The sequence below is a fragment of the Xanthomonas sp. 3075 genome (assembly GCF_014197275.1).
Taxonomy (GTDB): domain Bacteria; phylum Pseudomonadota; class Gammaproteobacteria; order Xanthomonadales; family Xanthomonadaceae; genus Xanthomonas; species Xanthomonas campestris_B.
Genome location: NZ_JACIFI010000019.1, coordinates 1 through 55,743, shown reverse-complemented (window position 1 = coordinate 55,743; position 55,743 = coordinate 1). Strand labels below are relative to the sequence as shown.

Here is a 55,743-nt window from a genome sequence, read left to right as displayed (position 1 = left end):
GCGGCGCGGGCGCAGTACCGCCAATGCGCTGTGGGGCAATGCGCCCAGCGTGCTGGTCGGCGACTTCCTGTATTCGCGCAGCTTCCAGTTGATGGTCGAGCTGGAACGCATGGAAGTCATGCAGATCCTGGCCGACACCACCAACCGCATCGCCGAAGGCGAAGTGCTGCAGCTGTTGCATGTGCACAACCCCGACACCGACGAAGCCGCCTACCTGCGTGTGATCGAGCGCAAGACCGCGGTGCTGTTCGCCGCGGGCACGCGTCTGGGCGCGCTGGCATCGGGCGCGAATGCCGATGTGCAGCAACGTCTGTACGACTACGGCATGCAGCTGGGTTTTGCCTTCCAGATTGCCGATGACGTGCTGGACTATGCCGCCGACGCAGCGGATCTGGGCAAGAACCTGGGCGACGATCTGGCCGAAGGCAAGGCGACCTTGCCGCTGATCCACGCGATGGCCCACTCGGATGCCCCCATCAGGGAACGCCTGCGCCAGATCGTCGAACAAGGCGATGCGAACGCAATGCCCGAAGTGCTGACGGCGATCCATGCCACCGGCGGGCTGGAGTACAGCCGCCAACGGGCGGCCGAATACGCTGCTGCTGCCGAACAGGCACTGGACACCTTGCCGGCCAGCCCTGCGGTCGCCGCGCTACGCGGCCTGGCGCGTTATGCGGTGGAACGCACGCATTGATGCACGCCACGGGTGTCACCTGCCGCAATGGTTGAAGCCATCGCAGCGGTGACCCCCACGCTGGTCGCTACTGATATCTGACGGGTTTGCGTGGCCGGTGGCGAGTGGTCGCGCCCAGGCATTGCCGGCAGCGCGATGCAGTCTGATCTACAGCGCGACAACGCAGGATCGCAGACGAGGCGCACTGCATGTTGTGCTGCACATGCAGTGCATGGCCGGATGCAACAAATCATCGCGCCGACCGCCTGCGCATGCCTGCATGACCGCAATGCACCCTGCAGTGCGATCGCTGCCAGCACTCGCGTTGTGCTCGCGTTGCAACCGGGAAAGCGACGCGCCAGGAAGCGCTCTACGGCGCCCCGGCAATACGGCCTCGAAGAAATACCACGCGACTGCAAGCCCAACAGACAGGTGCAGCATGCGCAGAGGAATCGACACATACCGCTGCTCCACTGCGATTCCTCCACGCATGCGCCACGGCTGCATCGCCGCGTCTGGCCGCGACATCAATCGCCGAAACGCTCGTCGAAGAAATCGCCGAGCATGCGGAACGCACGTTTCGCCGCGCGTGGGTTGTATAGGCAGCCCGGCGGGCTGTTGGCGTCGGCCTCGGCGAAGCAATGCACCGCGCCGCTGAAGTTGACGAACTGCCAATCGGCACCAGCTGCATTCATTTCGGTTTCGAACGCGGCGATGTCCGCCTTGGTCACGCTCTTGTCGTCTGCGCCGTTGAGCACCAGCAGCGGCGTCTTGGCCGAGCCGGCAGCGGCCGGGCTGGGCGTGGCGATGCCGCCGTGCAGGCTGACGACGCCGGCCAGCTGTGCGCCAGCACGCACCAGCTCCAGCACCGTCGTGCCACCGAAGCAGAAGCCCACCGCACCGATCCGCGATGCATCCAGCGGCGCCTTGCCGGCCTGCGCCTTGAGCACGTCGACCGCTTTCAGCGCGCGTGCGCGCAGCGTCGGCGGGTCCTTCTTCAACGCGCCAGCGAACTGCCCGGCCTCGCTGTCGTTGGCCGGACGCTTGCCCTTGCCGTACACATCGGCAACCAGCACCACATAATCATCGCCCGCCAGTTGCTTGGCCTTGGTCACCGCCGACTCGTTGACGCCGCGCCAGTTGGGCACCATCACCAGGCCCGGGCGCTTGGCATCGCCGGCATCGTCGTAGACCAGCACGCCGCTGAAGGTGTCCTTGCCGATCTTCCATTCCAGCGGCTTGGCCTGCATCGCGGCGGTCGCCGGAAATGCCAACGAGGCCAAGACGCCGATCAACCCAACGCCACGCCATGTCCATTGCTTGTGCATGTGCTTGCTCCCGGGAATGTCCGGCGAGTGTAGGCGCTACTGCCGTGCAGGCCGGGTCATTGGAGGCCACCACAGACCGATCGCGTCGGCGTTCTGCCACGGCCATCGAAAAAACGCAGGGCCAATACCGCCATCGATCAACGCGATCGACGCAGCGCTACTGCACGCCCAAGCCGGGAATCGCGCTGATTGCCGCCGGGTCGAAACCGGCCAGCTGGGCAAAATGCCGACCACGCGCGACGTAATCGCTGTAGGCGCCGAAGCTGGGCGCGCCCGGCGACAGCAGCACCACACCGCCCTGCTCGCCCAGCGCCTCGCGCGCCAGCCGCATTGCGTGTTCCAGGTCGTTGGCGGCATGCAGGCCGAAGCGACCGGCCGCGGCCAACGGAGCCAGCAGCGCATGGATGCGCGGCCCGTTCGCACCCATGGTGACAATTTCCAGCGGCGCCTGCTGCGCCATCTGCCCGGCAAAATCCTGCCAGTCCAGTCCGCGATCGTGTCCACCCACCAGCAAGGCCACACGGCGTTGCGCAAAGCAGGCCAGCGCCGCCAACGACGCATGCGGCGTGGTGCTGATCGAGTCGTTGACGTAGCTGATGCCGTCCACGCTGCCGAGCAACTGCAGGCGATTGGGCAATGGACGAAAGCTCAGCGCGGCCGGCGCCAGTGCTGCCGCATCCAGCCCCAACGCTTCCACCGCTGCCAGCACCGCGCACAGGTTGCGCCGGTTGTGTTCGCCGGGCAGCGGCACGTTGGCGGTATCGAACACAGGCTGCTCGCCGCGATACACCACGTCGCCGCGCAGATGCCAGCCATCGGGATGGTTGAACCAGCGCACCTCGCTGTCCGGCAACTGCAGCTGCGTCAGATGCGGATCGGCGGCGTTGAGCAATGCAATGCGCGGGCGGCCTTCGGTGACCAGCGACAGCTTGTCGCGCATGTATGCCGCGTCGCTACCGTGCCAGTCCAGATGTTCGGGAAACAGGTTCAACACCAGCGCCAATTGCGGACGCGCACCGCTGCGCGCCACTTCACCGGTCTGGTAGCTGGACAACTCGATCGCCCAATACGCCGGTGGCGGTTGCGGCGCCAGTACTTCAAGCAAAGGCTGGCCGATATTGCCGACCAAGGCGGTGCGATGTCCGGCCGCACGCAGCAGATGCGCCAGCAGCGCGGTGGTGGTGCTTTTGCCCTTGGTGCCGGTGACGCAGATGGCGCCCGGCACACTGCCATCCGCAAGCGCATGCTCGGCAAACCACAGTGCGGTGCCGCCGATGAACTGGGTGCCGTGCTCGGCGGTGGCGGTTTGCGCCTCAGCGCGGTACGGGCTGATGCCCGGCGACTTCACCACGATCTGGAAGCGGCCCAACGCCTGCGCGCTGGCCTCGGTTTGCACGTGCAACGCGGCATCTGCCAGCGTCTCCAGCTCGCGCGCTTCTTCGGCGTTGCCGAATACCGTCAGCGATTGGGTGGGCAACACGGCGCGCAGCGCGCGATAGGCCGCGCGTCCTTCGCGCCCCCAACCCCACAACGCAACCGCCCTGCCCTCAAGCTGCGAAATTCGCACGCACGCGCTCCCACAGCGCCGATGGAACACGGTGCTCGCCATCGATGGCCATCAACGGCTCCAGCTGCAATTCCTGCTGGTCCAGCTGCGGTTGGATCTCGCGGATGAAACGCATCACCAGCGCGTCTTCCTTCCATTCGGCACGGCTGGCCAGTACCGCCATCGCCGCGCGCGACTCGCGGCCTTCGCCCACGCATTCGAACGGCTTGTGGTCCTGGAATTCCAGCAGCGCATCGTAGCCGCCGGCCTGGGTTGCATCGTCGAGCAGATTGCGCCCGAAGATATTGACCAGGCGCGTCTTGGGCATGAACGGCGCCAACGCCAGGAATACGAAATGGCACTTCGGGCAGACCCCGCACCAGCGATGTACCGGGCGCTCGCCCATGATGTGGAAATTGCGGTTGCAGCTGGAAAAATGCGCGTCGTAGTGATCGGTCTTGGCGAACTGCCGCGCCACCGCCAACTCCGACAACGGCCGCAGCAACGAGTAGTACCGCAGATCGGCCGCCACATGCCGCTGCACATAATCGCCGAACGCCTGCTCGAACGCCCACCCCTTGGACCACTGGTGATTGACCTCGCCGGTGCCAGGAATCTGGCTGCCGTAACTGGCCGAACGCTCGTTGGAAAACACCACCTGGTCCACGCCATTGAGCAAGGCCGACAACACCAAAATGGCCGAATTCACGGCGGTCACCGGAATATGCCCGTTCCACGCGCCCTGCCGATTGAGCTCGAACAATTCCGGCGCCAGCACGCGGCCGATGTTGAGCACCGGCAAACCGGTACGCTCGGCGCAGGCCCGGATCAGTTGCGAGCCGCCGATCCAGCTGACGGTCTGATCGATGCCGGCATGACGCAAGGCTTCGATGCTGACCAGCGAATCCTTGCCGCCACCGATCGCAACCAAGGCATGCTCGCGCAGGCCCAGCGCCGGCGCATCGCCAGCGGCGTGTGTACCGACAGGAAAATTGATCTTGCCGTGCAGGTTCAAGCCGTTGCGATAGGCGAACTCGCCCAGTCCATGCAGGTAGACGCTTTCCACCAGCGCAGCGGTATCGGCATCGATGCTGTAGCTGTCGATGGCAATGGTCGGCGGCACCGCGGCCTTGTAGTAACTCACGCCCGCGATGAGGTGCAGCAACTGCAAGGCCTGTTGCACGGCGGCGGCACGCGCGCCGTCCAGCACGAAGGGCGCGCCGGGCACGGCAACGGTTTCCACAAGCTCCGGCCCTTGATCGAAGGCATACACCAGCGTCGCCACGCCGGTCTGCGCGTCGAGTGCGCAACGCACGAAACGGAAGGTGGAAATCTGGTGTTTGTCGAAAGCGCTCATGGACTACCTGCAGGAACACGTACGCGACGCAGATAACGCCGGCACAGGACATATTCAATCATGGAAAACGGCACCGCAGCCCACAGCAGCGGCAGGCAACCGAACAGCACCGCCAGCAACAGCACATCCGGACGTGCAGTCGTGGCATCGCCGGACACCGCGAAGGCGACGGCGAGATACAGCGCCACCACCGGCACATAACTCAGCGCGCTCAACAGCACCGTGCGCACCGCCATCCCGCCACTGCGACGCGTGGGAATCCGCGCATCGCGCCGACGTTGCCAACGCCCGGCCAACCACGCGCCGATACCGGCGGCGACCAGCGCGGGCAGCGCCCATTTGAAGGTGTCGCTCCACGGCATGCCCAAACTCAGTTGCTGGAGCGCGGTGGCGAACACGATCGCAGCACCACCGGCCAGCGTACTGAGTGCAACGAACTCAGCCTGCGGGCGCATCGATCACCTCTTCGCGCGGCAATTCGCGCTGGTTGTACGTGCTGGCCATCGAGTAGCCGTAGGCACCGGTATCGGCCAGCAGCATCACATCGCCCGGCGCGGTCGCGGCAGGCAGACGACGGCGCTTGCCGAACACATCCGACGACTCGCAGATCGGCCCGACGATATCGAACCCACCATCGGCGGGCGCATCGAGCTGGCTGAGGTTTTCGATATCGTGCCAGGCGTCATACAGCGCCGGGCGGATCAAGGTGTTCATGCCCGCATCCAGGCCCACACGCTGTACGCCGTCCTTTTCGATCACTTGCGTGACCTGCGCCAGCAGCACGCCGGCTTCGGCCACCAGATAGCGGCCCGGTTCGATCGCCAGGCGATAACCCGGATGCACGGCCTTGACCTCGGCCAGGCCCTTGGCCCACAGCTCCAGATCGAACGGCTCGTCTTCGGCGCTGTACGGAATCGGCAGGCCGCCGCCGATATCGATGGTCTCCACCGTGCCGATGCGGCGCGCAAAGCCGGCCAGTTCGTCGTACATCATCCGCCAGTGCTCGCCGGTTTCCACGCCGCTGCCCAGGTGCGCGTGCACGCCGGTGATGGTGACCTCGAGCGTGCGCGCCACTTCGACGAACTCATCCACGCGCGTGGACGACAACCCGAACTTGGATGCCTTGCCGCCGGTGTTGACCTTCTCGTGATGCCCGTCGCCGTGCCCCAGGTCGATGCGCAACCACACGTTGCGGCCGCGGAACACCTCCGGCCAGCGGCGCAGCGCTTCGACGTTGTCCAAGGTGACGGTCACGCCCAGCGCGAAGCCTGCTTCGTATTCGGCCTTGGGGGCAAAACTCGGCGTGAACAGCACACGGCGCGGCGACAGCTCGGGCAAGGTATCGAACACGCGGCGCAGCTCGCCGTGCGAGACGCATTCCAGCCCGAAGCCGGCCTGTTCCAACGCCATCAGGATCGCCGGATGCGCATTGGCCTTGATCGCGTAATAGCGCTGATCCACCGCCGCGATCTGCGCCAGCGCCTGCGCGCGCGCGCGCACCGTGGGCAGGTGATAGACGTAACGCGGCGTACCGGCCTTGGAGAGCGTGAGCAAATGCGTGCGCTCGGCATGCCACCACGGCGTGGGGCGCGGGCGCACCGAGCCGATGATCTCGCGCCAGCGCGGGCCGAACACCTCGCCCTCGCTCACCGGCATCGCGCCACTGTCGATCAACTCGCCGTGCAGGATCGGCAACAAGCCATCGGCATCGGCTTCGTCGATGACGAAGGTCAGGTTCAAGTCGTTGGACGACTGCGAAATCATGTGCACGCGTTCCTGCCCGAACGTGGCCCATACATCGGAGAGCTTGTGCAGCAGCGAGCGCATGCCGCGCCCGACCAGCGTGATCGCCGCGCAAGGAACAATGATCTTGACCTTGCAGATCTGCGACAGATCGGCCGACAACGCCGCCAGCACATCGGTGTTGACCAGGTTCTCGGACGGGTCCAGCGACACGGTGACATTGGTTTCGGCCGAGCCGATCAAGTCCACCGACAAACCATGCTTCTTGAACAACGTAAACACATCGGCCAGGAAGCCGACCTGCTGCCACATCCCGATGCCTTCCATCGACACCAGCACGATGCCGTTGCGGCGGCTGATCGCCTTGACGCCCAGCACCGGCTCGGCATTGCCGTCGATACTGGTGCCCGGCAAGTCGGGGCGCTCGGTATCCAGGATCGCCATCGGCACGCCCGAATCGCGGCACGGCTTGATCGAACGCGGATGCAGCACCTTGGCGCCGGTGGTGGCGATTTCCTGCGCTTCGTAATAGTCCAGGCGGGTCAGCAGCCGCGCGTCCGGCACTTCCTTTGGGTTGGCGCTGAACATGCCAGGCACATCGGTCCAGATTTCCACCCGGCTGGCGCCCAGCAGCGCACCGAAATACGCCGCCGAGGTATCCGAGCCGCCGCGCCCCAGAATCGCAGTGCCGCCATCGGCATGCCGCGAAATGAAACCCTGGGTAATCAGCAAGCGTGCGGGCTGCGCATCGAAACGCGCGCGCCAGTCCGCATCGGACTGCCACTGGCACGACACCGACAAGCGCTTGGACCATTCGCTTTGATTGGGCTGCGCCGGCAATGCCGACAGCCACTGGCGCGCATCCAGCCAGCCGATGTCCAGGCCGCTGGCGTGCAGATACGCCGCGCCGATGGTGGAAGACAGCAACTCGCCCTGCCCCAGCACCTCGGCCTGCCAGTCCAGCGTGCGCGTTGCCGCGCGCGCATCGCCCAGCAAGGCATGCAGCGCAGCGAGTCGCTCGCCCAGCACTGCATCGGCATCGAGTTCGAGCTCGGCCAGGAACGCGCGGTGACGCTGCTCCAGTGCGACCACGCGCTGCGCGCTGTCGGCGGCACCATCGGCGATCGCGGTGAGTTCGTTGGTCACGCCCGACAGCGCAGACACCACCACCAGCACGCGGCCGCCGGTTTCGTTCGCCCGTTTGCTCGCCAGTGTTCCAATCGTGTCCCAGCGATGACGACGCGACACCGAGGTGCCGCCGAACTTGAGGACGATCCAACGATCGGTAGTGTGGGAAGCTGACATTGAGATAGGCGTTTAGGAGTGGGGGGGAAGCCGGAAAGCCGGGCGCAACCCCCGATTCTACTGCCAATGCCGCTCAGGTGACCCCGCGTGCGATCACAGCATGCCGACAGTCGCCCGCCCTTCCACAACGGTTTGTACTGCAACCATCGGCACGCACGCCATCGATCGAGATCCGCTTCCCATGAGCAAGCACCGCTACCTGCAACTGGACGTCTTCGGCGGCCCATCCGGCAACGGCAATCCGTTGGGCGTGGTCCTCAACGCAGAGGTGTTGTCGTCCGAGCAGATGCAGCAGATCGCCGCGTGGCTGAACCTGTCGGAGACGGTGTTTTTCCTGCCGGTCAGCGCGCCGGATGCCGACTACCACATCCGCATCTTCACTCCGCGCGCCGAGTTGCCGTTTGCCGGCCACCCCAGCGTCGGCGCTGCCTGGGCGGCGGCGACGCACGGGCTGGTCTCGTACAAACACGACGGCAGGCTGCACCAGCAATGCGCGGCCGGCGTGCTGCCGGTGGACGTGATCGACCGGCATGGCGCGCTGCTGGTACGGCTGCGGGCACCGCGTGCGCGGGTCATCGACACTGGCGAGGTGCAGGTTGCCGCACTGCGCGCGGCCTGTGCCGGCCTGCAGCTGGCCGGGCAACCGGCAGCGCTGTGGAACAACGGTCCGAACTGGTGGTTGCTGGAACTGGCCGATGCCCAGGCGGTGCGACAGGCCCTGCCGGATCTTGCGGCAATCGGCCGGTTGACCCAGGCCAGCGCGGCCGTTGGCCTGGCCATCTATGCGCCCGACACCGCCGGCGATGCGGATCTGGTGGTGCGCGCCTTCTGCCCCGGCGACGGCATCCCGGAAGATCCGGTCACCGGCAGCGCCAACGCCTGCATCGCCGCGCGCCTGCACGGTGAAGGGCGCTTGCCCGGTGAGGCGTCGCGCTATAGCGCCAGCCAGGGCCGCGAGGTCGGCCGCGATGGCCGCGTGCATCTGGAGGTGGATGACGCAGGCGAAGTGTGGATCGGCGGAACGACGCGACAAATGATCGAGGGGCGTCTCGATTGGTAAGCTGCCGCGCCCTGTTCGCGGATCTGCCACCATGACCACCCGCCGTTTCCTGCAACTGGATGTGTTCTCCGCCCGCCCCGGCAGCGGCAATCCGCTGGCGGTGGTGCTGGATGCCCAGGGCCTGGACGATGCCGCGATGCAGGCGATCGCGCGTTGGACCAAGCTGCCGGAAACCACCTTCGTATTTCCGGCACCGGATGCGCACAGCAGTTATCGGCTGCGAATGTTCTCGCCGCAAAAAGAAGTGCCGTTTGCCGGCCATCCCAGCGTCGGAACCGCCCATGCGGTACTGGAAGCCGGGCTGGCCGCGCCAGACGACGGCGTGCTGATCCAGGACGGTATCGCCGGCCAGCTGCCGCTGCGCGTGGAGCAGATCGCAGGTCACCGCAGCATCGCCATCCGCACCCCGCGCGCGCGCGTTGCCGAGCAGGTGGAGGCCGACGACCCGCGTCTGCGCGATGCGCTACGCGGCTGGCCACTCGGCAGCCTGCCGCCTGCACTGATGGACGGCGGCCGCACCTGGTGGGTGGTGGAGTTGGCCAACGAAGCCGCACTGCGTGGCCTGCAACCCCATTGGGACGCGATCGCCGCGCTGGCCGAATCCACCGGCAGCATGGGGGTGTTCACCTACGCACGCGCCGCCGCACCAGGCGCCTACGACCTTGCAGTACGCGCCTTCGTCGGCAACGGCCGGCGCTTCGAGGACGCCGCCTCCGGCGCGGCCAACGCGGTGCTCGCGGCCTGGCTGGACAGCCGCAGCGCACTACCCGGCAAGGAGCGACGCTACGTGGTCAGCCAGGGCCGCGAGATCGGCTTCGATGCCTTGCTGGAACTGCGCATCGATGCCGACGGCGATGTGTGGTCGGGCGGCCAGGTGCAGACGGTGATTCGCGGAACGCTGGACTGGGAATGATCGCGTCTGATCCTGCGGCCTGACGCGCGCCGAATTACAGCACCCGACGCGCAGCGCTGCGCAAGGTGGCACTCACGGTTCTCACGTCGTCGCCGAAGACGTGCATGAAGAAACGCACGACCTGCACGTGTCGAGGAACCGCAGGCCTGACGCGCAGGCACGGTGTCGGGTCTGTGCTGCTGGATCACGTCTGCCACCATCCGTGCAACAGGGGTTGAACCGCTTTCGATCCAGCGCAGCACGCACGATGCAGTGATCGCAATCGCGGCACTGGCAACACGGCACGACTACAGCAGCAATGTGCCCATGCAGAACGAAAAACGCTGCGGTCGCCCGCAGCGTTTTTCGTTATTCACCATGCTGGTGGCGATCGCCCGACCACACCCGCGCGCGCGCCCACCGCTTAGTCGGGACGCACGTCCACACGCACACGGATGCGGTCGCCGGGGTTGTAATCGCTGCGGGTGTGGTAGGTGCGGCCCCCGTATTCATAGGTCACATCGTAGCCTTCGACACGATCGCGCTCACGACGATAAGCCACCGGTTCGCAGACGCTGACATTGCTCTGGTAGGTCCGATTGTTGGCTTCGTAGATCGAACGACCCGCCGCGACACCGGCCATGGTGCCCACTGCGGTACCGACCAGACGCCCGTTGCCGCCGCCGACCTGGCTGCCAAGCACCGCACCGGCAATACCACCGATCACGCTGGCCACGCCACGGCTGGACGGGTTGGGACCATAGCTTCCGCCACCACGGTAGTAGCCATCGTTGCTGGTGTAGTAACCGTCGCCTGGACGGTTGTAGCACCGCTCGCTGGTGCGTTCGGTGTATGCATCGGAGACGATGATCGGGTCGACGCGAACCACCCGCGCATACTCGTAACGACCATCCTCGTAGCCACCGCGGTAGGTGTCGCGATAGCCGCCATCGTAACGCTGCGCCGTCGCGTTGCCCGCCACGACCAGACCCATTACCAGCGCACCAAGCACAAGAGTTTTCATAGCGGCAGCTTCACAGGGAGGACACGCTGCCGATGCTCGGCCTGTGCCGGTGAAACCGCACTGAATCGTGACGGCTTTGCAAATGGCTATTCAGCAAGCCGCCAGCTGCGCGCGCCGGTGTCGTGCACCGGCGCGTCACAGCGTGACAGCACTCAGCTGGAAAATTCGGTTTCCAGGCTGATCGGCACTGCGCTCAGCGCCTTGGAGACCGGGCAGTTCTTCTTCGCCGCATCGGCCAGTTCGCGGAACTTGGCTTCATCGATGTTGGGCACCACCGCCTTGAGCTTGAGGCGGATCTGCGACAACTGCGGGCCGCCTTCCATCGAGAGATCCACATCGGCGCGCGTATCCAGCGAGGTCGGCGGGAAGCCGGCTTCGGTCAACTGCGCGGACAGCGCCATGGTGAAGCAGCCGGCATGCGCGGCGGCGATCAGTTCTTCGGGGTTGGTGCCCTTTTCGTCGCCGAAGCGGCTGCTGAAGGCGTAGCGGGTGTTGTCCATCAAACCGCTTTGCGGCGTGCTGAGCTGGCCCTTGCCGGTCTTGAGATCGCCTTCCCAATGCGCGGTGGCGTGACGTGAAATACCCATTGCGGTCTCCTGCTATGAAAGGAATACACACCATAGGGCAGTGGGTGTTATGGCTTGGTGCCGGGATTGGGAAATCGGGAATCGCAACAGCAGACTATGGGCTGCATCTGGCCGCAAGGTTGCTGTCTGTTGCCGCAAGGCTGCCGTCTGTTTGCGACCGGCAATGTCGCGCAGCTCGCATTGGGTATCGAGCGCGACCGCCGCCGCGTTGCGCCGCCGCGTTGCTGATAGTGCTTAACGTGGCCAACAAACGTCGCGCGCAGTCGTCAGGTGGGTGCGGACGGCGCGCTCGGAAGCCGTAGTGTACGAGTGGCACATGCCGATTCCGGGTATCGAACGCGACCGCGCAGTGGTTGCGCGGCCGCGTTGCCTGTCGTTCTTAACCGAGCAGGGTTTCCAGCACGGCCATGCGCACGGCCACGCCGTTGGCGACCTGGCGCAATACGCACGATTGCGCGCCGTCGGCGACCTCGTCGGTGATTTCCACGCCACGGTTGATCGGGCCCGGATGCAGCACGGCCGCGTCGCGGCCGGCGCGCGCCAGACGCTCGCGGGTGAGCCCGTATTCGGTGTGGTATTGCTCCAGCGACGGCACCAGACCCTCTTCCATGCGCTCGCGCTGCAGGCGCAGCATCATCAAGGCGTCGGCGCCTTCCAGCATGGCGTCGAAATCCTGGCCCACCACGCAGCCGTCCAGCATGTCGTCGTCGGGCAGCAGGCTGGCCGGACCGCAGACGCGGATCTCGCCGGCGCCCAGCGTGCGCAATGCATGCAGATCCGAGCGCGCAACGCGCGAGTGCTTCACGTCGCCGACGATCACCACCTTGAGCTTGGAAAAATCGGTGCCCTTGGCCTGGCGCAGGGTGAGCATGTCGAGCAGGCCCTGGGTGGGATGCGAACTGCGCCCGTCACCGGCATTGATCAACGCGGTGCCCTCGCCTGCGGCAGCGGCCAGCGCTTCCACCGCGCCGTCATCCGGGTGGCGCACCACGAACCCACGCACGCCCATCGCCTCGAGGTTCTTCAAGGTGTCGCGCGCGGTCTCGCCCTTGCGGGTCGACGAGGTGGAGGCATCGAAATTGAGCACGTCCGCGCCCAGCCGCTGCGCGGCGAGATGGAACGAGCTGCGCGTGCGCGTGGAGGGCTCAAAGAACAGCGTGCACACCGCAGTGCCGGCCAGCACGCTGCGCTTGCCGACGCGCCCGACGGCCGCGTCGCGGATCTGGCCGGCGCGATCGAGCAGCTGCAGCAGCGTGGTGCGCGGCAGTCCTTCCAGGGTGAGCAGGTGGCGCAGGCGTCCGTCCGAATCGAGTTGCATGGTGGTCATCGCAGGTCGGGAGTTCAGGGAAGAAGGGTGGCTTGGTCGGGCGCGGCCAACCAGCGTTCGACGATCACGGCCGCCGCCATGGCGTCCAGCGCCTCGGCATCGCGGCGGCGCTTGCGTCCATCGGCGCGCTCGCGCGCGAAACGCTGCGCGGCTTCGACCGAACTGGAACGCTCATCGATCAGCACCACCGGCAGCGCATAGCGCTCGCGCAGTTGGCGGGCAAAGGCATGCGCACGCTTGCGCGCGGGTTGATCCTTGTCGTCCAGGGTGAGCGGGTCGCCGACCACCAGGCCGTTGGGGCGCCATTCCTTGTGCACGCGATCCAGCGCAATCCAATCGGGGCCGTTGGCGTGCACGTTGATGACGGCCACCGCACGCGCGCCGGCGCCCAGCGCGGTGCCGACGGCCACGCCGATCCGGCGCGATCCCACGTCGAAGCCCAGCACCGTGCCATCGGGGCGGATCGCGCCCGCCTCAGGCATGCCCGGAATAATCCGTCAGCCGGAACAGATCCACGCCGATGCGCCCGGCAGCGGTCTGCCAGCGATCTTCCAGCGCGGTGGCGAACAGCACATTGGCATCCGACGGCGCGGTCAGCCAGCTGTTCTCGCCCAGTTCGAATTCCAGTTGGCCCGCGCCCCAGCCGGCACAGCCCAGCGCCACCAGCGCATTGCGCGGGCCTTCACCTGCCGCCATGGCCTCGAGGATGTCGCGCGAGGTGGTCAGGAACACGCCCTGCCCCACTTCCAGGCTGGAATCCCACTCGCGCGCATCGTCGTGAATGACGAAGCCACGCTCGGGATGCACCGGCCCGCCGCTGAGCACGATCTGCTCACGCAGGCGGTCATCGACGGTGTCGATGCCCATCTGCGACAGGACTTCGCCCAGCGTGTATTCGGAGGGCCGGTTGACCAGCACGCCCATGGCACCGTTCTCGTCGTGCTGACAGATCAGCGCGACGCTGCGCGAAAAGGTGGGATCGGACAGCGCCGGAAGCGCGATCAGCAATTGGTTGGCCAGAGGCGTGGGCAAAACGGACATGGCTGCATTCTAGCCGTTCGCTCTGCCGCGCGCAGAGCCGATGCCATAATTGAGGCCTATCGCTTGCCAAGGACCGACGATGCCGCCGACCCCAGGAACCGCACCCGCACTGCCCGATACGCCACTGTCGCGCCAGACCCGCGCATTCATCGTGCTGGTCGCGCTGCTGCAGGGCGGCCTGCTGTATCTGGCCGCAGTGGGCGAACAACATGGCATGTGGCCCTTCACCGGATTGGGCGTGCGCATCTGCTGGTACGCCGTGGTGTTGACGGTGCCCAGCCTGGTGCTGCTGAGCGTGCAGGATATTGGCGAGTGGCGCCTGTGGCAGCACGTAGCGGCAAGCACGCTGGTGTTCGCCGCCCTTGGCAGCTGGGCGGCGTGGAGCGCCACTGGCGCGCCGGCCCTGCAGATCGCCCCGGTGCTCTGGTCGTTCGGCTTCACCGTCACGGTGGGGTGGTTCGTCGCCCTGCCCTGGCTGCAGCACCGGCAACTGCATGGCCATTGGCGGGCGAGCTACCACGCCCTGTTCGAACATGCCTGGCAGAACGCTCTGACGCTGGCGCTGACGCTGCTGTTCGTGTGTGTGTGCTGGATGGTGCTGGGGCTGTGGGCCAGCCTGTTCGCGCTGGTCAAGATCAGCTTCTTTGCCGAACTGTTCCGCGAACAGGCTTTTGCCTATCTGGCGACCGGCGTCATCACCGGGCTGGGCATCCTGATCGGGCGAACCCAGCACCGCGCGGTGCAGGTGATGCGCCAGATCCTGTTCTCCCTTTGCACCGGCCTGCTTCCGCTGCTGGCCGGCATTGCACTGCTATTCCTGCTGGTGCTGCCGTTCACTGGACTGCAGGCGCTCTGGCAGACCCGTTCGGCGACCACGATCCTGCTGAGCCTGGTGTTCGGGCTGGTGCTGTTCACCAATGCGGTGTACCAGGATGGCAGCGGGCTGCCCCCGTATCCGCGCTGGTTGCGTCGGGTGATCGAGGCCGGCCTGCTCAGCCTGCCGCTGCATGCGGCGCTGGCCGCATACGCCCTGACCCTGCGCATTGCACAGCACGGCTGGACCAGCGACCGCGTCTGCGCCGCATTGCTGGCCGTGCTGGCGCTGGCCTATGCGCTGGCCTATGCGTTCGCGGTGCTGCGGCCGCGCGCCGATCGCTGGCTGCCGCAGCTGGCCGGCGGCAACATGGTGCTGTCGTGGGTGGTGATCAGCCTGGCAGTGCTGGTCAACACGCCACTGCTCGATCCCTACCGCATCACCGTGCATAGCCAGATGCAGCGCCTTGCCAACGGCACGCGCGATGCGGTGAACAAGAATCTGGAATTTCTGCGTTTCGAAAATGGCCGCCGCGGCTATCTTGCGGTGCAGTCGCTGCGCGAAGACCCCGCCTTTGCCGACAGTCCCGCGCGCAAGCAACAGCTGGAGCAGCTCCTGGCACGCACCAGTCGCTGGAGCGGCAATGACACCGTGGAAGATCAGAAAGACAAACAGCTGACCGACCTGACCCAGATCCGCCAGCATGTGACCGTGGCTAGCGGCCAGGCCGATCCGCCAGCGGATTGGTGGCAATACCTGGTGAGGTCCAAGATGCTCTCGGGGGCTTGCACGCAGGGCAACAGCAACTGCGTGGTCAGCAGCAACGACCTCGATGGCGACGGCCAGCTCGACGTGCTGCTGTGCAACCTCAACGGCGACTATGCGATCGCCTGCGAGTTGCAGACCCGCAACCGAGATGGGTGGTATCAGGCAGGTACCGCACAGCTCTATTCCCTCGACGGCGAGGCCATGAGCGAAGTGAGCCAGGCGCTGCGTAGCGGTCAGATCCAGACACGGCCCAACCGCTGGCCGGACCTGGCGCTGCCGGGGGACCGACGCCTCCACATCAGACCCAGCGAGGAAGGCATCCGGCCGGAACCTCGTCGATGAGCGGCTATTGCGCCATCGCACCAGGCCACCCGATCCATGGCCACTACCACGACCACGAATACGGCTTTCCGCAGCGCGACGAACGCGAGCTGTTCGAGCGCCTGGTGCTGGAGATCAATCAGGCCGGGCTGAGCTGGGAAACCATCCTGCGCAAGCGCAGCAACTTCCAGCGCGCCTACGACGGCTTCGATGTGGACACGGTAGCGGCCTATGGCGAGAGCGACATCGCACGGCTGCTCGGCGATGCCGGCATCATCCGCAACCGACTGAAGGTGCTGGCGGCCATCCACAACGCACAGGTCATCGGGCAGTTGCGCGCGTCGCACGGCAGCTTCGCGCAATGGCTGGACGTACAGCATCCGCTCGACAAGGCAGCCTGGGTCAAGCTGTTCAAGAAGACCTTCCGCTTCACCGGCGGCGAGATCACCGGCGAGTTCCTGATGAGCCTGGGCTACCTGCCCGGCGCGCACCGTGCCGATTGTCCGGTGTTTGCGCGCATCCAGGCGCTGTCGCCGCCGTGGATGCGCAACAGCCCCGCCTAGCGGCAACGTCGGCGAGCGCACGCCGGCAAGCAGCTGCATTGCGCACGGGACAGCGGCGATGCGCGACATGCCGCCGCGCCGTGATGCGTAGCTGCCGATCACAGCGACACCAACGGCGCCTGACACCGCGCTGGATCACACGCCCATATACCGGTGCGGGCGGTGATTGAACATCAGTACCAGGCTCAGCATCAGCGCGCCAAGCGCCGAATACAGCACCTTGTCGGGCGTCAGTACGAAGAACGCGACCAGCATCAGCATCGCATCGAAACTCATCTGCACCTTGCCCGCGCTCCAACCGCGCTCGCGCTGCAGGTACACCGCCAGGATGCCGATGCCGCCCAGGCTACCGCGATGGCGGATGAAGAACAGGATGCCCAGACCCGCCAGCGCGCCACCGACGATGGCCGAGAACAACGTGCTGATGTGCGCGTAATCGGCCCAGCGCGGCAGCAGATCGGTGAGCGCCCCGCAGGCACCGACTGCAGCGAAGGTCTTCAGGGTGAACTCCCAGCCCATGCGGCGCACGCTCAACCAATAGAACGGCAGATTGACCAGCACGAACACCAGGCCGAAATTCCAGTGCAACGCGTAGTGCAGCAGAAATGCCACCCCGGCCATGCCGCCGATCATCAGCCCGCCCTTGGCGAAGATGGCCAGACCCAATGACGCAACCAATGTCGCCAGCACCATGCCCTGCGCGTCCTCGGCAACAGAGTGGTGAAACGCGTGATCGTCGGCGTCGGTACCTGCCGAATCCGGCGGCGGCGTCAACGGACCGGACGTCATCACTGCGCCGTCGTCGGGCAACGGCTGTTGCTCCGGACGGAGATCGGAATCGGGAAGGCTCACGGGCTGGGCACTGCGGTGGGGTGCGGATATTAGACACTATCGGCCCGCCTGGTTACATCTGAAACGCCACACCATTCCTGCGTTGCGACGCCAGGCGTTCACCGACTGAAGCGACGTCCGCCGCTGGCATCGCGCAGGCAACAGCCGCACGTACAACGCTGAATCGAATTGATTGCAGACCACCCACTCCGCTGCACGCCCCGGCCATCCGCCACGGTGTGCAGCGATCCTGCAATCGCTCAGCGAACCTCGGCAATCTCTACACCGTCCAACCCCTGCGACAGCGTCTTGGCGTCACCGCCTTGCGAGAGCTTGATGCGCAAACGCACTTCGTTCTGGGAGTCGGCGTAACGCAGCGCGTCTTCGTAGCTGATTTCGCCGGCCTGATACAGCTCGAACAGGCTTTGATCGAAGGTCCGCATGCCCAGATTGGTGGACTCCTTCATGATCTCCTTGAGCTTGTGGATCTCGCCTTCGCGGATGTAGTCCTGCACCAGCGGCGTGCCCAACATGATTTCCATCGCCACCCGGCGGCTGCGCCCATCCGGGGTGGGAATCAACTGCTGTGCGACCACACCCTTGAGATTGAGCGAAAGATCCATCAACAGCTGGTTACGGCGATCTTCCGGGAAGAAGTTGATGATGCGGTCCATCGCCTGGTTGGCGTTGTTGGCATGCAGGGTGCACAGCACCAGGTGACCGGTCTCGGCGAACGCCACCGCGTGATCCATGCCCTCGCGGGTGCGCACCTCGCCGATCATGATCACGTCCGGCGCCTGGCGCAGGGTGTTTTTCAGCGCGTTTTCCCAGCTGTCGGTATCGATGCCGACCTCGCGCTGGGTGATGATGCAGCCCTCGTGCTTGTGCACGAATTCGATCGGGTCTTCGATGGTGATGATGTGGCCGGTGGAATTCTGGTTGCGGTAGCCGATCATCGCCGCCAGCGAAGTCGACTTGCCGGTTCCGGTGGCGCCGACGAAGATGATGATGCCGCGCTTGGTCATCGCCAGCGTCTTGATCACCGGCGGCAGGCTCAGTTCCTCGACGGTGGGGATGCGCGTCTCGATCCGCCGCAGCACCATGCCCACCTGGTTGCGCTGGTAGAAGCAACTCACGCGGAATCGCCCGACCCCGGACACGCCGATGGCGAAGTTGCACTCGTGGGTCTTTTCGAACTCCTCGCGCTGCGACGGCGTCATCACGTTCAGCACCAGATCGCGGCTCTGCTGGGCGGTCAGCGGGCTCTGGGTGATCGGGCTGATCTTGCCATTGACCTTGATCGCCGGCGGCATCCCCGAAGTGATGAACAGATCCGACGCCTTCTGATGCGCCATCAGCTTGAGGAAGGAGGTGAAGTCGATGGTGCTCATGGCGTGCTCCTTCGGAGCCGGGAATGGGGAATCGAGAATCGGGAATTGGAAAAGCCAGTAGCCGGGGCTGGGGCCGGTCAGGGAAATCTGCTCTAGCGATTCCCCATTCCCGACTCCCTATTCCCGAATCACTCGAATACCCGCTTGTCCTTGGCGTACTCACGCGCCTGGTTGCGCGTGATCAGGCTGCGCTTGACCAGGTCCTGCAGATGCTGATCCAGCGTCTGCATGCCGTATTGCTGGCCGGTCTGGATCGACGAATACATCTGCGCCACCTTGTCCTCGCGGATCAGGTTGCGGATCGCCGGGGTGCCGACCATGATTTCCCAGGCTGCGGTGCGTCCGCCGCCCACTTTCTTGAGCAATGCCTGCGAAATCACCGCGCGCAGGGATTCGGACAGCATCGAGCGCACCATCGGCTTTTCGCCGGCCGGGAACACGTCGATGATGCGGTCGATGGTCTTGGCCGCCGAGCTGGTGTGCAGGGTGCCGAACACCAGATGGCCGGTTTCCGCAGCGGTCAACGCCAGGCGGATGGTCTCCAGGTCGCGCAATTCGCCGACCAGGATGATGTCCGGGTCTTCGCGCAAGGCCGAGCGCAGCGCTTCGTTGAAACCGTGCGTATCGCGGTGCACTTCGCGCTGGTTGATCAGGCACTTCTGCGAGGTGTGCACGAACTCGATCGGATCCTCGACGGTGAGGATGTGGCCGTATTCGTTCTTGTTGATGTAGTCGATCATGCCGGCCAGCGTGGTCGACTTGCCCGAACCGGTCGGCCCGGTGACCAGGATCAGCCCCTGCGGCTGGTCGATCAGCTGGCGGAAGATCGGCGGGCAGCCCAGGTCTTCCAGCGTCAGCACTTCCGAGGGAATGGTGCGGAACACCGCACCGGCGCCACGGTTCTGGTTGAACGCATTGACGCGGAAGCGCGCCAGCGAGGGAATCTCGAACGAGAAGTCGACCTCGAGGAATTCCTCGTAATCGCGCCGCTGCTTGTCCGACATGATGTCGTAGACCAGCGCATGCACCTGCTTATGGTCCAGCGCGGGAATATTGATGCGGCGGACATCGCCATCGACACGGATCATCGGCGGCAAGCCTGCGGACAGATGCAGGTCCGATGCCTTGTTCTTGACAGAAAACGCCAATAGTTCAGCGATATCCATGCGCTGCTTTTCCCCTAGGCTGCGATTGGAAGGTACTCCCCGACCGGCAGTATAGCGTTCTGGGTGCTGGCGGGAAGCGGCGCACACCCGGTTCAGGCCGCCGCTGTGAGGCGCGCCTGAAGGCGTTGCTTTTCCGGCGTGGCGCAGGCACGGCGCTTGCGTGGACGGCGCCGCAAGCGCGTGTCGGCAGGCCACTGCGCTTGGCGTCCGGGGCGCACCCGCCCGGTGCATGGCGGTCGCGGAGGCCGATGCGCACCGCCGTTGCGCACGTGCCCGGCGACACCCCCTCGCCCACCGGCTGGTAAGGACGCTGCGGTGGGCGGCACTATAGCGATCCCCTGACTCCTGGAATGCCACGTGCCGGTTTCGTCGCTGCAGCAGATTCTCGATGCCATCCACGCCGCAGCGGCCGATCACGCGCGCGCCGATGTCCGCTTGCTCGCTGTGTCCAAGACCAAGCCGGCCGACGCCGTCGCCGCCCTGGCCGCACAAGGCCAGCGCGCATTCGGCGAAAACTACGTGCAGGAAGCGCAGGCCAAGATCGCCGCATTGGCCGCGCTGGGGCTGGAATGGCATCTGATCGGCCACCTGCAATCCAACAAGGCCGAGCTGGCCGCCGAATGCTTCGATTGGGTGCAGACGGTGGACCGGGCCAAGCTCGTCGGCTTGCTGGCACGCTACCGCCCCGGCGATCGCGCGCCGTTGAATGTCCTGATCCAGGTCAATATCGACGACGAGGACAGCAAGTACGGGTGTGCGCCCGACGCGATCGACAGTCTGGCCGAGGCCATCGCATTGCAACCACGTCTGCAGTTGCGCGGATTGATGGCCATTCCCGCACCGTTTCCCGAGCAGGCACGCCGCGCGGCGGCGTTCACGCGGATGCAGACAGCGTTCGAACAGCTCAAACGCCGGCATCCGCAGGTGGACACCTTGTCGATGGGCATGAGCTCGGATTTCGCCGAAGCGATCGCGGCTGGCGCCACCATGGTGCGGGTGGGCACGGCATTGTTCGGCGCACGTGCGTCCTCGCCTGACGCATCGGCCTGATCGCACGACGTCTCTCTCTAACCAAGGTGCCGCAATGACCCTGCCCTCTCCACCGGCGTCTTCGCCGTCCCTCGCTGCAGTCACGGCCTTTGTCGGCGGCGGCAACATGGCGCGCAGCCTGATTGCCGGGCTGATCGGGCAAGGCGTGCCCGCCGCCAGCATCCGCGTTGCCGAACCGGTGGCCGAGCTGCGCGCTGCGCTGTCGAGCGACTTCGGCGTGCAGGTTGAAGAACAGGCGCGTAGCGCGGTGCAAGGCGCCGACATCTGGGTGTTGGCGGTCAAACCGCAGGTGATGCCGGCCGTGTGCGCGCAGCTGGCCGACCTTGCGCAGACACAGCAACCGCTGCTGGTCTCGATCGCGGCCGGCATCACCGCCACCCAGTTGCAGCGGTGGTCCGGCGGCGCTACGGCGGTGATCCGCGCGATGCCCAACACGCCCGCCCTGCTCGGTGCCGGCGTCACCGGGCTGTACGCCACTGCATGCGTGTCGGACGCACAACGCGCGCAAGCGACCCAGTTGCTGGACAGCGCCGGCGTCACCGTGTGGATCGACGACGAAGCGCAGATGGACGCAGTGACTGCGGTCTCCGGCAGCGGGCCTGCCTACGTCTTCCTGCTGGCCGAAGCGATGGAAGCGGCAGCGCAGCAACAGGGCCTGCCAGCCGACACGGCGCGCACGCTGGTCTTGCAGACACTGCTTGGCGCCGCGCGCATGCTGACCGAATCGGGCGATGCCCCGGATGTGCTCCGCCGCCGCGTGACCTCGCCCAACGGCACCACGCAGGCAGCCATCGAGACATTCCAGGCCGGTGGCTTCGAAGCGCTCGCCGCCAAGGCGATCGCTGCGGCGACCGAACGCGGCCGCAGTCTGTCGGCCGCCAACGATTAGGCAGCCTCCGCTTGTTCCAGCGCACGGTTCCCGGTGAAACACGGCGCGCTGCTGTCGCTGCAAGCGAATATCGGCCTTGCGCACCGCCCGGCCAGGTGTCCAGTGCAGTCGGGACAGCAGCGCCATCGGCACGCGCAGAGAGCTGCCTCGGTCGCACCATGCAGGGACACAAACGCGTCCACCGCCTCGCGCAAACGACCTGCTGCTGTGCGTCAGACACCGGCCGAATCTGCGCATTGCGCGTGCACGACACCGAATCTGATGCGTGATTTTCGCCACTGGTGAACGAATACCCGTCAAAAGACGCTTTTTTCGGCCTGTTTCATCGTTTACCTATTGGCGGCGCGCAACAGTTGCCCTACATTTCGCGTTGCCGACTGGGTCGGCAGACCCAACACCACCACAGATCACGGAACACATAACTCATGGCAAAAACCGCCGCTAAGAAGGCTGCCCCCAAGAAGGCAGTGAAAAAGGTCGCCGCAACCAAGACTGCGAAGCCGGCCAAGGCCGCCGCGCCGAAGCCGATCAAGGAAGCGCTGAGCAAGACCGGCCTGGTCGCGCACATCGCCGAAACGACCGAGCTGGCTCCGAAGGACGTCCGCGCCGTGCTGGCCTCGCTGGAAGCGGCAGCGCACGCCTCGCTGAGCAAGAAGGGCATTGGCTCGTTCACCCTGCCGGGCATGCTGAAACTGACCACCGTGCATGTGCCGGCCAAGCCGAAGCGCAAGGGCATCAACCCCTTCACCAAAGAAGAGCAGACCTTTGCGGCCAGGGCCGCCACCACCAAGCTCAAGGCGCGTCCGTTGAAGAAGTTGAAGGACGCCGCGCTCTAATCGCGCACGCATCCGGTGTCATGGAGACGGCCTGCGGGCCGTCTTTTTTTTACCAGCGTCGCACCGCGCACAGCACATTGCGCTCATCGTCGCTGTCCTACCCTGGGCGCTGGTTGATAACGCACAGGTGCCTGTGACCGACCCATCGACAACGCCGCCGCCATCGACAGCACGTCCGTCGTCGCCTCGTAGCCCCGCACGCCGCGTGCGTAGCCTGCTGGTGTCCATCGCCCTGCTGTGCGTGTTGGGCGTCACTGCGCGCTGGACCTGGCAGCTGCCGATCGCCGAGCAGTTGCGCACCAGTTGGGAGCTCTCGCGCATGCCGCCACCCACGCAACTGGCCGTTCCGGTCGAGGGCGTGCGAGCACGGCAGATCGCCGATACCTTCGGCGCGCCACGGGGCAGCGATCGCACGCATGCGGGGGTGGATATCTTCGCGCCACGCGGCACGCCGGTGGTGGCAGCAACGCGCGGCGTGGTCAGCGCCATCCGCGACCGCGGCCTGGGCGGCAAGCAGGTCTGGTTGCTGGGCCCGGCAATGGAGCGGCATTACTACGCACATCTGGACGACTGGGCCGCCGGCCTGAAGGTGGGCGACGTCGTCGAGCCCGGTACCCAGCTCGGCATGGTCGGCACCACCGGCAACGCGCGCGGCACGCCACCGCACCTGCATTACGGTATCTATGCGCGCAACGGTGCGTACGATCCGCTGCCATTGCTGCGCCGTTCCTTGCCAGAGCCTGCAAACTGAGCACGCTGGAACACTGCGTCATGTCCCACCCTATCGAGGCCGATGCGTCCTGCGCCTATGGTGGCGACAGCCTTAAGGAACGACGCGACTCCATGTTACGCAAACGCTACCGCATCACGGTCACGCCCATCGAAAGCGACGGCCGCCCTTGTGACGATCGCTGCACCATCGAATTCGAGCAGCGCTCACGCGCCGACTGGATGCGGCTGCTTGAAGAACTGCACCTGCGCCGCGACCTGAGCAGCGACGAATGCGCTGCCCTCACCGTTGGCTCGCAATTGCTCGAAGACCTGGCCGCGCGCCCGCGCGCCCAGCCCAGCGATGCACTGGATGCCCTGCGGCCGAAGCTGCAGCTGTTGCTCGATCGCCTGCAACGCGTACAGCCCACCCCGCGCACCTGAGGGTGGTATCGGCAGCGCACGTACTCGCTACACTGCGCGCATCGGGGAACGGGAGGCACCATGCACTGGCTTGCAATCGTTGGGCTCGCACTCGCACTTGCCGGCTGCAGTTGCCAGCGCACCGCCGATCAAGACGCGGCCAGTGTTGCAGCGGCGCCCGCCGCCACACCGGCAGCACCGACCACTGCGGAGAGCGGCACGCCCGCAGCAGCGGCAGATGCGATGGGTCCCGACGAGGCCGCAACGCGCGCCAACTTTGCCAATGCAAGCGCTACCGTGCAGCGGTACCTCGGTGCGCTGCCTGGTTCCGGGCGTGCGCAGGCCGACGCGCTGTGGACCGGTGGTCGTCCCCCGCCGATGCCCGACGACGCCGTCCTGCGCGGCATCGGCGATATCCGCTCGATGCGCATCGACAACGATTCGCCGGTCGCGTTGGATCAGCAGCGTCCGCCGCGCCTGATCGAAGTGCCGGTGCGCGTGATCGTGCGCACCGGCGCCGGCACGCAGCAGCTGGTCGGCGCCTACCGGCTCCAGCCACGCGCCGGCAGCGACAGCTGGGAAATCTATTCGGCGACCTTGCAACCGGTGCTGCGCTAACAGGCGCGCGCCGCGAGCTCCCCCCCCCTCCACACGCGCGCACCAGGCATCAGTGCCTAGGAGGCAACCACAGGCCCCTAATCTGTGGTTCACCGGCGCTGACTAAGGTGATGTCACCTGTTGCCGGAGTCACCCGATGAAATCGCGTTCGCTTGCTGCATCCCTGCTTGCCCTCGCCTTGGCGATGCCTCTCACCAGCGCCTGGGCCGCGCCGCAGATCCAGGGCCGCCAGATCAGCGTGCAAGCCGCCGACCTGCAGCAGTTTCTCGGTGGCCGCTTCCCGCAGACACATGATGCATTGGGTGGACTGGTCGAAATGACGGTCAGCAATCCTGCATTGACGCTGCCGCCCGGTGATCGGCTCAAGATGACATTCGATCTGGCATTGGCAACTGCCGGCGGTGCGCCGGCGCCGGTGGGTAACGTGACCTTGACCAGTGCGTTGCGCTACGACACTGCCAAGCAGGGCTTTTATCTCGATCAGCCCACCATCGACGATTTCCGCCCGGCCAATGCCGGTGCCAAGCTCGACCACAGCACCCGCCAGCTGCTCAATGCCTGGCTGGCCGATTACGCACGCAAGGAACCGATCTACCGCATCGACCCGTCCATCGCCGCGGTGATGGGCAATGTGCAGGTGGAGTCGGTCGGCATCCAGAATGGACGCGTGGCGGTGAACTTCAACCAGAACATCGAGCAGCTGGTGCCGGCAGCCGCGCTGTCCGGGAAATAAGGCGAGCCGCCAGGCTCAACGCAGGCGTCGAATGTGCCGTTGCGCCGCTGCGGCTATCCGCGCCCGCAACTGTTCGACACAGACACAGGCCCGGCATCACCATGCCGGGCCTGTGGGTTTTCAGCCGGTTCGACGTTGCGACCAACCGATCAGGCCACCAGCGCCTTCGCCACTGCCGCAGTGAAGGCGGGGATATCGTCGGGCTTGCGGCTGGTGATCAGCGCCCCATCGACAACCACCTCTGCATCCTGCCAGCGTGCGCCGGCATTGCGCAGATCGGTCTTGACCGACGACCACGACGTCACTTCGCGGTCGCGCACCAGATCGCTTTCGACCAGCAGCCACGGGCCGTGACAAATGGCGGCCACCGGCTTGTCCGCGCCGGCAAACGCACGGATCAACGCAATCGCCTGGGCATCGCCGCGCAGGGTGTCGGGGTTGAGGACACCGCCGGGCAACACCAGCGCATCGTAGTTGTCGGCCTTGACCTGATCCAGCCGTTGATCGACCGGCACCGAGTCACCCCAATCGGTATGGTTCCAGGCGCGGATCCGGGCCGCATCGCCAGGCGCAACCACATCCACTTTGGCGCCCCAGGACTCCAGCAGGCGCTTGGGCTCGGTGAGTTCGGATTGTTCGAAGCCATCGGTGGCCAGCACCGCGACGGTCTTGCCGGAGAGCGAATACGACATGGAAGGGCTCCTCACTGAAAGAAGCCCGCACCGTAGGCGTGCGTCCGTTGCGCATGAGTGAACCGATGTATGCGTCGCGTCAGTACGACAGCAGCGCGCGGAGCCTCAGCGCTTCGGTTGCAGCATCGTGCCGGTGCAGTTTTTCGACCCACAACGACATTCCCAGATCTTCTTCAAACGCGGCGTATGACGCTCGCTCAAGGTGATGCCGTAGTTGTAGGTGAGCTCTTCGCCCGGCTTGATCGCACGCTTGGCCTCGATGAAGATCTTGTCCTTGGTGCGGTCCTCGCCCTCGGCTTCTTCGATCACCGCTTCGCAATTGGGATTGCAGCTATGGTTGATCCAGCGCGCGACGTTGCCCTCGTAGTTGGCATCGAGCACGTAGTCGTCGCTGAGCGTGAACAGGAAGGTGTGCCCGCTTTCCACATCGCCGCTGTCGTCGGCATCCACTTCCGCGTGCGTGCGCAACCGCCCCTTGTATTGAATGATGCGCTCGCCTTTGCGGAGCGGGGCGAGGGCGAACATGCCATTGCCGTGGATACGTGACTTGCGGGCGGCAACTTTGCGCGACATGAAGGGGTCCGGTGATGGGGCCGCTCATTGTGACCGCAGCGCGACGATGCGCCAAGCACAAGCGCGCCATCGCTCGCAATGGCCGGTGCTTGCCGGCGCCTGAACCGCGCGGGTGGCCCTGCCGGGCCCGAAAGAGTACAATTTCGGTCCGCTTTCGGATTTCTCGCTGCCCATGCTGCGCGTCACCAAACTCACCGACTACGCCACTGTCGTACTGACCGTCCTGGCTGCACGTGGCAACCAGGTGCTCAGCGCCAGCGAGTTGGCCGAACAGGCCGGCCTGGAAACGCCGACAGTGAGCAAGATCCTCAAGCCATTGTCGCAAGCAGGCCTGGTCGAAGGCCTGCGCGGCGTGCATGGCGGCTACCGTCTGGCACGCGCGGCCAGCGACATCACGCTGGTGGAGATCGTCGAAGCAATGGAAGGCCCATTGGCGATCACCGAATGCAGCCAGGACCACAGCCAGTGCGGCATTGCCCAGACCTGCGGCGTGCGCTCGAACTGGCGCTTGATCAACGACGTGGTGGGCGATGCATTGCGCCGCGTCACGCTCGCGCAGATGTTGCAGCCCCTCTCCCATCCTGGCGACAGCCGTCGGCGTTCCATCGCCGCACGCGTCGCGACCACCTGACCCTGTAGGCAGCCCGATGGCCACCGAACTTGCACCCCCGCAGAACGCCGAGATTATCGAACGGCTGGGCCGACGCTACGACGCCGGCTTCATTACCGACATCGAATCCGATTCGCTCCCGCCCGGTCTGAACGAAGACGTCATCCGTGCGTTGTCGGCCAAGAAAGAAGAGCCGCAATGGATGACCGACTGGCGTCTTGAGGCCTATCGGCATTGGCTGAAGATGCCGATGCCGGAGTGGGCGAAGCTGAAGATCGCCCCGATCGATTTCCAGGCCTTGAGCTATTACTCCGCGCCCAAGGGCCCGAAGTACGCTTCGCTGGACGACGTGCCGAAGGAATTGCTCGACACCTACGACAAGCTCGGCGTGCCGTTGCACGAGCGCGCGCGGCTGGCCGGCGTGGCGGTGGACGCGGTGTTCGATTCGGTCTCGGTCGGCACCACGTTCCGCAAGGAACTGGCCGAAAAGGGCGTGATCTTCTGCTCGATGTCCGAGGCGATCAAGGAACATCCGGAGATCGTCAAGCAGTACCTGGGCAGCGTAGTGCCGGTCGGCGACAACTATTTCGCCGCGCTCAACTCGGCGGTGTTCTCCGATGGCAGCTTCGTGTTCATCCCGGCGGGCGTGCGTTGCCCGATGGAGCTGAGCACCTATTTCCGCATCAATGCCGGCCACACCGGCCAGTTCGAGCGCACCTTGATCGTGTGCGAGGACAAGGCCTATGTGTCGTATCTGGAAGGCTGCACCGCGCCGATGCGCGACGAAAACCAGCTGCACGCGGCGGTGGTCGAGCTGGTGACGCTGGACGATGCCGAGATCAAGTATTCGACCGTGCAGAACTGGTATCCGGGCGACGAAGAAGGCCGTGGCGGCATCTACAACTTCGTCACCAAGCGTGCCGAATGCCGTGGCGACCGCAGCAAGGTGACCTGGACCCAGGTCGAAACCGGCTCGGCGATCACCTGGAAGTATCCGTCCTGCGTGCTGCTCGGCGACGATTCGGTGGGCGAGTTCCATTCGGTGGCACTGACCCACCATCGTCAACAGGCCGACACCGGCACCAAGATGATCCACATCGGCAAGCGCACCAAGAGCAAGATCGTCAGCAAGGGCATCAGCGCCGGGCGTGGGCAGAACACCTATCGCGGCCTGGTCAAGGTCGATCGCAACGCCGATGGCGCGCGCAACTACACCCAGTGCGACTCCTTGTTGATCGGCAAGCAGTGCGGCGCGCACACCTTCCCCTATATCGAGGTGAAGAATCCCGGCGCCACCGTCGAGCACGAGGCCACCACCTCCAAGATCAGCGACGACCAGCTGTTCTACTGCCGCGCACGCGGCATCAGCCAGGAAGACGCGGTTTCGCTGATCGTCGACGGCTTCTGCAAGCAGGTGTTCCGCGAACTGCCGATGGAATTTGCAGTGGAAGCCAAGAAGCTGCTGGAAGTCTCGCTGGAAGGCTCGGTCGGCTGACGCCGCCGAATCGGGAGTGGGGAATGGAGAATCGGTCTCGGTTCTCTTCCCTGCTCCTTGCCGCGCCAACATCTCGCATTACCCATTCCCTATTCTCGATTCCCTATTCCCATGCTCAAGATCGAAAATCTCCACGCCAGCATCGCCGGCAAAGACATCCTCAAAGGCCTGTCGCTGGATATCAAGCCGGGCCAGGTGCACGCCATCATGGGCCCCAATGGCGCCGGCAAATCCACGCTGGGCAATGTGCTGGCCGGGCGCGACGGCTATGACGTCAGCGCCGGCACGGTGCAGTTCGAAGGCGCCGACCTGCTCGATCTGGAGCCGGAAGCGCGCGCCGCTGCCGGCCTGTTCCTGGCCTTCCAGTACCCGGTGGAAATCCCCGGCGTCAACAACACCTATTTCCTGCGCGCCGCACTCAATGCGCAGCGCAAGGCGCGTGGTGAAGACGAATTGGATTCGATGCAGTTCCTCAAGCTGGTGCGGCAGAAGTTGGCCGTGCTGCATCTGAAGGACGAGCTATTGCATCGTGGCGTCAACGAAGGCTTCTCCGGTGGCGAAAAGAAGCGTAACGAGATCTTCCAGCTGGCGGTGCTCGAACCCAAGCTCGCCATCCTGGATGAAACCGATTCGGGCCTGGATATCGATGCGCTCAAGAGCGTGGCCGACGGCGTCAACGCACTGCGCTCGCCGGAGCGTTCGTTCCTGGTGATCACCCACTATCAGCGTCTGCTCGACTACATCACTCCCGACGTGGTGCATGTGCTGTCCGAAGGCCGCATCGTGCAGAGCGGCGGCCCGGAGCTGGCGCTGGAGCTGGAAAAGCACGGCTACCACTTCCTCAAGGATCGCGTGGTGCCCGAGGCGGTTGCCTGATGAGCGCCTTGCTGGAATCTCTCGCCCGCAGTTTCTGCGGCAACGACGCGCGCCGGGCCGAACTCGATGCCGCCCTGCAGACCGGCCTGCCGGGCCCGCGCGCGGAAGCCTGGAAATACACCTCGTTGCGCCAGCTGGAACGACGCAGCTTCCAGCCCGCGCCGCTGGTACCGACACTGATCGACGCGGCCGTGCTGGACGCCATTCCGTCGCCGCGCCTGGTGTTCGTCAACGGGCGCCCGTCCGAAGCGCTGAGCGATGTCTCCACGCTGCCCGAGGGCGTACAGCTGGAAACCTTGTCCGCCTCGCTCGCGGCCAGCGACGACGCGCAGCACCTGCTCGGCCGCCGTTTCGAAGGCAGCGATGAAATCTTCGCCCGCCTCAATGCCGCGCTTGCCGACGAAGGCGTGCTGGTGCGTGTGCAGGACGGTGCGCAGATCGATACTCCGCTGCATCTGGTCTTCGTCAGCGTGGCCGGCGAGCACGACCTGTCCTGGCATCACCGGCATCTGATCGAGCTGCGCGCCGGCGCGGCGCTGAACGTGGTCGAGCATCACCTGCACGTTGGCGATGCCGCGCACCTGAACAATAGCCTGATGCACGTTCATCTGGCCCAGGACACGGTGTTGTCGCATGCGCGGGTGCAGGCCGACAGTGCGCACGCAACGGCGCTGCTGCGCACCGATGCGGTGCTGGCGCGCAATGCGCGCTATCAGCGCGTGGATCTGGAACTGGGCGCCGGCCTGTCGCGCCACGAACTCAACGTGCGCCTGGAAGGCAACAACGCCCAGCTGACCGCCAATGGCGTGCTGCTCGGCAACGGCCGCCGCCATGTCGATACGCGTCTGGGCATCCAGCACATCGCACGCGACACCACCTGCGAACTGGTCTGGCGCGGTGTCGGCGCCGATCGCAGCCGGGTGGTGTTCCATGGCGGCATCAACATCCGTCAGGGCGCCGATGGCACCGATGCACGGTTGTCGAACAAAAACCTGCTGCTTTCGGCCAATGCCGAGATCGACACCCAGCCGGTGCTGGTGATCGATGCCGAAGAAGTGCAGGCCGCGCATGGCGCCACCGTCGGTCAGCTCGACGACAATGCCCTGTTCTATCTGCGCTCGCGCGGTCTGCCGCAAGCCGATGCGCAGCGCTTGCTCAGTGCCGCCTTCTGTCACGAGCCGCTACGCGTGCTGCCCACCGCGCTGACTGCAGTGCTGGCATTGCAGCTGGACCGCGCACTGACCTCGGCAGGCGTGGCATGAACGCACCTGCCGTCCCGCTGACCCAGACACCGGATTGGGCGCGCGTGCGCTCGGATTTCCCCTTGCTGATGCGGCAGGTGCATGGCAAGCCGCTGATCTATTTCGACAATGCCAACACCGGGCAGAAGCCGCTGCAGGTGATTGCCGCCACTGACGAATTCTACCGTCGTCAGAACGCCAATGTCAGCCGTGCGGTGCATGCGCTGGGCACCGAAGCCACCGATGCCTTCGAAGGCGCACGCAGCAAGCTCGCGCGCTTTCTCAACGTGCGCGCCGACGAATTGGTGTTGTGCAGCGGCACGACCTTTGCGATCAATCTGGTCGCTTATTCCTGGGCGCTGCCGCGCCTGGGGGCCAGCGATGTGATCCTGATCTCGCGCATGGAGCATCACGCCAACATCGTGCCGTGGCAGCTGGTGGCGCAACGCACTGGCGCCACCATTCGCGTGGCGGAGATCACGCCGGACGGCGCGCTGGATCTGGACGCGCTGCGCAAGGCGATGACGCCGGAGGTCAAGCTACTGGCGGTCACGCACGTGTCCAATGTGCTGGGCACGGTCAACCCGGTACGCGAGATCTGCCGCGAGGCACGCAAGCGCGGCATCGTCACCGTGGTCGATGGCTCGCAGGCGGCGCCGCATCGGCGCATCGACGTGGCCGGCATCGGCTGCGATTTCTACGCCATCACCGGCCACAAGATGTGCGGGCCGACCGGCACCGGCGCACTGTGGGCGCGGCGCGAACATCTGCAGGCGATGCCGCCGTTTCTGGGCGGCGGCGAGATGATCAAGGAAGTCAGTTTCGACGGCACCGTGTTCAACGACGCCCCGCACAAGTTCGAAGCCGGCACGCCGAATATCGCCGGGTTCATCGGCCTGGGCGCGGCGGTGGATTACCTGGAATCGGTCGGCCTGGCAAACGTGGAAGCACGCGAAGCCGAGCTGCTGGCGCACTTCACCGAAGAGCTGCAGCGCATCGATGGCCTGCGCATCTTCGGCACCACACCGGACAAGGCAGCGGTGGTGTCGTTCCTGATCGAAGGCGCGCATGCGCACGATCTGGCCACCCTGCTCGACCTGGAAGGCGTCGCCATCCGCTCGGGCCAGCACTGCGCGCACCCCCTGCTGCAGTACTACGGCGTGGCCGCGACCTGCCGCGCTTCGCTGGCGTTCTACAACACGCACGAGGAAATCGAGCGTTTCGTCGCCGCATTGAACAAGGTACGCGTGCTGCTTGGCTGATCGCGAGGCTGGATCGGCGATTCGAGATTCGGGAATCGCAAAGGCATGGTGCCGGCCAATCGTTCGCCTGGGGTGTGTGCGCCGGCGCTTTGCTCTACTCTAAAAAATCGCTGGCTAACGCCTGGATAACGCCCACGAGCACGGGGCAAAATGGGCTTCTGCGCTTTTACGAATCCCCCCACTTCCGATCAACCGCCCCTCATGCAGACCACCACCTTCCGTACCGCCACCGTCGACGATATCGATGCGATCGTTTCGCTGGTGACTTCCGCGTATCGCGGCGATGTCAGCCGTTCTGGCTGGACCACCGAAGCCGATCTGCTCGATGGCGTGCGGGTCGAACCGGCCGTGCTGCGCGAGGATTTGTTGCGCAACCGCAGCCTGGTGCTGCTGGTCGAACAGGATGATCGCCTGATGGCCTGCGCGCATGTGGCCGACGACCACGGCGCCGGCTATTTCGGCATGTTTGCGGTCGACCCATCGCTGCAGGGCAGCGGGCTCGGCAAGACGCTGCTGGCCGAAGCCGAGCGCATCGCCTTTACCGAATGGCAGCTGCCGGTGATGCGCATGACCGTGATTGATGTCCGCGCGGAGCTGATCGCGTTCTACGAACGCCGCGGCTATCGCCGCACCGGCATCACCAAACCGTTCCCGTATGGCGACGAACGCTTCGGGGTCCCGCTGCGCCAGGACCTGCGCTTTGAAGTGCTGGAAAAACCGCTGGGCGGCGCAACACCATGAGCGAGAACTGGACGTTCGTCTGCGCCAGCGAGGCACTGTTGCCGGGTGAATTGCAGACTGTCTGGGACGAGGTCACCGACGCCCCGATCGTGGTCTTCAACCTCGACGGCGAGCTGTACGCGCTGGAAGACCGCTGTAGTCACGAGGACTACGAGTTATCGCCAGGCACCTTCGACCCGGCCACCGGCACCATCGAATGCCTGCTGCATAGCGCGCGCTTCGATATCCGCGACGGTCGTCCGTTGTGCGCGCCGGCCTATACCGCCGTACCCAAGTTCCCCGTCAAGCGCGAACACGGCGGTATCTGGACACGCGACGACCGCTGAACGCGGTGGGCTCAACGCACGCAATCGTCACGATGCGCTCTGGCTTCACCCAAAGCGCCAAGGCTTTGGACGCACGATCGCGCCCGGGATGCCAGCGCGCCATGCCCAACGATCGAAGCAATCGATACGACCTAACGCACATGATGGCCGACGCGAGTGAGCGGATTGCTCGCCGCGACCAGCATCGATAGCGACACAACGACCCGCAAACAGCCGCGAATATCCGCGTTCGCCTGAGCATCGCTCAATGGATCGTCACGGCCGCCTCTGCTTGGGGTCGCGCAGCCGTCTCAGCACGCGGCAGCCGCCGACGATGATTGCAAAGAAGAATGATTTGTATTTAATATTACAGTTCTTCAGGCCTTTTTAAAAAATTGGCCTGCTGTGCGATCCCGTGCGCCCAGCTCCGCCCAACACCTTCTCATGCCCCTACCCCGCAGGCGCCTTGCAGTGCAGCGCCTGCGCATGCCTGGAGCGTGGTCGAGGCCAAGGGCTGCCTTGCGCGAACGGGCGCGCATTGTCTGCTCCACATTTCGAGTCGCAACTTCCTCTCCGCCGAGCCACCGCCAGGCCAAAGCCTTGCTTCTTCATCTTTGAGACCTTCCATGACTCCCAGGATTTCCCCGCTCACCTCGGCCGTGTTGTTGACGCTGTCCGCTCCTGCCCTCGCTCAGCCTGGTGATGCGCCAGCGCCTCCAGGCGCAGTCGATCTGGACGCCATCCGGGTGCAGCAGGAGCGCGCGCAGAAGCCGTCCTCGTCCAAGTACACCGAGGTCTTGCGCGACACGCCACAGACGATCACCGTGGTCAGCAAGCAGACCATGGACCAGCAGAACCTGCTGTCGCTGCGCGATGTGCTCAGCACGCTGCCGGGCATCACCTTCGGCGCGGGCGAAGGCGGCGGCGGTTATGGCGACAGCATCAACCTGCGCGGCTTCACCGCCAGCAGCGACATCACCACCGATGGCGTGCGCGACAGCGCGCAGTACAGCCGCAGCGACACCTTCAACCTGGAAGCGGTGGAGCTGATCAACGGCGCCAACTCGGCCATGTCCGGCGCCGGTTCGGTCGGCGGCAACATCAATCTGGTCACCAAGACCGCCGGCCAGGGCGACTTCACCAACCTCGTGGTCGGTGGCGGCAGCGACCGCTACGGCCGGCTGACCGCCGACAGCAATTACGATTTCGAAAACGGCACCGCCGTGCGCCTGAACGCGATGGGCCACACCCAGGACGTGCCGGGCCGCGATGAGGAATTCCGTCATCGCTGGGGCTTCGCGCCGTCGGTGGCGTTCGGGCTGGGCTCGGAGACGCGCTTTACGCTGAGCTACCTGCATCAGCACGACAACAACCTGCCACAGTTCGGAGTGCCGTTCGCGCTCGGTCCGTTCAACGATGGCCCGCTGCCTGGCGTGGACCCGCAGACCTTCTTCGGCTACCGCAACACCTCGCGTCAGGAAATCGACGTGGACATGCTCACCGGCGTGCTGGAAATGGACTTCGCCGACACCGTCAAACTGCGCAGCCTGGCGCGCGTGCAGCGGGTGGACCAGACCACCGACACCACCGCGCTGCAGGGCAGCTGGTGCCTGCCCAACGGCACCGACCCGTATACCGGGCGCGCCTGCGCCGGCCAGCCGCCGGCTACCTGGAATCCCAACAGCGGCCCGCGCGGGCTGGTGCGCGAAACCGAAAACTTCATCGCGCATAGCCAGACCGACCTGACCGCCACCCTGCACACCGGCGCCGTCGAGCACCGCGTGGTGGCCGGCGTGGCCTTCAGCAAGGAAGACTTCGAACTCAATAGCGGCACCGCCTTCCGCAATGCCGATGGTTCCAGCACCGGCATCACCTACCCGCTGCAGTCCTTCGACAATCCGTACAACATCTGGGCCGGCCCGCAGAACTATTTCCGTACCGCCCGAAGCAAGGGCAGCCTGACCAATCAGGCGGTGTATCTGTTCGATACGCTGCAGTTCAACGAGCAGTGGATGCTCAACCTGGGCGGCCGCTACGAGCACAACGAAGGCGACAGCACCACCTATACCGTCAATGCCGCCGGCAATGTCACCGGCGTTGCCGCAGGCTTTCCGGCCGGCAACGAAGAAGACCTGTTTTCCTACCGCGCCGGCCTGGTGTTCAAACCGGTGGAAAATGCCAGCCTGTATCTGTCCTACGCCAACAGCAAGACGCCGTCCAAAGCATCGGTCAACGGCTCGTGCACACCGATCGCCACCGCGACCGCAGGCGCCAATTGCAATGTGGCACCGGAAACCGCAGTCAACATCGAGCTGGGCGGCAAGTGGGACGTGCTGGACCAGCGTCTGGCGCTGACCGCCGCGCTGTTCCGCAACGAACGCGAAAACTACAAGGTCAACAGCGGCGATCCGCTGATTCCCGAGCAGGTGCTGGACGGCAAGGCGCGAGTGGACGGCATCGCGCTCGGTGCAGCCGGTTACCTGACCGAACGCTGGTCGATCTTTGCCAACTACACCTTCCTGGACAGCGAGGTGCTGCAGAGCGTTGCCAACCGTACCGAACGTCTCAGCGGCGACCCGGTGGCCGGACGCGACCTGGTGCAGACCCCACGCAACGCCGGCAATCTCTGGACCACCTACACGCTCAACCAGTGGACCTTCGGCTACGGCGTCACCTACCAGGGTGGCTTCTATGCCAATAACGCCTCGGCGGCCGCGTATATCAAGACCGACGACTACTGGGTCCACCGCGCGATGGTCGGCCTGCGCGTCAACGACCGGCTCAGCCTGCAGTTGAACGTCAACAACCTGTTCGACGAGGAGTACTACACCAGTATCCGCAACAACCTCACCGTCAACGCGGCCGGCACTGTCACCGCCGGCAACGGTTGGGCGATTCCGGGCGAAGGGCGCTCGGCGGTGCTGAGCGCCACGTTGAGTTTCTGATCTGCTGACAGGCCGTCCGCACACTGCGGGCGGCGCGGAGACCTCGCCATGTTGCTGCCCATTCCCGATGTTCTTGACCCCACACAGCTCATCGAGCTGCGCGCGCGGCTGGACGCGGCCGACTGGGCGGACGGCCGCATCACCGCCGGTCATCAATCCGCGCAGGCCAAGGACAACGCACAACTGCCCGAAGACAGCACCACTGCACGCGAGGCCAGCGCCCTGGTGCTGGAAGCGCTGTCGCGCAGCAGCACGTTCTTTTCGGCGGTGTTGCCGCGGCGTATCTATCCGCCGCTATTCAATCGTTACAGCGGCGGGCAATCGTTCGGGTATCACGTCGACAATGCGATTCGCTACGACCGCAGTCGCGGCGGCGCAGACCCTGTGCGCACCGACGTCTCGGCCACGCTGTTTCTCAGCGACCCGGACAGCTACGACGGCGGCGAACTGGTGATCGAGGACACCTACGGCACGCAGTCGGTGAAACTGCCGGCCGGGCATCTGGTGATCTATCCCGGCACCAGCCTGCATCGGGTGATGCCGGTGACGCGCGGCGCCCGCGTGGCGTGTTTCTTCTGGACCCAAAGCATGCTGCGCGACGCCGCGCAGCGTCGCCTGTTGTTCGAGCTGGATGTGTCCATCCGACGGCTTACCCAGGACACCCCCGGCCATCCGTCGCTGATCCAGCTCACCGGCGTGTATCACAACCTGTTGCGGCAATGGGCCGATGTCTGAGCCCGCACTGGACACTGCGCAACTGATCGATCTGCTGCGCACGCAACCCGAGCAAGCGGTCGTGCTGCTGCGCAAGGCCGCTGCCCGCCAGGAGGTGGCTGCGCAGCTGCTGCTCGCGCAGATATACGCCGAAGGTCGCGGCGTCGCCGCCGATCCGGCCCTGGCGATGCTGTGGTACGAAGTCGCCGCCAATGCCGGGCATCCGGACGCGATGAATCAGCTGGGCCGTTGCCACGAACTGGGCTTCGGCACCGCATGCAACACCGTATTGGCCGCGCTGTGGTATCGCCGCGCCGCCGCACATGGCCTGGATTGGGGGATGTACAACCTTGCGCATCTCTACGGCTCCGGGCGCGGCGTGGCGCAGGACCACGCGCAGGCGTTGGCGCTGTATCGCATGGCTGCCGAGTGCGGGCACGCCAAATCGATGAACTTTCTGGCGCGCTATCTCGATCAGGGCCTGGCCTGCGAGGCCGATTCGATCGCTGCACGCCACTGGTATCACCGCTCTGCCGAAGCAGGCGATTTTCGCGGCCAGGCCAGTTACGCCACCTTGCTGGCAGATACGGGCGAGCTCGATGACGCCGAGCGATGGATGCGGCGCGCGATCGCAGGCGGACATGCCGGCTTTCTGCAACAGCTCACGTCACTGCTGGCCAGTGCGACGCAGCCACGCCTGCGTGCATTGCTGCGCGAGGTCGCCGAACGACAATCGCAACTGCAGCGATCCACCGCAGCGCATGCGGCCTGAGCGCGACATGTCGACCTCCAACGACGCCATCGCCACCTCCCAGCAACGTCGCGGTTTCTGGCTGCGTATGCTGCATCAATGGCATTGGATCAGTTCGGCACTGTGCCTGATCGGCATGCTGCTGTTTACGGTCACCGGGCTGACCTTGAATCACGCCGCACGCATCGAAGCCAGCCCCTCGACCGAACACCGCACGCTGACGCTGCCGCCGGCACTGCTCAAGTCCCTGGGCACCCGCCAAGACGGCAATGCTCCGCTGCCGCCACGCGTGGCGCAGTGGCTGGGACGCGAGCTGGATATCAGCATCGGCATGCGCGCGGGCGAATGGTCCCCCGATGAGGTCTACGTTGCGCTGCCGCGCCCTGGCGGCGATGCCTGGTTGAGCCTGGACCGCAGCACCGGCGCGATCGAGTACGAACGTACCGGGCGCGGCGCCATCGCCTATCTCAACGATCTGCACAAGGGCCGCAACGCCGGGCCGGCCTGGGGCTGGTTCATCGACGTGTTCGCCGTCGCCTGCCTGGTGTTCTGCATCACCGGGCTGTTCCTGCTGCACCTGCATGCGCGCCAGCGCCGCATGACCTGGCCGCTGGTCGGCCTGGGTCTGTTGATTCCATTGCTGCTTGCCCTGCTGTTGATCCACTGACTTTCCCTACCGGAGACGATCATGCGCGCCACCCTGACCATCGCCCTGAGTGGCCTGCTCGCCATGCCGGCGTATGCGGCCACGCTCGACATCAACGTCGAAATCCCCAAGCTCAACGTCGCCGAATATCACCGCCCGTATGTGGCGATCTGGCTGGAAGGTGCGGACCAGAAGGTGGCCGCCAATCTGGCGGTCTGGTACCAATCCAGGGACACCGCCGAAGGCCACGGCACCAAGTGGTTGCCCGACCTGCGTCAGTGGTGGCGCAAGAGCGGGCGCACGCTGGAGGTGCCGGTCGACGGCGTCACCGGCCCCACCCGCCCGGCGGGCGCGCATGCGCTGGCGTTCTCCGATACCAAGGGTGCGTTGAAGTCGCTGCCGGCCGGCCAGTACACGCTGGTGGTGGAGGCTGCCCGCGAAGTCGGGGGCCGCGAGTTGGTCAAGCTGCCTTTCACCTGGCCGGCGACGGCTGCGCAAACCGCCAAGGCCAGCGGCAGCAGCGAACTTGGTGCTGTCAGCCTGGTTGCCAAACCCTGAGCGTTGCGCTGTTGTTGGAAACCGCACATCGCGTGCACTGCAAGTCACCGCGCACGCACGCATTTCATCGCGTTGGCAAAGACCTATCGCCTCCCACGCATCCACGCAGCGCTACACCCTGCGCTGATCAGACACGTGACCCACCGTCCTCATCGTCCTTCAAGGAGTTGCCATGAAACCTTCGCTCGTCCTGATCGCCATGCTCGCCGCCCTGCCGGTCAGTGCCCTCGCCCACAAGGCGTGGCTGCTGCCCTCGCAGACCGTCATCGCCGGTGAAGCGCCGTGGATCACCGTGGATGCGGCAGTGTCCAACGACCTGTTCTATTTCAATCATGTGCCGCTGCGCCTGGACAACCTGAGCATCACCGCGCCCGATGGCAGCGCGCTCAAGCCGGAAAATACGGCCACCGGCAAGTACCGCAGCGTCTTCGACCTTCAACTCAGCCAGCCCGGCACCTACAAGCTCAGCATCGTCAACGCCGGCCTGTTCGCCAGCTGGAAGGAAGACGGCAAGCCCAAGCGCTGGCGCGGCGACGCAACCCGTTTTGCCACCGAAGTGCCGAAGAACGCGCAGGACTTGCAGGTCTCGCAGTCCTTCAATCGCGTGGAAACCTTCGTCACCCGCGGTGCGCCGACCACCACCGTCTTCAAGCCCAGCGGCAAGGGCATCGAGTTGATTCCGGTGACCCATCCCAACGATCTGGTCGCCGGCGAAGCGGCGCAGTTCACGCTGCAGCTGGATGGCAAACCAGCAGCCGGCCTGGAGATCGAGATCGTACGCGGCGGCACCCGCTATCGCGATGCGCAGAACGAGATCAAGCTCACCACCGACGCCAAGGGTGGCTTCAGCGTGACCTGGCCGGAGCCGGGCATGTACTGGCTGGAAACCACCACCGAAGACAAGAAAACCTCGCTGCCGCAGGCCAAGCAGCGCCGTCTGGGCTATGTCGCCACGCTGGAAGTACTGCCGCAATAATCTGCCTATATAGGGCAGGCATGCGCATATCGTGCATCCTGCTGCCCCGCTTTTATAAGATCCATCCATGCCTGCATCGTTCTCCGCCGACCACGCCATCGCCACTCTCGGCGGCCGCAGCATGGGCACCACCTGGAGCGTGAAGTTGGTGGCTCCACGCGGACGCGAGCTGCATCCCTTGCATGCCTGCATCCAGACCGCATTGGATCGCGTGGTCGCGCAGATGAGCACCTGGGAAGCGGCATCTGACATCAGCCGCTACAACCGTGCGCCGGCCGGTAGCTGGCACACCCTGGCGGAAGACTTCCACGCGGTGCTGAGCGCCGCACTGGACATCGCACGGGCCAGCAATGGCGCCTTCGATCCCACCGTCGGCCCGATGGTCGAGCTGTGGGGTTTCGGCGCCGCAGGCGGGCCGCAACGGGTACCGTCGCCCGAGCAGATCGCGCTGGCCAGCCTGCGCTGCGGGTGGCAGCGCCTGGTTCTGGAGGGCATGCGCGTGCTGCAGCCGGGCGCCGTGGCATTGGATCTATCCGGCATTGCAAAAGGGTTCGGTGTGGACTGCGTCCATCGCGCGCTCGTGCAGGCCGATATCCACAGCGCATTGATCGAGGTCGGCGGGGAACTGTTGGGGTATGGGCGCAAGCCCGATGGCAGCGCATGGCGCGTACTGGTCGAATCCGCGCCCGACGAAGACGCCGGTGCCGAGCTGCCGGCGCGCGTCCTTGCCTTGGACGGCTTGGCGGTCGCTACCTCCGGCGACCGCTGGCACCGCTTCGATGCCAACGCTACGCGGTATGCGCACACCGTCGATCCTCGCACCGGAGCGCCGGTACCGCACGCACCCGCAGCAGTCACCGTACTCGCACGCCAAGCTATGCATGCCGATGCCTGGGCCACCGCGATGACCGTGCTCGGCATCGACGCCGGGCTTGCCTATGCACGCGATGCAGCGCTAGCGGTGCGATTTCTGCTGCGCAAGGACGGCGCCTTGCACGAATCGATGAGCCCTGCATTCGAGCACCATCTGGCGACGCCGTGAGCACCGGCACGCCCCGCGTATGGCTTGGCAACGGCTTGATGCTGCTTGCGCTGGCAGCGCTTGCCGGATGGCTGGGCGGCCTGCATGACGGCACTTGGTGGAGTGCGCCGACGCCGCATCGCTGGCAGTTTGCTGCGCTCGGCGTGGCGCTCTACGCAGCGTTATGCGTGGCTGTCGTGTGGCGCACGCACGAGCGCTTCAGCGCGCAACGCGCAGACCGTCGAGGCGTACTGATTGCCTGGGCAAGCCAGACCGGGTTTGCGCGCGAACTGGCCGAACGCAGCGTGGTCGCGCTGCAATCGGCCGGTATCGGCGCATACGCGCTGCCACTGGAGGCCGTCGATACCGATCAACTCACACATGTGCCGCGGCTGCTGTGCATCGTCAGCACCACCGGCGAAGGCGATGCGCCCGATCATGCGCAAGCGATCGAGCGTGACTGGCTTGCCGGCGACACCCAGGATCTTGCCGCTGTGCAGTACGCAGTGCTGGCGTTGGGCGACCGTCGCTACGCCCAATTTTGCGCCTTCGGGCGCCGCATCGACGCTCGTCTGCAGGCATGTGGCGCCACCCGCCTGTTCGCGCGTATCGAGGTCGATAACGCAGACCCGGACGCCCTGCAGCAATGGCAACGCAGGCTGACGGAGCTGGTGCCTGCGCTTGCGATGCAATCCGACTGGAGCCTCCCGACCTACACCGCCTGGCAACTGCGCGAACGTATCCACGTCAACCCCGGCAGCGCAGGTGCGCCGATTTATCGACTGCGCCTGGCACCGTGCGATGCCCCATTGCCGCAGTGGAGTGCTGGCGATATCGCCGAGATCGCACCGCAAAATGCACCGCACGCGGTGGAGTCCTGGCTGCAGCGCAACCAACGCGATGGCGCACAGCGCATCGACGGCCGCACGCTACGCGAATGGCTCAGCTGCGCGCAACTGCCCGCCGATGCCCAGGTCGCCATCGCGGTGGGTGCCAACCCCAGTCACGACACCGGCAACGATGCCGAAGTGCACATCGGCCAAGCCACCGGGCCAGTCACAGGCATTGAAACAGCGACAGCTACAGGCAAAACATCGCCACTGGACACAGACGCATGGGTCCGACGCCTGGTCACCCTCCCCCATCGCGACTACTCGCTTGCCTCCACTCCCGACGAAGGCCACGCCGAACTGCTGGTGCGCGAGCACCGGCATGCCGACGGCAGTCTTGGCTTGGGCAGTGGCTGGCTCTGCGTCCATGCACCCATCGGTACGCCCATCGCGCTGCGACTGCGCAGCAACCCCGGCTTCCATCCCCCCAGCCCTCACCGGCCGATGCTGCTGATCGGCAACGGCACCGGCATCGCCGGCCTGCGCGCCCATCTGCGCGCACGTATCGCAGCCGGTGCGCGTCGCAACTGGCTGCTGTTCGGCGAACGCAATGCCGCACACGACGCGCTCTACGCCGACGAGCTGCAGCAGTGGCAACGCGATGGATGGATCGAACGCCTGGATCTGGTGTACTCGCGCGATCAACAACAGTCGCCGCGCTACGTTCAACACGCACTGGCTGCAGCCGCCGACCACTTGCGACTGTGGGTCGATCAAGGCACCTGCATCTACGTCTGCGGCAGCCTGCGCGGCATGGCACCCGAAGTCGACCAGACGCTGGATTCCATTCTCGGCGCCGATCTCAGACAAGCGCTGTTGCGCACAGGACGCTATCGCCGCGACGTGTATTGAAAGTGGCGAGCACTGCCCATCAACCGAGTATCCCTCGATGTCCTGATGTCCTGGACCACAAGTAGCGTTGGTTGACGCTTGGAGTGGCTAATAAAACGTCAAAAGCCTGGTTGATCGAGTGCGCGGCGCCCTCACCGCTCGCGGGACACGCCGTGAACCCTCCCCTGGAGGCTCGGTGGCGGCATCCATGCCGCCACACGGTCCCGCAATCGGTGAGGACACCGCATCAGTCAGTTGATCGGTTGCTTTATTGAAGACCATGCACACCAACCATCTCAACTGGTCCTTGCCCGCCCACCGTCGCGGGACCTTACGCGGCATGGATGCCGCGTAAGAGCTTACAAGGACGTACTTGCAGCGTGTCCTGCGATGGTGGGCGGGCAAGGGCCATGCAGCCAAGCCACAGATCAACGACCTTGCTGCCAAACCGCAACTCAGACGCTCCGCAATAGACCGGCGTAAAGTAGTTTGGTAAGCCGCTCTTAAACCAGAATTCGATCAATACGCGGACGCTGCGTGATCGCGCGACCGGCAAATAATAGCGGCTAACAACACGTAACAAGCAGTCGTCAGATGGGTGTGGACGACGCGCTCAGAACCGCAGCGTACGAGTGGCACATGCAGATTCCGAGCACCGGCCGCGCCCGCCTGGCGGCTGCGTAGTAGTTTTGTTCGCCGCTCTAAACCGGACTCACCCGGATCGCCAACAACTCGCCACCGCCATCGAGCACATAGCGCGTGCGCGTGGAGGCGCTCAGCCAGGCCGTATCTCCGGCTACCAACGGTGGCAAGCCGCTATCGCGCCCGAAACTGGCCTGACCGGCGAGCAGATGCAGCGCCCAGGCGCTGCCGGGATCTGCGAAGAACAGCATGGTGCCGACCAGCGGCCGATGCAGCAGCTCAGCCTGCAGCACATCGCGTCGCCACATCAGGTTGAAGTCCTGGGTGGGACCATCCAGCAGTGTGGCGCTCACCGTTTCTTCGCCGGCAAATCGAACTCGTTGGTAGGGCGGCAGCAGATCGCAGCTGCGATCACTGATGCCGGGAGCAGCGATACCGCCATCGGCGCTGGCGTCATGGCCGCCGCGGTCGGCGCCGCGGTCGTTACTACTGACGCCATCGTTTTTACTGCCAGCGCCACCGCCAGCATCGCCAAACTGCAGCCGCATGCCATTGCCATGCAACAGCACCAGCTCGCGATCGATGCCCGGGAATGCAGAAAATGCCGCGTCCTGTTCAATCTCGGCGATCGACAAGCGCAACGCCCATGCATCGGCATCGCCGAGACGCAGGATCTCGCGCGTCCAGCCCAATTGATTGCGCCATCGCTCGCGCCGGTAGTCGGTGGCCGGAATCACCCGGCTGCTCAGGTCTGTCAGCTGCATTGGCGCATTGTGCCCCACGCCTTGCGCTCGGACCGTCATGTTGCGCCTCACCTTTGGAGCCGGAACTGACGCTTCAGGATGACTGACGTCTCATGCGACTGGCGCTTTCCCGCAGTCGCCTCCGCTGTCGTGCGCTCGCAACGCACGCGCGTCCAAACGAAAAACGCCCGGCTGCACATCCAAGTGCAACACCGGGCGATTCCACATCCTTGTCGGCTTCCAGCCATCCCCCAGACGTCCTGTCCAGTTAGGTTGCGGCCACGCATCCTCGCGTCGAACCGTATCTCGGATCCCTTCCCGTTAACGCCGCCCCACCGGTTTCACCGCCGCCCCCTTGGCAGCCTTCTTGGCAGGAGCCATCGTGGCTCCCACTTCGATCAGGTCACGATTCCGTTCGACCGTCTTGAGTCCGATGCCCTTGACCAGTGCCAGTTCCTCGGCACTTTTGAAGGGACCGTTTGCCTGACGGTGCTCGACGATTGCCTCGGCTTTTGATCGCCCGACATTCGTCAGCACCTTGTCCAATTCCTCAGCAGACGCGGTGTTGATATCGACCTTGTCGAGCGCATACGCGTTCGAGGACAACAGCAACGCCAGTAGCAGGGACTTCAGGACTACGGTAAATGACTTCATTGCAACGCTCCTTGTGGCTTGGGTGATGGTCCTAGCCAGCATTCCTGCCGGCGGAGCCAGTGTCCCGCGCCACATGCAGCAATCCTATCGCCAGCAAACTTTTCACACAGCAGGTGAACTGCGCGCCGCTCTGTAGGGAAATACCTACCCCCTGGGGCGGGCGTAGAATGTTTCATTACGTCACGCATTCGGAGCCTTCATGGACAGCGTCAAGATCGACCAATTCATCAGCGATACCTGGGACCGCGAGATCGTCCCCCAGCTGGTCGATTACATCCGTATCCCCAACAAGTCGCCGATGTTCGACGCCGATTGGGTGGCCCATGGCTATATGGAGCAGGCCGTCACCCTGATGGAAACCTGGGCGCGCGCCCAGGCCATCGAGGGGATGCAGGTCGAGGTGGTGCGCCTGGACGGCCGCACGCCGCTGATCTTCATCGAGATCCCGGCCACCGGCGCGGAGTCGGGCGACGACACCGTGCTGCTGTACGGCCACCTGGACAAACAGCCGGAGATGACCGGCTGGGACGCCGATCTGGGCCCCTGGGAGCCGGTGCTGCGCGACGACAAGCTCTACGGTCGCGGCGGTGCGGACGACGGCTATGCGATTTTCGGCTCGCTGGCGGCGGTGATGGCGCTGCGCACCCAGAATCTGCCGCATGCGCGCTGCGTGGTGCTGATCGAAGCCTGCGAAGAATCCGGTAGCTACGACCTGCCCGCCTATGTGGACCATCTGGCCGAACGCATCGGCAAGCCATCGCTGGTGGTGTGCCTGGACTCGGGCTGCGGCAACTATGAGCAGTTGTGGTGCACCACCTCACTGCGTGGGCTGACCGGTGGCAACCTGAGCGTGAAGGTGCTGGAGGAAGGCGTGCATTCTGGCGATGCCTCCGGTGTGGTGCCGTCCAGCTTCCGGCTGCTGCGGCAATTGTTGTCTCGGATCGAAGACGAGGCCACGGGCCGCATCCTGCTGGAAGGCCTGCATGTGAACGTGCCGGCCGAGCGGCTGATCCAGGCCAAGGCAGCAGCGGCGACGCTGGATACCGCCATCTTCGACAAATTCCCGATGGTCGATGGCCTGGTGCCGATGCATGACGACCTCACCGAGCTGGTGTTGAACCGCACTTGGCGCCCGGCGCTGTCGATCACCGGCGTGGACGGCATGCCGCCGCTGGCCTCGGCCGGCAATGTGCTGCGTCCGCAGACCGCAGTGAAGCTGTCGCTGCGGCTGCCGCCCACTGCCGACGGCAAGGCCTGCGGCGAGCTGCTGAAAGACGCCTTGCTGCGCGACCCGCCCAACGGCGCGCAGGTGACGCTGGAGCTGGAAAAGGCCTCCTCCGGCTGGAATGCGCCGGCGATGGCGCCGTGGCTGGAAAAAGCCATCGACGATGCCAGCCTGGCGTTCTTCGACAAACCGGCGATGTATATGGGCGAAGGCGGCTCGATTCCGTTCATGGGCATGCTGGGCGAGAAGTTCCCCGGCGCGCAGTTCATGATTACCGGCGTGCTCGGCCCGCATTCCAATGCGCACGGCCCCAACGAGTTCCTGCACATCCCGATGGGCAAGCGGGTGACCGCCTGCGTGTCCAAGGTGCTCGCCGAGCATCACGCTGCCTGTCTGCGTGGCGAGACCAGCGGCTCGCCGGTGGCCGCCGACAGCGGTACCCGACATGGCGGGCATGGTTGCTGCTGAGTCGCGCTGGTGTCGGTACGCCGTTCGGCGCATGCCGGGCGGCCCACACCGGCACTGCGATCAGACTGCAGCGCAAGCTAGCTGTATCCCGAACGCCAGTGTGGCCAACACCGCTGCACATAGGGGTGCAGCAGCCGCGAGTGCTAGTCTGCCGATCCCATTTGCCTCAGTGCCTGCGATGAACAATCTCTTCGGTAGCGAAAGCTGGCTTTACATCATCCTGGTCGGTTTCGTGGTCGGGCTGTTGGCCCGCTTCATCACGCCCGGCACGCAACGCCTGGGCTGCCTGTTGACCATCGTGCTGGGCATCGCCGGTGCAGTGGTCGCCAGCTGGTTCGGCCGCTACATGGGCTGGTACCACGCCGGGCAACCGGCCGGTTTCCTGGGCGCGCTGCTTGGCGCAATTGCCATCCTCGCGCTGCTGCGGCTGTCCAGCGGCAGCAAGCGTTGATCGCCTGCTCGCCGTTCTGATGCTGCACCCCATCTCCCTACGCACCGTCGACCGATGACCTCATCGTTGCCTTCCGATACCACGCGCGAAGCGCTGCGCCTGCAGTGGGCGCAGCACGCCCTCAACGATGCGCAGGCAACACTGCAACGCGCGTCTGTCGATGCAGGGTTTCGCAGTTATTGGCGCACCCATGGGTGCGGTGTGGATCGCATCCTGATGGATGCGCCACCGGACCTGGAGAACGTTGCGCCGTGGTTGCGTATGCACGCGCTGCTGAGCGAGCACGGCGTGCGGGTGCCGCAGGTGCTTGCACAGGACCTGGAAACGGGTTTTCTGCTGTTGGAAGACCTCGGCGTGCCGACGCTGGCGCAGGTCCTGACCGATGCCAATGCCGACGCGTTGCTGGACGGTGCGATCGACCAGTTGCTGTTGCTGCAGCGCATTCCTCCGCCTGCCGATAGCGGCATGTTCGGCGAGGCGCTGTTGCAGCGCGATGCCGGCCTGTTCGAAGAATGGTTTCTCGGTCGCCATCTTGGCCTGCAACTGGACTGCGCGCACGCCGAACAACTGCAACTGGTGCAGCGCCGCTTGATGGACAACGCACTGGCGCAGCCGCGCGTGTTCACCCATCGCGATTTCATGCCACGCAACCTGATGCCGGTGCGCGATGGGCCGGCGGTTTTGGATTTCCAGGACTGCGTGATCGGCCCGATCGGCTACGACCCGGTCAGTCTGTTCAAGGACACCTCGGTGAGCTGGCCGCTGGCACGGGTGGATGCTTGGCTGGAGCGCTATCACGCCCGTGCCGCAGCAGCCGGATTGCCGGTACCGCCGCTGGCGCAGTTTCTACGCGATGCGGACTGGATGGGCGTGCAGCGGCACCTGAAGAATCTCGGCATTTTCTCGCGGCTGAGCCATCGCGATGGCAAGCATTGGTATCTGGATAACGTGCCACGCTTCATTGCCTATCTGGATGAGGTGTTGCCACGCTATGCCGAACTGGCACCGTTGACCCACTTGCTGGATGACCTGGTCAAACCTGCCTTGACGGCGCGCGCCATGCAGGCCGGTGCATGAAGGCGCTGATCTTCGCGGCCGGGTTTGGCGAGCGCATGCGTCCGTTGACCGAACGCACGCCCAAGCCATTGTTGTCGGTCGGCGGCACGCCGCTGATCGTCTGGCATCTGCGCAAGCTGGCCGCACTGGGTGTGGACGAGGTGGTCATCAACACCTCGTGGTTGGCCGAGCAGTTTCCGCAGGTGCTGGGGGATGGCAATGCGTTCGGGCTGCGGCTGACCTATTCCTTCGAGGGCGCCACGCCGCTGGAAACCGGCGGCGGCATGCTGCATGCGCTGCCGTTGCTGGGCGATGCGCCGTTCTTGCTGGTCAACGGCGATATCTGGACCGATTTTGACTTCGCGCGTCTTTGCGACGCGCCATCAGGTCTGGCGCAGCTGGTGCTGGTCGATCCACCTGCGTATGCGGCGCGTGCGGATTTTGTATTGGAGGCAGATGGCAAGGTGCGCGCCGATCTGCCCGCAACCCACACTTACGCCGGCATCGGCATGTATCGGCCTGCGCTGCTGCGCGATTGGCAATCGGTGATAGGCCAGCTGCCAGAGCAGCACCGCACGCCGCCGCGATTTGCGCTGGCGCCGATCCTGCGCGCGCAGATGGCCGCCGGCTTGATCGATGGTGTCCACCACCCAGGGCGCTGGACCGATGTCGGCACGCCGCAGCGGTTGGCGGAACTGGATGCACAATTGCTGCGCGACCGCGATTGATCGCAACCATGCTGCTGCAACGCCCGCAATCAAGAGTGGTCAACAAGACCTCTCGAAGTCTGTCTCGATGACAGCGAAGTGTTGGCCACTCGCCTTCGTTGACCAGTCGCGCGATGTCGGGAATGACAGTGAGATCGCTCGGATCGAAAAGAGCTGATCACCGTGGTTCATCGGACCACCGCGCGGAATGGAGGCCGCCACCGGTCCCGCAAACGGTGAGGACATCGCACCTAGCAACCTGGTCGCGCTGATGCAAACCACAACCCCGGCCGCGCCCGCCTAGCGGGTGAGCACCGTCATGCTGTTAGCCGCTGCAAGCCCCGCGATCCTCCAGCACCCGCCGCAAGAACGGCACTGTGATGCGGCGCTTGGCGGCCAGCGATTCGCGATCCAGCCGATCCAGCAACGACACCAGTCCGGCCAGTTCGCGCTCGCTATGGATCAGCAGCCAATCGATTGCGGCTTCGTCCAACGCCAGTCCGCGCCGTTGCGCACGGTCACGCAGCACCGCAGCGCGCGCGGCGTCGTCGAGCACCGGCAGGCTGATACGGATGCACTGCGACAGCCGCGAACGCAGGTCCGGCAGCACCAATGCCAGCCCATCGGGCATCTGGCGCGCGGTATACAGCAGCGTGGTACCGGCAGCGCGTGCGCGGTTATGGAAATCGAACAGCGCCACCTCGTCCTCGCGCTGTCCGGCGATGCTGTCCACACCGTCCAGGGCAACCAGGCTGCGCCCTTCCAATGCTTCGAGCGCATCGCGCAGCCGGCCGGCGGCGGCCTGCAGCGGCAGATACGCCGGGGCGCGTCCGGCCTGCTCGGCCATCGCGCACAACGACAAGGCCAGATGCGTCTTGCCGGTACCGGCCGGGCCGGACAGATACAACCAGTCGCTCACCTGCCCGGCGGCCAGCGCCTGCAGTTGTGCAATCAGGCCGTCGGGGGCGGCGATGTAGCTATCGAAACGCTGATCGGGAGGCGAACGCAACGCCAGCGGCAACTGCGGAACGCTCACGACCGCTCTGCGTCCTTGCCGGCATCGACGATCGCCGCGCTGCGCTCATCATTGGACTGCAACACGATGCCGGAACGTTCGCCCGCATACAGATCGCTGCGGGTGTACTGCTCATGCGCGTAGCGCAGCAGCACGTTGGCCACCGCCGCCACCGGCAACGCCAGCAACATGCCCAGAAAGCCGAACAACTGCCCACCGGCCATCACTGCGAAGATCACCGCCACCGGATGCAGCCCGATCTTGTCGCCGACGATGCGCGGGGTCAGCACGTAGCTTTCCAGCAACTGGCCGACCGTAAACACCACCCCGACGCCGATCAGCAGCTTCAGATCCAGGCCCTGTGCCTGGACGACCGCCGCCAGCAAGGCGAGCACGATGCCGGTGGTCGCCCCCAGATACGGAATGAAGCTGATGAGGCCGGCAATGATCCCGATCAACAAGCCCAGATTGAGCCCGATGATGGACAGGCCGGTGGCATAGATCGCCCCCAACGCCAGCATCACCAGGAACTGACCGCGGATGAAGCCGCCGAGCACGTCGTTGGATTCCTGCGCCAGCCGGCTCACGGTGCCGATGTAGGCGCGCGGGATCACCGCCGCCACCCGCTCGACCAGGCGGTCCCAATCGCGCAGGAAATAGAACGCCAGGATCGGCAGCAGCGCCAGGTTGATGACCCAGGTGACCATCGCAAAGCCCGAGCGCTGCACGTACCCGAAGAAGGTCTTGGCGGCGCCGCCGGCCTGTTCCCAATGACTGCGGATCCAGTCGATCAGCCGCTCCGGGTCCAGCCAGCCCATCAGCTCCACACCGGTCTTGGCTTCCAGCCACGGGATGGCGGTACTGATCGCCCAGGTCCGCATCTGCGGCAACGCCTCGATCAAGGTCATGATCTGGCGCTCGATCATCGGCACCAGGATCATCAGCGCCAGCACGAACAGCAGCAGCGCCAGCACGAAGACCAGCGTCACCGCCATGTTGCGCGAACGCCCGGCACGCTCGATGCGATCCACCAGCGGGTCGCCCAGCCAGGCCAGCAACAGTGCCAGCACGAACGGCGTCAGGATCGGGGACAGCAGCGATACCACCCACAACACGCCGATAATCACCGCCACCCATTTCAGGCGGCGCAGGAACTGGGCAATCTCGGCTTCGGGAGTCAAAGTCATTTCAGGCGGTACTCGGCGTGCTCGTTATCGAGAATGATCGGGCCCTCGGTCGGTACCGACACCGGCACCAACGGGCTGTTGTCGCCGAGCATACGGTTGAGCCCGGAAATGCCCGTGAGCAGTTCCAGATCCATTTCCATGCGGTCGCCATTGGCGCTAACCGGGCGGATGCTGCGCACCACCGACACGCCCTGCAGCGCAGCCGACACCCGCAGGTAATCGTCGGCGCTGGCGAGTCCGGTAATCACCACGCGATAGACACCGGGCACACCCGAGTCCACCCGCTTGGCGTAGCGCTTGACCAGCGCATCGGCCGCACCGTCGGCGCCGGCAGCCATCGCGCGGCGCGCGTCGCCGTCGCTGCTGGTCCAGCTGGACAGCACATTGCCGTTGTCGACGAACACCCAATCGGCGGTCCAGCCGGCATCGTTACGGTAGAGTTTGCCGATCAACTGCATCGGCGGGCTGTACTTGGCCGACGCGCGCGACACCGCAGCGGTGTCCTTGCGCCAGATCGCGCCAGCCAGCGCCTGCTCGGCGGCCGCACCGCCCGGCAGACCGAGCCGGTAGCCGCGCTCGATGGCCCGGTCCAGGACGCTGCGCGCGGCATTGGCCTGCGCCACCCCGACCAGGCGCGGGCCGCTGCCATCGTCGATGGCCAGCCACAACACCGGCTTGGGACGCGGCAGCGGCCACACCGGCAGGCCCAATGCGGCGATCAGGCCGTCCACATCCGATTGCCGGAAGCGCGCGACCAGCGTGGTGCGGAAGGTCGGCGCACCCGTACGCGAGGTGCCTTGATCCTGGCGGTAATCGTAGTTTTCGACGTAGCTGGGCGCATTGCGCAGCGCCTGCGACACCCCCGGACGGCTCATCACGCTGCGATCGCCGGAGACCTTGCCCAGCACCGCACCCAGCGCGCGCGCCAGGGCGCCGGGGCGATCGGACTCGCCCTGGCTGTTGACCGGCACCTCGGCATCGTAGGCACTTTGCGCCTTGGCGACATCGCCTTCGGTGCGCAGATCGGCCTGCGCGAAGGCCGGCAGGACAGGCACGGCGACCACCAGGGCGAGAAAGAAAGCGAGACTGCAGCGCATCGACGGTTCCATGACTTAAGCGTATCCGGGTGAATTGTTGCCCGAATGGGGCGCCAGCGCCAACGTGGCTGCTAAAATCGCCGCCTTTACTGCCGAGCCCCCCGCCCGTGACCAGCCCAACGCCTTCCACCCCCTCGCCCATGACCTACCGTGAGGCAGGTGTCGACATCGATGCCGGCAATGCATTGGTCGAACGCATCAAGCCGCTGGTCAAGCGCAGCTTCCGGCCGGAGGTAATGGGCGGCCTGGGCGGTTTTGGTGCGCTGTTCGATCTGTCGGGCAAGTACAAGGAGCCGGTGCTGGTGTCCGGCACCGACGGCGTGGGCACCAAGCTCAAGCTGGCGCAGCAGCTGGGCCGGCACGACACCATCGGCATCGACCTGGTCGGCATGTGTGTCAACGACGTCCTGGTGCAGGGCGCCGAGCCGCTGTTCTTTCTCGACTACTTCGCCACCGGCAAGCTGGATGTGGACACCGCTGCAGCGGTGGTCGGCGGCATCGCGCGCGGCTGCGAACTGTCCGGTTGCGCCCTGATCGGCGGCGAAACCGCCGAGATGCCCGACATGTATCCGCCGGGCGAGTACGACCTGGCCGGCTTCACCGTCGGCGCAGTGGAAAAATCGCAGCTGCTGGATGGCGCGCAGGTGCGCGCAGGCGACGTGCTGATCGGCATCGCCTCGTCCGGACCGCATTCCAACGGCTACTCGCTGATCCGCAAGATCTACGAACGCGCCGGGGCCCCGGCGGAATTGGTGCTGGAGGACGGCGTCAAGCTGATCGACGCGCTGATGGCGCCGACCGCGCTGTACGTCAAGCCGATCCTGGCGCTGCTCAAATCGCATGGCGACACCATCCACGCCATGGCGCACATCACTGGCGGCGGCCTGACCGAAAACATCATCCGCGTGATTCCCGACGGCCTGGGTCTGGACATCGACGCCAAGGCCTGGACGTTGCCGCCGGTGTTTGCCTGGCTACAGCGCGAAGGCGCGGTGGCCGATGTGGAAATGTGGCGCACCTTCAACTGCGGCATCGGCTTCGTGCTGATCGCCGCGCCCGAACAGGCTGCCGCGCTGGAGCAGGCGCTGGGTGCCCAGTCGCTGGCGCATTGGCGCATCGGCCAGGTGGTGCCGGCGCAGGGCGACGAGCGCGTGCGGATCGGCTGACCAGTCCGCCAAGGAGACCTGCATGGACGCTTCCCCACTCGCTACAACCGCAGCGGCCAGTGCCGAAGACCTGCAGCAGCTCAAGCTGCTGTCGATCTTCCATTACGTGCTGGCCGGCATCACCGCGCTCTTTTCCCTGTTTCCGCTGGTGCATCTGTTCCTGGGCATCGCCATGGTCACCGGCCACATGCCGACCCAAGCCAGCGGTTCCGGGACGTCGCAGATGGACGAGCGGCTGTTCGGCTGGTTCTTCGTGGTGTTCGCAGGCGTGTTCATTGTCTGCGGCATGACGCTGGCAGGCTTCATGGTCTATGCCGGCCGCTGTATCGCCCAACGCAGGCGGCATCTGCTGTGCCTGATCGTGGCTGGCATTTCCTGCTCCTTCATGCCATTCGGCACCGTCGTCGGCGTCTTTACGCTGGTGGTGCTGCTGCGCCCGCAGGTCAAGGCGTTGTTCGCTCCCACCGCCACCGCAGCATGACCTCGATTGCCCCATGACAGCAGCGAATCCCACCGAATGAGCCTGCGCCTGGCCGTCCTGGCCTCCGGTCGCGGCAGCAACCTGCAGGCCATTCTCGATGCCGTTGCCAGCGGCCGGCTGCAGGCCGAGGTGGTCGGGGTGTTTTCCGATCGCCCGCAGGCGTCAGCCTTGCAGAAGGTGGACCAGGCGCGGCGCTGGAGCGCCAGCCCGCGCGCGTTCGCCGACCGCGCAGCCTTCGATGCCGCGCTGGGCGATGCGATCGCCGCCGCGCAGCCGGACTGGGTGGTCTGCGCCGGCTACATGCGCATCCTGGGCGAGCCGCTGGTGCGACGCTTTGCCGGGCGCATGCTCAATATTCATCCTTCGCTGCTACCCAAGTACCGTGGCCTGCATACCCATGCCCGCGCACTGGACGCCGGCGATACCGAACATGGCGCCAGCGTGCATCTGGTGGTGCCGGAGCTGGACGCCGGCACGGTGATCGCGCAGGCGCGCGTGCCGGTGCTGCCCAACGACACGGCCGACCAGCTGGCCGCACGCGTCCTGGCACGCGAGCATCCGCTGCTGCTGGCCACGCTGGAGCTGCTCTGCAGTGGACGCCTCGCGGTGCAGGGCGACACGGTCCACCTCGACGGTCAGTGCCTGTTTACGCCACTGCGTCTAGAGTCCGCTGACACCGCACTCGCCTGAATGCGGATACGCCTCCCTCATCCTGCCTCGGACATCCTTGCGGCCCCCGTGCCTCGATCTCAGCGCATGAACGTCATCCCGATCGCCACCGCGCTATTGACCACTGCCCTACTCGCTCAAGCAGGTACCGGCCGTGCGCAACAGGCTCCTGTCGTGCCTGCGCCAGCGGCTTCGGCTCCTGCTCCGGTTGCAGCGCCGCCGGCGGCGCCGGCATCTGCAGCTGCCCTGCCTGCAAGTACCTGGACGCCACCGCCGCTGCAGCCCTTCGTGGCGACCTATCAGGCGTTCTATCGCGGCAAGGAAGCGGGCGATGCCACCATGCAGGTCAGTCAGGGCGACGGCACTCAATGGCGCATCGACATGTCGGTCCGCGGCCGCAAAGGGTTTGCCAGCATCCTGGGCCTGAACCTGGAACAGAGCACGGTATTCCGCGTCGATGGCGACACCTACGTGCCATTGAGCCAGAGCACCGTGCGCAAGGCGATGTTCTTCGGCAAGAAGGTCACCGGCGTCTACAACTGGCAGGCCGGCACTGCGCAGTGGGACGGCGACCTGAAGAAGGAACGCCTGCAACCGATTCCGCTGCAGCGTGGCGACCAGAGCGCGCTGTCGCTGAATCTGTCGCTGATGCGCGACGCGCAACCCGGACGCAGCCTGAGCTATCGCTACGTCGATGTCGGCCGGGTGCGCCAATACGATTACCGCGCCGCAGACGCCACCGAGGTGGTGCAGGTGGGCGACCTGAGCTACGACGCGCTGCGCGTGTATCGGGTCAACAGCGGCGACAACGAAACCATCCTGTGGATTGCCAACGGCGTTCCCACGCCGGTGCGCATCCTGCAACGTGACAAAGGTGAGGATCAGGTCGATCTGCGCCTGGTCGAATACCAAGGAGCCTGAGCCATGAACACCGTTTCCCGTACGTTTTCGCTGATTGCCGCCGCCGCATTGACGGCGGCCAGCCTGCCTGCCTTTGCCATGCAGCCGTTCCAGGCCGACTATTCGGCCAACTACATGGGCATGCAGGCCAACGGCACCATGACCCTGGCCGCGGCCGGCGCCAATGAATGGCGTTACACGCTGACCATCCAGAACCAGCTGGCCAACCTGACCCAGAGCACCGTGTTCGAGGAGAACAACGGCCGTCTGCGTCCGGTCAGCAGCAACGACACCTCGTCGATGATGGTCAAGCGCCGCAATATCACCGCCAATTACGACTGGAAAACCAACCAGGCGACCTGGGGCGGCGACATCAAGCCGGACCGCCGTGGCCCGGTGACGTTGCAGCCGGGCGACATGGATGCGCTGCTGATCAACCTGGCGATCACCCGCGACCTGGCCGCCGGCAAGCCGCTGAACTACCGCATGGTCGACGAAGGCCGCATCAAGCCGATGACCTACAAGGTGGTCGGCAAGGAAACCATCACCGTCAACGGCAAGCAGGAACAGGCGACCAAGGTGTCGCGCGTGGACGGCGACAAGGAACTGATCGCCTGGGTGGTCAAGGACCTGCCGGTGCCAGCGCGTCTGCTGCAGAAAGAAAAGGGCCAGGACACGCTGGACCTGACCATCAAGGCGCTGCGCTGAGCGCGCCGAACCTTCGACCAACGGCTTGATTGCCACCGTAGTTCCGGTCGTGAAGTTGTTTAGTGCACTCAAACGCTTACTGAGTCGAGGGCGCGGTGCCCTCACTGCTCGCCTGACACGCCGTGAACCCGTCCCTGGGGGCTCGGTGGCGGCATCCCTGCCGCCACACGGTCCCGCACTCGGTGAGGACACCGCACCAGAGAGTTAATCGGTTGCTTTCTTACAAGCAGAGTTAACCGGTTGCTTTATTACAAGCTTGGCCGTTGATCGGCTTGCGTTGGAAAGATGACAAAAAGCGCCGTTATCCGAACGCGGATCTCGTGCCTTGCTTACACCATGCAAAACGACCATCTCGACGGGTCCTTGCCCGCCCACCGTCGCGGGACCTTACGCGGCATGGATGCCGCGTAAGAGCCTTATCTGTTCGGATTCTGGCAGTTTAGGTGTCGAGAG

56 protein-coding genes and 2 other RNA genes (1 of these 58 only partly in view) are annotated in these 55,743 nt (G+C 65.3%); 36 read left to right on the top strand and 22 right to left on the bottom strand.

Features of this window, described 5'->3' with window-relative positions:
* Positions 1-694, top strand: partial view of a polyprenyl synthetase family protein gene (locus tag GGR62_RS16475; RefSeq protein WP_184408927.1) — the 3' portion only. Its footprint begins 305 nt before the window's first position; 694 of the gene's 999 nt are visible here — the last part of the coding sequence; its start codon lies off the left edge, out of view; its stop codon occupies positions 692-694.
* A 506-nt stretch (positions 695-1,200) separates the two neighbouring features.
* Here the strand turns inward: GGR62_RS16475 and GGR62_RS16470 are convergent.
* From GGR62_RS16470 to GGR62_RS16450, 5 genes are all read right to left on the bottom strand, one after another.
* Positions 1,201-2,001, bottom strand: coding sequence for a dienelactone hydrolase family protein (locus GGR62_RS16470; RefSeq protein WP_184408926.1), 801 nt, complete (start codon positions 1,999-2,001; stop codon positions 1,201-1,203).
* A 157-nt stretch (positions 2,002-2,158) separates the two neighbouring features.
* A complete protein-coding gene (gene murD, locus GGR62_RS16465; protein WP_184408925.1) occupies positions 2,159-3,568 on the bottom strand; it encodes a UDP-N-acetylmuramoyl-L-alanine--D-glutamate ligase in 1,410 nt (469 codons plus the stop codon).
* The gene (gene murL, locus GGR62_RS16460) at positions 3,549-4,904 is read right to left on the bottom strand and encodes a UDP-N-acetyl-alpha-D-muramoyl-L-alanyl-L-glutamate epimerase (protein ID WP_184408924.1); all 1,356 of its coding nucleotides are present in this window, start codon (positions 4,902-4,904) and stop codon (positions 3,549-3,551) included. Before murL ends, murD begins: the two co-directional genes overlap by 20 nt.
* A complete protein-coding gene (locus GGR62_RS16455) occupies positions 4,901-5,359 on the bottom strand; it encodes a hypothetical protein (RefSeq protein ID WP_184408923.1) in 459 nt (152 codons plus the stop codon). The genes murL and GGR62_RS16455 overlap by 4 nt, the downstream gene beginning before the upstream one ends.
* Positions 5,343-7,952, bottom strand: coding sequence for a bifunctional aspartate kinase/diaminopimelate decarboxylase (locus GGR62_RS16450; RefSeq protein WP_184408922.1), 2,610 nt, complete (start codon positions 7,950-7,952; stop codon positions 5,343-5,345). Before GGR62_RS16450 ends, GGR62_RS16455 begins: the two co-directional genes overlap by 17 nt.
* Positions 7,953-8,133: 181 nt before the next feature.
* Here GGR62_RS16450 and GGR62_RS16445 point away from each other — a divergent pair, with 181 nt between their 5' ends.
* On the top strand, positions 8,134-9,012 hold the full coding sequence (locus tag GGR62_RS16445) for a PhzF family phenazine biosynthesis protein (RefSeq protein WP_184408921.1): 879 nt from the start codon (positions 8,134-8,136) through the stop codon (positions 9,010-9,012).
* 31 nt (positions 9,013-9,043) lie between these two features.
* Positions 9,044-9,925 (top strand): PhzF family phenazine biosynthesis protein, encoded by an 882-nt coding sequence (locus GGR62_RS16440; RefSeq protein ID WP_184408920.1) that lies wholly within the window; start codon positions 9,044-9,046, stop codon positions 9,923-9,925.
* 403 nt (positions 9,926-10,328) lie between these two features.
* On the opposite strand, the gene GGR62_RS16435 is transcribed toward GGR62_RS16440, so the two are convergent.
* The 6 genes from GGR62_RS16435 to GGR62_RS16410 form a co-directional block, all read right to left on the bottom strand.
* Complete coding sequence (locus GGR62_RS16435) at positions 10,329-10,928, bottom strand: glycine zipper 2TM domain-containing protein (protein ID WP_184408919.1); 600 nt, start codon at positions 10,926-10,928, stop codon at positions 10,329-10,331.
* A gap of 152 nt (positions 10,929-11,080) precedes the next feature.
* The gene (locus GGR62_RS16430) at positions 11,081-11,515 is read right to left on the bottom strand and encodes an OsmC family protein (RefSeq protein WP_184408918.1); all 435 of its coding nucleotides are present in this window, start codon (positions 11,513-11,515) and stop codon (positions 11,081-11,083) included.
* Positions 11,516-11,756: 241 nt separating this feature from the next.
* A non-coding RNA gene (locus GGR62_RS16425) (sX9 sRNA) lies at positions 11,757-11,833 on the bottom strand.
* Positions 11,834-11,894: 61 nt separating this feature from the next.
* A complete protein-coding gene (locus GGR62_RS16420) occupies positions 11,895-12,842 on the bottom strand; it encodes an aspartate carbamoyltransferase catalytic subunit (RefSeq protein WP_184408917.1) in 948 nt (315 codons plus the stop codon).
* A 14-nt stretch (positions 12,843-12,856) separates the two neighbouring features.
* Positions 12,857-13,324, bottom strand: a complete 468-nt coding sequence (gene ruvX, locus GGR62_RS16415) for a Holliday junction resolvase RuvX (RefSeq protein WP_184408916.1) — start codon at positions 13,322-13,324, stop codon at positions 12,857-12,859.
* Positions 13,317-13,883: a YqgE/AlgH family protein gene (locus tag GGR62_RS16410; RefSeq protein WP_184408915.1), complete on the bottom strand. Its 567-nt coding sequence runs from the start codon at positions 13,881-13,883 to the stop codon at positions 13,317-13,319. Before GGR62_RS16410 ends, ruvX begins: the two co-directional genes overlap by 8 nt.
* Positions 13,884-13,962: 79 nt before the next feature.
* Between GGR62_RS16410 and GGR62_RS16405 the strand changes: the two genes are divergently transcribed.
* On the top strand, positions 13,963-15,807 hold the full coding sequence (locus tag GGR62_RS16405; protein ID WP_184408914.1) for a DUF4153 domain-containing protein: 1,845 nt from the start codon (positions 13,963-13,965) through the stop codon (positions 15,805-15,807).
* Complete coding sequence (locus tag GGR62_RS16400; protein WP_184408913.1) at positions 15,804-16,349, top strand: DNA-3-methyladenine glycosylase I; 546 nt, start codon at positions 15,804-15,806, stop codon at positions 16,347-16,349. The genes GGR62_RS16405 and GGR62_RS16400 overlap by 4 nt, the downstream gene beginning before the upstream one ends.
* A 135-nt stretch (positions 16,350-16,484) precedes the next feature.
* On the opposite strand, the gene GGR62_RS16395 is transcribed toward GGR62_RS16400, so the two are convergent.
* From GGR62_RS16395 to GGR62_RS16385, 3 genes are all read right to left on the bottom strand, one after another.
* Positions 16,485-17,159: a YitT family protein gene (locus GGR62_RS16395; protein ID WP_184408956.1), complete on the bottom strand. Its 675-nt coding sequence runs from the start codon at positions 17,157-17,159 to the stop codon at positions 16,485-16,487.
* Between the two features lie 281 nt (positions 17,160-17,440).
* The gene (locus GGR62_RS16390; RefSeq protein ID WP_184408912.1) at positions 17,441-18,571 is read right to left on the bottom strand and encodes a PilT/PilU family type 4a pilus ATPase; all 1,131 of its coding nucleotides are present in this window, start codon (positions 18,569-18,571) and stop codon (positions 17,441-17,443) included.
* A 128-nt stretch (positions 18,572-18,699) separates the two neighbouring features.
* Positions 18,700-19,737, bottom strand: a complete 1,038-nt coding sequence (locus GGR62_RS16385; RefSeq protein WP_184408911.1) for a type IV pilus twitching motility protein PilT — start codon at positions 19,735-19,737, stop codon at positions 18,700-18,702.
* A gap of 357 nt (positions 19,738-20,094) precedes the next feature.
* Here GGR62_RS16385 and GGR62_RS16380 point away from each other — a divergent pair, with 357 nt between their 5' ends.
* The 7 genes from GGR62_RS16380 (at position 20,095) to GGR62_RS16350 (ending at position 24,994) form a co-directional block, all read left to right on the top strand.
* Positions 20,095-20,787 (top strand): YggS family pyridoxal phosphate-dependent enzyme, encoded by a 693-nt coding sequence (locus GGR62_RS16380; RefSeq protein ID WP_184408910.1) that lies wholly within the window; start codon positions 20,095-20,097, stop codon positions 20,785-20,787.
* 40 nt (positions 20,788-20,827) lie between these two features.
* Positions 20,828-21,676, top strand: a complete 849-nt coding sequence (gene proC / locus GGR62_RS16375) for a pyrroline-5-carboxylate reductase (RefSeq protein ID WP_184408955.1) — start codon at positions 20,828-20,830, stop codon at positions 21,674-21,676.
* Positions 21,677-22,101: 425 nt separating this feature from the next.
* Complete coding sequence (locus GGR62_RS16370) at positions 22,102-22,512, top strand: HU family DNA-binding protein (protein WP_184408909.1); 411 nt, start codon at positions 22,102-22,104, stop codon at positions 22,510-22,512.
* Between the two features lie 109 nt (positions 22,513-22,621).
* Complete coding sequence (locus tag GGR62_RS16365; protein ID WP_184408954.1) at positions 22,622-23,263, top strand: M23 family metallopeptidase; 642 nt, start codon at positions 22,622-22,624, stop codon at positions 23,261-23,263.
* Between the two features lie 92 nt (positions 23,264-23,355).
* Positions 23,356-23,664 (top strand): DUF3861 family protein, encoded by a 309-nt coding sequence (locus GGR62_RS16360; RefSeq protein ID WP_184408953.1) that lies wholly within the window; start codon positions 23,356-23,358, stop codon positions 23,662-23,664.
* A gap of 222 nt (positions 23,665-23,886) precedes the next feature.
* Positions 23,887-24,261: a hypothetical protein gene (locus GGR62_RS16355; RefSeq protein ID WP_184408952.1), complete on the top strand. Its 375-nt coding sequence runs from the start codon at positions 23,887-23,889 to the stop codon at positions 24,259-24,261.
* A gap of 136 nt (positions 24,262-24,397) precedes the next feature.
* Positions 24,398-24,994 carry a DUF1439 domain-containing protein gene (locus GGR62_RS16350; RefSeq protein WP_184408908.1) on the top strand — a complete coding sequence of 199 codons (597 nt, stop codon included), beginning with the start codon at positions 24,398-24,400 and terminating at the stop codon, positions 24,992-24,994.
* Between the two features lie 149 nt (positions 24,995-25,143).
* Here GGR62_RS16350 and GGR62_RS16345 read toward each other — a convergent pair whose 3' ends face one another.
* Both GGR62_RS16345 and GGR62_RS16340 read right to left on the bottom strand, forming a co-directional pair.
* The gene (locus GGR62_RS16345) at positions 25,144-25,686 is read right to left on the bottom strand and encodes a type 1 glutamine amidotransferase domain-containing protein (protein WP_184408907.1); all 543 of its coding nucleotides are present in this window, start codon (positions 25,684-25,686) and stop codon (positions 25,144-25,146) included.
* A 105-nt stretch (positions 25,687-25,791) separates the two neighbouring features.
* A complete protein-coding gene (locus tag GGR62_RS16340; protein ID WP_184408906.1) occupies positions 25,792-26,259 on the bottom strand; it encodes an SET domain-containing protein-lysine N-methyltransferase in 468 nt (155 codons plus the stop codon).
* Between the two features lie 172 nt (positions 26,260-26,431).
* On the opposite strand from GGR62_RS16340, the gene GGR62_RS16335 reads away from it, so the two are divergent.
* From GGR62_RS16335 to GGR62_RS16265, 15 genes are all read left to right on the top strand, one after another.
* Positions 26,432-26,890: an SUF system Fe-S cluster assembly regulator gene (locus GGR62_RS16335; RefSeq protein ID WP_184408905.1), complete on the top strand. Its 459-nt coding sequence runs from the start codon at positions 26,432-26,434 to the stop codon at positions 26,888-26,890.
* 16 nt (positions 26,891-26,906) lie between these two features.
* Complete coding sequence (gene sufB / locus GGR62_RS16330) at positions 26,907-28,364, top strand: Fe-S cluster assembly protein SufB (protein ID WP_184408904.1); 1,458 nt, start codon at positions 26,907-26,909, stop codon at positions 28,362-28,364.
* 111 nt (positions 28,365-28,475) lie between these two features.
* Positions 28,476-29,240: a Fe-S cluster assembly ATPase SufC gene (sufC, locus tag GGR62_RS16325; RefSeq protein WP_184408903.1), complete on the top strand. Its 765-nt coding sequence runs from the start codon at positions 28,476-28,478 to the stop codon at positions 29,238-29,240.
* The gene (gene sufD / locus GGR62_RS16320; RefSeq protein WP_184408902.1) at positions 29,240-30,502 is read left to right on the top strand and encodes a Fe-S cluster assembly protein SufD; all 1,263 of its coding nucleotides are present in this window, start codon (positions 29,240-29,242) and stop codon (positions 30,500-30,502) included. Before sufC ends, sufD begins: the two co-directional genes overlap by 1 nt.
* Positions 30,499-31,743: a cysteine desulfurase gene (locus GGR62_RS16315; RefSeq protein WP_184408901.1), complete on the top strand. Its 1,245-nt coding sequence runs from the start codon at positions 30,499-30,501 to the stop codon at positions 31,741-31,743. Before sufD ends, GGR62_RS16315 begins: the two co-directional genes overlap by 4 nt.
* Before the next feature lie 201 nt (positions 31,744-31,944).
* Positions 31,945-32,484, top strand: coding sequence for a GNAT family N-acetyltransferase (locus GGR62_RS16310; protein WP_184408900.1), 540 nt, complete (start codon positions 31,945-31,947; stop codon positions 32,482-32,484).
* On the top strand, positions 32,481-32,810 hold the full coding sequence (locus GGR62_RS16305) for a non-heme iron oxygenase ferredoxin subunit (protein ID WP_184408899.1): 330 nt from the start codon (positions 32,481-32,483) through the stop codon (positions 32,808-32,810). Before GGR62_RS16310 ends, GGR62_RS16305 begins: the two co-directional genes overlap by 4 nt.
* A 605-nt stretch (positions 32,811-33,415) precedes the next feature.
* Positions 33,416-35,734, top strand: coding sequence for a TonB-dependent siderophore receptor (locus GGR62_RS16300; RefSeq protein ID WP_184408898.1), 2,319 nt, complete (start codon positions 33,416-33,418; stop codon positions 35,732-35,734).
* Positions 35,735-35,782: 48 nt separating this feature from the next.
* Positions 35,783-36,469: a Fe2+-dependent dioxygenase gene (locus tag GGR62_RS16295; protein ID WP_184408897.1), complete on the top strand. Its 687-nt coding sequence runs from the start codon at positions 35,783-35,785 to the stop codon at positions 36,467-36,469.
* Complete coding sequence (locus GGR62_RS16290; protein ID WP_184408896.1) at positions 36,462-37,220, top strand: tetratricopeptide repeat protein; 759 nt, start codon at positions 36,462-36,464, stop codon at positions 37,218-37,220. The genes GGR62_RS16295 and GGR62_RS16290 overlap by 8 nt, the downstream gene beginning before the upstream one ends.
* Positions 37,221-37,227: 7 nt before the next feature.
* The gene (locus tag GGR62_RS16285) at positions 37,228-37,866 is read left to right on the top strand and encodes a PepSY-associated TM helix domain-containing protein (RefSeq protein ID WP_184408895.1); all 639 of its coding nucleotides are present in this window, start codon (positions 37,228-37,230) and stop codon (positions 37,864-37,866) included.
* A gap of 21 nt (positions 37,867-37,887) precedes the next feature.
* Positions 37,888-38,403, top strand: a complete 516-nt coding sequence (locus GGR62_RS16280; RefSeq protein WP_184408894.1) for a DUF2271 domain-containing protein — start codon at positions 37,888-37,890, stop codon at positions 38,401-38,403.
* 172 nt (positions 38,404-38,575) lie between these two features.
* Complete coding sequence (locus GGR62_RS16275) at positions 38,576-39,379, top strand: DUF4198 domain-containing protein (protein ID WP_184408893.1); 804 nt, start codon at positions 38,576-38,578, stop codon at positions 39,377-39,379.
* Positions 39,380-39,446: 67 nt separating this feature from the next.
* Positions 39,447-40,421 (top strand): FAD:protein FMN transferase, encoded by a 975-nt coding sequence (locus tag GGR62_RS16270; protein ID WP_184408892.1) that lies wholly within the window; start codon positions 39,447-39,449, stop codon positions 40,419-40,421.
* Positions 40,418-42,142 carry a sulfite reductase subunit alpha gene (locus GGR62_RS16265; RefSeq protein WP_184408891.1) on the top strand — a complete coding sequence of 575 codons (1,725 nt, stop codon included), beginning with the start codon at positions 40,418-40,420 and terminating at the stop codon, positions 42,140-42,142. Before GGR62_RS16270 ends, GGR62_RS16265 begins: the two co-directional genes overlap by 4 nt.
* 543 nt (positions 42,143-42,685) lie before the next feature.
* Here GGR62_RS16265 and GGR62_RS16260 read toward each other — a convergent pair.
* The 3 genes from GGR62_RS16260 to GGR62_RS16250 all read right to left on the bottom strand — a co-directional run bounded on the left by GGR62_RS16260 (position 42,686) and on the right by GGR62_RS16250 (position 44,202).
* Positions 42,686-42,762: non-coding RNA, sX9 sRNA (locus GGR62_RS16260), on the bottom strand.
* 60 nt (positions 42,763-42,822) lie between these two features.
* Positions 42,823-43,527, bottom strand: coding sequence for a HutD family protein (locus tag GGR62_RS16255; protein ID WP_184408890.1), 705 nt, complete (start codon positions 43,525-43,527; stop codon positions 42,823-42,825).
* 300 nt (positions 43,528-43,827) lie between these two features.
* Positions 43,828-44,202 carry a helix-hairpin-helix domain-containing protein gene (locus GGR62_RS16250; protein ID WP_006452365.1) on the bottom strand — a complete coding sequence of 125 codons (375 nt, stop codon included), beginning with the start codon at positions 44,200-44,202 and terminating at the stop codon, positions 43,828-43,830.
* A gap of 157 nt (positions 44,203-44,359) precedes the next feature.
* Between GGR62_RS16250 and GGR62_RS16245 the strand changes: the two genes are divergently transcribed.
* From GGR62_RS16245 to murU, 4 genes are all read left to right on the top strand, one after another.
* Positions 44,360-45,853 carry a M20 family metallopeptidase gene (locus tag GGR62_RS16245; RefSeq protein ID WP_184408889.1) on the top strand — a complete coding sequence of 498 codons (1,494 nt, stop codon included), beginning with the start codon at positions 44,360-44,362 and terminating at the stop codon, positions 45,851-45,853.
* Between the two features lie 178 nt (positions 45,854-46,031).
* Positions 46,032-46,304: a GlsB/YeaQ/YmgE family stress response membrane protein gene (locus GGR62_RS16240; protein ID WP_184408888.1), complete on the top strand. Its 273-nt coding sequence runs from the start codon at positions 46,032-46,034 to the stop codon at positions 46,302-46,304.
* A gap of 54 nt (positions 46,305-46,358) precedes the next feature.
* Complete coding sequence (locus GGR62_RS16235; RefSeq protein ID WP_184408887.1) at positions 46,359-47,381, top strand: phosphotransferase; 1,023 nt, start codon at positions 46,359-46,361, stop codon at positions 47,379-47,381.
* Entirely contained in the window at positions 47,378-48,088 is a 711-nt protein-coding gene (murU, locus tag GGR62_RS16230) for an N-acetylmuramate alpha-1-phosphate uridylyltransferase MurU (RefSeq protein ID WP_184408886.1), read from the top strand. Before GGR62_RS16235 ends, murU begins: the two co-directional genes overlap by 4 nt.
* A gap of 304 nt (positions 48,089-48,392) precedes the next feature.
* Here the strand turns inward: murU and hda are convergent, their stop codons facing one another.
* Genes hda through GGR62_RS16215 form a run of 3 tightly spaced genes read right to left on the bottom strand, consistent with a single transcriptional unit; the run spans position 48,393 to position 51,378 of the window.
* Positions 48,393-49,103 carry a DnaA regulatory inactivator Hda gene (gene hda / locus GGR62_RS16225; protein ID WP_184408885.1) on the bottom strand — a complete coding sequence of 237 codons (711 nt, stop codon included), beginning with the start codon at positions 49,101-49,103 and terminating at the stop codon, positions 48,393-48,395.
* The gene (locus tag GGR62_RS16220) at positions 49,100-50,269 is read right to left on the bottom strand and encodes an AI-2E family transporter (protein ID WP_184408884.1); all 1,170 of its coding nucleotides are present in this window, start codon (positions 50,267-50,269) and stop codon (positions 49,100-49,102) included. The genes hda and GGR62_RS16220 overlap by 4 nt, the downstream gene beginning before the upstream one ends.
* Positions 50,266-51,378 (bottom strand): DUF2066 domain-containing protein, encoded by a 1,113-nt coding sequence (locus tag GGR62_RS16215; protein WP_184408883.1) that lies wholly within the window; start codon positions 51,376-51,378, stop codon positions 50,266-50,268. Before GGR62_RS16215 ends, GGR62_RS16220 begins: the two co-directional genes overlap by 4 nt.
* Positions 51,379-51,506: 128 nt before the next feature.
* On the opposite strand from GGR62_RS16215, the gene purM reads away from it, so the two are divergent.
* From purM to GGR62_RS16190, 5 genes are all read left to right on the top strand, one after another.
* On the top strand, positions 51,507-52,532 hold the full coding sequence (gene purM / locus GGR62_RS16210; RefSeq protein WP_184408882.1) for a phosphoribosylformylglycinamidine cyclo-ligase: 1,026 nt from the start codon (positions 51,507-51,509) through the stop codon (positions 52,530-52,532).
* Positions 52,533-52,554: 22 nt separating this feature from the next.
* Positions 52,555-53,013, top strand: coding sequence for a hypothetical protein (locus GGR62_RS16205; protein ID WP_184408881.1), 459 nt, complete (start codon positions 52,555-52,557; stop codon positions 53,011-53,013).
* 36 nt (positions 53,014-53,049) lie between these two features.
* Entirely contained in the window at positions 53,050-53,703 is a 654-nt protein-coding gene (purN, locus tag GGR62_RS16200; protein ID WP_184408880.1) for a phosphoribosylglycinamide formyltransferase, read from the top strand.
* A gap of 66 nt (positions 53,704-53,769) precedes the next feature.
* Positions 53,770-54,603 carry a DUF3108 domain-containing protein gene (locus GGR62_RS16195; protein ID WP_184408879.1) on the top strand — a complete coding sequence of 278 codons (834 nt, stop codon included), beginning with the start codon at positions 53,770-53,772 and terminating at the stop codon, positions 54,601-54,603.
* Positions 54,604-54,606: 3 nt separating this feature from the next.
* Entirely contained in the window at positions 54,607-55,290 is a 684-nt protein-coding gene (locus GGR62_RS16190) for a DUF3108 domain-containing protein (RefSeq protein WP_184408878.1), read from the top strand.
* Positions 55,291-55,743: the final 453 nt, after the last annotated feature.

What these genes read in the sequence shown, in the direction of transcription:
- GGR62_RS16470 (WP_184408926.1), bottom strand. Translation starts at nt 2,001, where the DNA reads ATGCACAAGCAATGGACATGGCGTGGCGTTGGGTTGATCGGCGTCTTG.
- murL (WP_184408924.1), bottom strand. Translation starts at nt 4,904, where the DNA reads ATGAGCGCTTTCGACAAACACCAGATTTCCACCTTCCGTTTCGTGCGT.
- GGR62_RS16455 (WP_184408923.1), bottom strand. Translation starts at nt 5,359, where the DNA reads ATGCGCCCGCAGGCTGAGTTCGTTGCACTCAGTACGCTGGCCGGTGGT.
- GGR62_RS16450 (WP_184408922.1), bottom strand. Translation starts at nt 7,952, where the DNA reads ATGTCAGCTTCCCACACTACCGATCGTTGGATCGTCCTCAAGTTCGGC.
- GGR62_RS16445 (WP_184408921.1), top strand. Translation starts at nt 8,134, where the DNA reads ATGAGCAAGCACCGCTACCTGCAACTGGACGTCTTCGGCGGCCCATCC.
- GGR62_RS16440 (WP_184408920.1), top strand. Translation starts at nt 9,044, where the DNA reads ATGACCACCCGCCGTTTCCTGCAACTGGATGTGTTCTCCGCCCGCCCC.
- GGR62_RS16435 (WP_184408919.1), bottom strand. Translation starts at nt 10,928, where the DNA reads ATGAAAACTCTTGTGCTTGGTGCGCTGGTAATGGGTCTGGTCGTGGCG.
- GGR62_RS16430 (WP_184408918.1), bottom strand. Translation starts at nt 11,515, where the DNA reads ATGGGTATTTCACGTCACGCCACCGCGCATTGGGAAGGCGATCTCAAG.
- GGR62_RS16420 (WP_184408917.1), bottom strand. Translation starts at nt 12,842, where the DNA reads ATGACCACCATGCAACTCGATTCGGACGGACGCCTGCGCCACCTGCTC.
- ruvX (WP_184408916.1), bottom strand. Translation starts at nt 13,324, where the DNA reads ATGCCTGAGGCGGGCGCGATCCGCCCCGATGGCACGGTGCTGGGCTTC.
- GGR62_RS16410 (WP_184408915.1), bottom strand. Translation starts at nt 13,883, where the DNA reads ATGTCCGTTTTGCCCACGCCTCTGGCCAACCAATTGCTGATCGCGCTT.
- GGR62_RS16405 (WP_184408914.1), top strand. Translation starts at nt 13,963, where the DNA reads ATGCCGCCGACCCCAGGAACCGCACCCGCACTGCCCGATACGCCACTG.
- GGR62_RS16400 (WP_184408913.1), top strand. Translation starts at nt 15,804, where the DNA reads ATGAGCGGCTATTGCGCCATCGCACCAGGCCACCCGATCCATGGCCAC.
- GGR62_RS16390 (WP_184408912.1), bottom strand. Translation starts at nt 18,571, where the DNA reads ATGAGCACCATCGACTTCACCTCCTTCCTCAAGCTGATGGCGCATCAG.
- GGR62_RS16385 (WP_184408911.1), bottom strand. Translation starts at nt 19,737, where the DNA reads ATGGATATCGCTGAACTATTGGCGTTTTCTGTCAAGAACAAGGCATCG.
- GGR62_RS16370 (WP_184408909.1), top strand. Translation starts at nt 22,102, where the DNA reads ATGGCAAAAACCGCCGCTAAGAAGGCTGCCCCCAAGAAGGCAGTGAAA.
- GGR62_RS16360 (WP_184408953.1), top strand. Translation starts at nt 23,356, where the DNA reads ATGTTACGCAAACGCTACCGCATCACGGTCACGCCCATCGAAAGCGAC.
- GGR62_RS16355 (WP_184408952.1), top strand. Translation starts at nt 23,887, where the DNA reads ATGGGTCCCGACGAGGCCGCAACGCGCGCCAACTTTGCCAATGCAAGC.
- GGR62_RS16350 (WP_184408908.1), top strand. Translation starts at nt 24,398, where the DNA reads ATGAAATCGCGTTCGCTTGCTGCATCCCTGCTTGCCCTCGCCTTGGCG.
- GGR62_RS16345 (WP_184408907.1), bottom strand. Translation starts at nt 25,686, where the DNA reads ATGTCGTATTCGCTCTCCGGCAAGACCGTCGCGGTGCTGGCCACCGAT.
- GGR62_RS16340 (WP_184408906.1), bottom strand. Translation starts at nt 26,259, where the DNA reads ATGTCGCGCAAAGTTGCCGCCCGCAAGTCACGTATCCACGGCAATGGC.
- GGR62_RS16335 (WP_184408905.1), top strand. Translation starts at nt 26,432, where the DNA reads ATGCTGCGCGTCACCAAACTCACCGACTACGCCACTGTCGTACTGACC.
- sufB (WP_184408904.1), top strand. Translation starts at nt 26,907, where the DNA reads ATGGCCACCGAACTTGCACCCCCGCAGAACGCCGAGATTATCGAACGG.
- sufC (WP_184408903.1), top strand. Translation starts at nt 28,476, where the DNA reads ATGCTCAAGATCGAAAATCTCCACGCCAGCATCGCCGGCAAAGACATC.
- sufD (WP_184408902.1), top strand. Translation starts at nt 29,240, where the DNA reads ATGAGCGCCTTGCTGGAATCTCTCGCCCGCAGTTTCTGCGGCAACGAC.
- GGR62_RS16315 (WP_184408901.1), top strand. Translation starts at nt 30,499, where the DNA reads ATGAACGCACCTGCCGTCCCGCTGACCCAGACACCGGATTGGGCGCGC.
- GGR62_RS16310 (WP_184408900.1), top strand. Translation starts at nt 31,945, where the DNA reads ATGCAGACCACCACCTTCCGTACCGCCACCGTCGACGATATCGATGCG.
- GGR62_RS16305 (WP_184408899.1), top strand. Translation starts at nt 32,481, where the DNA reads ATGAGCGAGAACTGGACGTTCGTCTGCGCCAGCGAGGCACTGTTGCCG.
- GGR62_RS16300 (WP_184408898.1), top strand. Translation starts at nt 33,416, where the DNA reads ATGACTCCCAGGATTTCCCCGCTCACCTCGGCCGTGTTGTTGACGCTG.
- GGR62_RS16295 (WP_184408897.1), top strand. Translation starts at nt 35,783, where the DNA reads ATGTTGCTGCCCATTCCCGATGTTCTTGACCCCACACAGCTCATCGAG.
- GGR62_RS16290 (WP_184408896.1), top strand. Translation starts at nt 36,462, where the DNA reads ATGTCTGAGCCCGCACTGGACACTGCGCAACTGATCGATCTGCTGCGC.
- GGR62_RS16285 (WP_184408895.1), top strand. Translation starts at nt 37,228, where the DNA reads ATGTCGACCTCCAACGACGCCATCGCCACCTCCCAGCAACGTCGCGGT.
- GGR62_RS16280 (WP_184408894.1), top strand. Translation starts at nt 37,888, where the DNA reads ATGCGCGCCACCCTGACCATCGCCCTGAGTGGCCTGCTCGCCATGCCG.
- GGR62_RS16275 (WP_184408893.1), top strand. Translation starts at nt 38,576, where the DNA reads ATGAAACCTTCGCTCGTCCTGATCGCCATGCTCGCCGCCCTGCCGGTC.
- GGR62_RS16270 (WP_184408892.1), top strand. Translation starts at nt 39,447, where the DNA reads ATGCCTGCATCGTTCTCCGCCGACCACGCCATCGCCACTCTCGGCGGC.
- GGR62_RS16255 (WP_184408890.1), bottom strand. Translation starts at nt 43,527, where the DNA reads ATGCAGCTGACAGACCTGAGCAGCCGGGTGATTCCGGCCACCGACTAC.
- GGR62_RS16250 (WP_006452365.1), bottom strand. Translation starts at nt 44,202, where the DNA reads ATGCTGGCTAGGACCATCACCCAAGCCACAAGGAGCGTTGCAATGAAG.
- GGR62_RS16245 (WP_184408889.1), top strand. Translation starts at nt 44,360, where the DNA reads ATGGACAGCGTCAAGATCGACCAATTCATCAGCGATACCTGGGACCGC.
- GGR62_RS16240 (WP_184408888.1), top strand. Translation starts at nt 46,032, where the DNA reads ATGAACAATCTCTTCGGTAGCGAAAGCTGGCTTTACATCATCCTGGTC.
- GGR62_RS16235 (WP_184408887.1), top strand. Translation starts at nt 46,359, where the DNA reads ATGACCTCATCGTTGCCTTCCGATACCACGCGCGAAGCGCTGCGCCTG.
- murU (WP_184408886.1), top strand. Translation starts at nt 47,378, where the DNA reads ATGAAGGCGCTGATCTTCGCGGCCGGGTTTGGCGAGCGCATGCGTCCG.
- GGR62_RS16220 (WP_184408884.1), bottom strand. Translation starts at nt 50,269, where the DNA reads ATGACTTTGACTCCCGAAGCCGAGATTGCCCAGTTCCTGCGCCGCCTG.
- GGR62_RS16215 (WP_184408883.1), bottom strand. Translation starts at nt 51,378, where the DNA reads ATGGAACCGTCGATGCGCTGCAGTCTCGCTTTCTTTCTCGCCCTGGTG.
- purM (WP_184408882.1), top strand. Translation starts at nt 51,507, where the DNA reads ATGACCTACCGTGAGGCAGGTGTCGACATCGATGCCGGCAATGCATTG.
- GGR62_RS16205 (WP_184408881.1), top strand. Translation starts at nt 52,555, where the DNA reads ATGGACGCTTCCCCACTCGCTACAACCGCAGCGGCCAGTGCCGAAGAC.
- purN (WP_184408880.1), top strand. Translation starts at nt 53,050, where the DNA reads ATGAGCCTGCGCCTGGCCGTCCTGGCCTCCGGTCGCGGCAGCAACCTG.
- GGR62_RS16195 (WP_184408879.1), top strand. Translation starts at nt 53,770, where the DNA reads ATGAACGTCATCCCGATCGCCACCGCGCTATTGACCACTGCCCTACTC.
- GGR62_RS16190 (WP_184408878.1), top strand. Translation starts at nt 54,607, where the DNA reads ATGAACACCGTTTCCCGTACGTTTTCGCTGATTGCCGCCGCCGCATTG.